We start from the raw sequence: 42,684 nt of genomic DNA on the forward strand, positions 1-42,684 counted from the left end.
AGGAATCTGGATAATAAATAGTGATTATTGTAGCGAGAATAGGTGGGTTCTGAGGTTTGCCTTTTTGTGCTTTATACCCAATTTCTTGCCACACGTTATACAAGCTTATCGCCGGATTTCATTATAGATATCTAACCATCCCCCCCGCCTCGAAGTACACAAGCCCTAGTCCGATGTCATTCTGATATCATGCCCGACGTAACTGTCAACCCGTCCAAGATAATCTTGCCAGCAGCTTTACGAAGACAACAAGAGGATTTTCTTATAGATCTGTGAACAATATCCTAAATCCTGTCAGACTTTCTGGCGACATCTTGACGGATACTCACACCCACTTCACGGATGCCGAGAGAGACCGCCTGGATAGGACACTCATTAAGGAACGGGCAAACGTGACTTTCCATCACATAGTGCGATAATCCTGCTGGGGCTACAGGCTTGAGATAAAGGCGTCATTGAACCCTTGCTTTCTGAGAGGTGGCATTTCTGTCCTGGCTGCTGCAACACTTGCATAGCCCTGGAGACGAACACGGTGGAAAAGCCCCAGATTTTTTAGAGTTCGTATCTCCAAATAAACATCATATCCTTTTTTTTCAAGCAACCTTACCAAACGCTCGGCCGTTGCCCTTTCCCGAAAGGACCCCACCTGGATAACCACGTTTCCGGCTTTGGCAGCATCCTTCTTCAAATCTGGCACACAGGCGGCAGCGCTGGTCGCTTTTTCATCGGGTTTTTCCTTAGACAAAATACTATGTTTCAACGTCGTGTCCGCTTTCTTTTTAAAATTGACCTGCCACGTGTTTCCGTCAGGAGATTCATTCTTATCTCCGTAAGCTGCCTCAGTATTCACCGAAGACTCACCTTTCTTAGTTTCCAACAACACTCCGGCAGATCTCCGGTGTTCGTAAATATGTGGCCTCACCGCATCCTTGTCATGTTTAATCTTTTCATCCGACAACCTTGCCATGGCAACCAGAGGAACCATTGAGGTCTGTCGATGAGCGACTTGCTGCCCCAGAGCCCAGGATTTATGGGGACCATTCGACTGGCTTGGACTGCCGACTCGGATTGTGGGATGACCTGGAAGGGGATCAGCGCTCTCCACCTTAAGCCGGTAATTTGCCACGAGAAGCCCAATAACAAAAAAGACGCAGACGGCGAGCATCAGGCTTGCAGCGAAGGCAAACCGAGCATGAGATATACCGCGCTTTAACTGAGGGTCGGACTCCTCTAGGGAAAAGGTCGCTTGGCTACAACTAGACAAAAAAGAGGACTTCCAACAGAGATCTCCACAGGCTTTTTTGACTACACGTGCCTTGATTTTTCGCTCTCCCAGTGCATACGCAGTCAGGAGGGCATTGTCGCAAAGGGTATTGATATTGCGGGGTACCCCCCTAGAGTGTTGCCAGACCAACCGTTGAGCTCTGCGGGTGAAGAGAGACGGGGCCGTATAATCTGCCACGTCAAGGTAATGCTGGATGTACTCATATGTTTCTTTTTCATTCAGAGGGGTGATACGTCGTTTCACACTCACCGAATCATCGACAGGAGGCGCTTCAGCTTGTTTCAGCTTGTCGTCGAGTTTAGGCAGTCCGCAGAGGACGACTTGGATCAGTTTATGCCTGTGATATTCTTGGTTGGAAAGGAGCAGCAGGTTTTCCATAGCGGAGCCGTCGAGATTCTGGGCCTCGTCCACCATCAGCGCCACGTTGCCACCTCTTGCCAGTTGCTGGATCGCAAAATCGTTCAGCCGATGCGATGCCTCGACTTTAGACAGACCCTCATCTGGCTCTGCTATGCCCAGATCTACCAAGGCCATCGCCAGTATTTCCTCAAAGGTCATGGTGGTATTGGAAATGTAAGCTACCTTGGTTTTCTCATTGAGCTTGCCCAGCATCGTCTTGAGCAGTGTCGTTTTGCCAGCGCCCAGGTCACCCACAATCGTTATCAAGCCACGTCGCTCGCCAATCGCGCAGGTCAAGGCCGAGAGCGCCTCACGATGTCCTGAGTTAAGGTAAAGAAATTTCGGGTTCATCGTGACATCAAAAGGCTTTTCCGATAATCCAAAAAAAGCGCAATACACTGTTGCTTTCCTCGCAGGACACCATCAGGGGTTATTACGCAAAGGCTAATTAGGGATAAACATTTAACATCATTTTATGGGAAAATCAAGTGCAATAAAAGCAGGTTAGGCGTTCGTCAAAAAAATTGATAAACGTACTAGGCGTTGTGTGATGCCTCTCTGGTTTACGCAACATATTGGCTCTGAGCTCCGTAGTTAGGCTGCTATAATCCTGTACAGGTCTTGGTGGCCGGGTTTCTGCCAAGAGTTGTGAAAACTCCGATGAAGGAGTTGGAGATATTTTGACCCATTACTAGCGCCACAGTCGTGCCACACCGCCCGCGAGGCCACGCCCCGTGCGGGGTTTTCACGGGTTCAAATCCCGTCTCGTGCCTAGCAGGGGAAAACAAGGAGGTAGCCGCTTTGTAGGAAGCGGCCTTTCTTTTGATTTTGGTAATGTTGTACCAGTCAGAGTGTCCGTGTATAGCCGTGTACGTGTTTGCAAGAAAGACGGACACGAATCACGCACACGCAAGAAAAACTTACCACCTATGAAGAAAAACCGGGAAATTTTTGCACTGTACCCACCTCGGTCCCTCTCTACATCAGGAAGGCATGAGTTTTTCGGACGGCGACTAATCAATCGAAATAGTTAGCTATCCGTATCCACACCGAAACTTTTCCACCCCTTTCCCATCTTTCGGCACAACGGATGCACATAGGTGTCTGCAAGGCGATCGAGACACATTGCCACATACGGCAACGTCAAAAATAAATCCGGCGACAATCTCGATGATTTCACTGGACTACCTTCGACAATGACGGAGCCCTGCGTTGCTGCACCGTGCGATATCCTTTTCTGAGGAAAGCATTTGCTCATACAAAGAGAAAATACGGGCGACAGGCGCCCTTGCAAGCAGCGGCGAAGCGGCAAGGATCGACGCAAACACATTGATCCCCGCTATCGAAATCCTGCCTATCCTGAATTTTGTGACAGGAGAAGGGGTGAGAGGCGAAAACCCGTGTACGAAGACCACCGTCCTCTTATCAAAGAACATCCTGATAGAAAGTGGATTACCCTGGTCGGCATCGTGGCGGCTGTTTTCCTGATGTCCGTCTCCATTTTAACGAACGCAGGTGTAAGCACGAAATTGGCAAGCAAGAAGATAGGCAATGTCAGTAATGCCCAATTGTTCCCATACATACTCCCTCGATTGTTCTAGCTAGTTTCCATCCAGAAATGGCCCTTTTCTCCGCCTCCGGCGGATCAATCTGCGGGATCGCTTGTGCGGCGTACCAATGTACGCCTCCGCGCAATCCCTTGATTTCCTTGACCTTGCGAATCCGCCTCAGGCGGACTGAACTGGAGACTGACGCCAGTGCCCAGTGTCTCAAGATCCGTTTATGTTCAGGCACTGGCTACTGTTCATCTGACCAGAACCCCTCAGGTTATTGACAACTTGCCGGTAAATGTTATAAGTACTTGAAGCCTTAAGAAAAAGTCCCGAGAGTATAATGAATGGGGAAAAGGTAAACTTATGAAGGGAGACCAATCTTTTGAAAAACATATAGAAGCCCTAACGAAGATCAGCAAGGCGATCACGTCTGACCGGTATATTGAGGACATCCTCCGGCTTGTGGTCACCGTGACGGCCGAGACTATGCGCTCAAAGATATGCGCCCTCTGGCTCTTGGATAACAGCGATAACACCCTCAAACTGCGTGCCACCCAGAGTATAAGCGAAGATTATCTGACGGAGCGTTCTCTGAAAATGGGGGAAGGGATTGTGGGGCAGGTTGCTCGTTCTCGCCAGCCCAGGTCGGTTCTAAATGTGCTGGAAGAGTCCGACTACAAGGAAAAGGAGTTGGCCAGAAAAGAGGGACTGGTGTCAATGCTCAGTGTGCCCATGGTGGTAAAGGACAGGGTTATCGGCGTAATCAACTGCTACACATCATATACCCATGAGTTTACGGAAACTGAAAGAAATGTCTTGATCACCGTGGCCAATGAGGCGGCAGTTGCCATAGAGAATACCGAGTTGATAGTAAAAACCAAAGTGATTCAGGAGGAGCTGGAAACCAGAAAGCTGATCGAACGTGCCAAAGACATATTAATGACGCGCCGGGGTCTGAGCGGACCGGACGCCTACCGTTGGATTCAAAAACGGAGCATGGATACCCGCAAATCGATGAAAGAGATCTGCGAAGCGATTGTGTTGACAGAAGAGATATGAGATTACAAAACCCTTGACATGAGAGAGGTTTTCGCATAAAAATACACATTAGCTTGAGAGATACAACGGCGTATTTCTCAAACGACGACAGCGACGTCCAACCGTCCCATGGGGAGAGTTGGACTTTTTTTTGTCGAAAAAATAAATTGTAACCGTTCACGGGCTGCGTCTGTTGTCATTGCGAGGAGCGTAGCGACGAAGCAATCCTTGTAGATTAAGCAGGAGATTGCTTTGCTCGCAATGACTCCCCGGATATTGAACAATGATACAGCAGAGTTAGTGACTCCCTGAACGGCTACAATAAATTAAAGGAGGAACAGGCAATGTCATTTAGCAAACCGAATCGAAGTGCAGCAACCCTAACTACCACCAGATTAGACCCGGCTCCTGGTTCCGGAATCTGTGTGACCTGTGTGGATGGATGCGAAGGGCCGTGTGAAATCGGGCGCTCGGCGCTCAAGGGAAGAGAGGTCCTTTATCCTATCCCCTTTGGAAAAATCACAGCCGGCTCTGAAAAGGATTATCCTGCAGATTTTTCCCATTTCAATATTCAGGGCACGGCAGTCGGCGCCGTAGGGGTCGAGGCTGATCCGGACAAGGCCACGTTTCCAGCTGTGGATACCACTACTGCCCTTGGCGCTGACGGGAGCATCAAGCTAAATTTTCCGGTGTTCACAGGGGCCGTTGGATCTACTGACATTGCCCGGATCAACTGGACAGAGGCTGCTGTTGGCGCGGCCATATCCGGTGTAATCGTGGTAGCCGGAGAAAACATCTGCGGTATGGACCCACAGGCCGAATTCAGTAATGGGAAAATATCGAAATCCCCTGAAATGGAACGTAGGATCAAGGCGTTCAAGGATTGGTATGACGGCACAGGAGGCATTATCATCCAGGCTAACGTGGAAGACACTAAGCTGGGCGTACCCGAATATGTAATTGAAAAGCTGGGTATGGAAATCTTTGAACTGAAATGGGGCCAGGGCGCAAAGGACATTGGCGGCGAGGTCAAACTCTCCTCCATAAAGCGGGCCCTTCAACTCAAGGAGCGTGGCTACATAGTGCTTCCGGATCCCACGAATCCCGCTGTCCAGGAGGCCTTTAAGGCTGGTGGTATTTCGGAATTTGAGCGTCATTCCCGCCTCGGCATGGTTGATGAAGATGCCTTCCATAAAGAGGTAGAACGTCTCCGGAGCGTGGGCGCCAAATACGTCACGTTGAAAACCGGGGCCTATCGGCCGAGTGATCTCGCCCGGGCCATCAAGTATTCTTCTGATGCGAAGATCGATCTTCTAACCATAGATGGGGCCGGTGGAGGCACGGGGATGAGCCCGTGGCGTATGATGAACGAATGGGGCATCCCCACGGTCCAACTGGAGTGTTTGGCCTATCAGATGTGTGAAAAGCTTAAAGCAAAAGGGGCCTATATTCCGCCCATCGCTATTGCCGGCGGGCTTTCTCTGGAAGACCATATATTCAAGGCGATTGCCCTGGGAGCCCCTCACGTAAAGGCGATTTGCCTTGGAAGGGCCATGTTGACGGCAGCCATGGTGGGAAAGACGCATGGCCGATTGATGGCAGAAAAGATGGAAGACGAAGGCGAAGATCCAAGCGAAGGATACGTCAGGCTCTTTGCTGTAGGCGCCGAGCTCAAAAAACGATTCGGCAGTGATTTTGCTAAACTCCCTCCAGGGGCCATTGGCATGTATTCTTACATCGACAGAATGAAACAAGGGCTGCAGCAATTCATGGCAGGGGCCAGGAAGTTTGCCCTTCAGTACATTGATCGCAATGACCTTGTAGCCCTTACGAAAGAAGCGGCAGAAGTATCCGGCATCGACTATGTGATGGAAAGTGATGCCGTAGAGGTAGAAAAGATCTTGGGATACAACGGAGGGTATTAATATGTTAAATATCATCTGCAAACACAACTGCAAGTCCTGTTTTGCCGAGCCCGTCTGCGCTGTGCATGCGATCATAGATCAGCAAGGCTCCATATATGTAGATACCGACAAGTGTATTGGCTGCGGAAGCTGCCGTACGGCATGTGTGGTCTTTGGCTATGACCAGGCCCTGAAAGAAAAGACCGTGGAGTGGCTTAAGGGAGCAGCCTAGGAAGCTCCGCCTCAAAACGACGAGGCTTCGCGATACTGGATGCTGGATACTCGATTCTGGATGGATAAGAAAATGGCATTCCTTGCCCACCTTGGCGCTTCCTGCTGCACGCGGGCTATCAAGCTCGCGATCCACAGGTCTGGGCCAGGGTTTCATCCAGTATCCAGAGACCAGCATACAGTATCTGCTTATCTCTTGCACAAGAGTGTGTTACAAAAACCTGACTCCTTTTTGAAGTCCTTGGCTCATAAGGACCACTAGTGAGGTTATTTTATGTATGGTTGTACCGGTCGTTGCCTTCGGGTGAATCTGTCCAAAGGTAAACACTCGGTTGAAGAAATAGACCCTGAACTGCTAGGCAAGTTCGTGGGCGGCCGGGGCCTCGGTGTGAAGGTATTGTCGGACGAGGTGGACCCCAAAACTGACCCCCTTGGGCCGGAAAACAAGTTGATCTTTGTTTCCGGTCCGCTGGTGGGCACAGGCGCCGTTACAGGGGCTTCCTGTAATGCTGTAACAAAGAGCGCGCTATCCGGCGCCATTGCCTGCGCCAAGATGCGAGGTCACTTTGGGGCAGAACTCAAGTTCGCCGGGTTGGACATGATCATCATTGAAGGGAAGGCTGAATCCCCGGTGATCCTGTCCATCCTGGACAATAAAATCAACATCCGGCCAGCCCTTGAATCGTGGGGCCGCACTACATCGGAAACAGAAGTAGTGTTCAAAAAGAGTCTGGAGGACAAGTGGGCGGCCAGGGAAACATATCTGGTATCTATAGGTCCGGCTGGTGAGAAATCAGTCCCATTGGCGAACATCGTAAATGACGGCTTTCTGTCCGTTGGCGGGGCCGGAATTGGCGCGGTCATGGGTTCCAAAAACCTTAAAGCCATTGCTGTTAAAGGAAGCCATTCCCTGTCAGTAGCAGACGGTGATCGGTTTGTGCGGGTAGTCACCAACCTGATCAATAAGTTAAATAGCGCCCCCTTTACCTCACAATCCATGCGGGCCTGGGGATCCGCCTTTTTTACAGGCATCTGTTATCAAAAGGGGGTACTCCCTTACAGAAATTTTCAGGCGGCCGCTTTTCCGGAATCAAAGGATATCGGGACCGAGGCCCTGTCCAACGCCTTTGCCTTGAGAAGCAGGGGGTGTTTTGCCTGCCCCATCGCCTGCATCAAGAAGACCGACGTGAGTAATCCCCTTTTTAGAGCTAAAGGCATGGCGCCCACTTATCTGGCTATCGGAGCCCTTGGGCTGAACTGTGGTGTCACCGACCTGACCACCATTGGATTGGCCAATATGATCTGCGCCGAAATGGGCCTGGATCCCATAGCAGCAGGAGGGACCGTGGCTACAGCCATGGAATTGGTGGAAAAAGGGTTTACTGACAGAGACGCCCTTAAGCTTGAATTAAGGTTTGGACAAGGAGAAGATCTCCTTCAGGCCTTGACGCTTATGGCCACAAAAAAGGGGCATGCCAAGAGAATAGGAAAAGGGGGAGATGCCCTGGCCAAGGAATATGGCCAGTCGAAACGCTTTATGGGCGTCAAGGGAATGCCCGTGGCCCCTTTTGATCCCAGGTGTATTCAGGGCATGGGTCTCCATTTTGCCACATGCAATTACGGACCCCATCATCTTTACGCATACACCTTTTTTGAGGAGGTGTTGAATGTGCACGAGGGATTGGATCCCTGGAGTACGGAGGGCAAACCTGAACTGGTAAAACAATACCAGGATATGACTGCTATCATGGACTCCCTTGGTCTTTGCAACTGGACACTGATGGGGCTCAAGTTTAATAATTTCGTCCCCATGATCAACAGTTGCTTAGGCACTGAGTACCGTGCGGAAGATCTCTTGAGGATTGGAGACCGGATCTGGAACCAGGAAAGGCTGTTTAATATCTGGGCTGGATTTGACCATACTCATGACACACTCCCCGGCAGATTCTTTGATGAACCGATCCAGGATGGTCCGGCTCAGGGGCAAGTAAGCAAAGTGGACGAAATGCTTCCCGCGTACTATGAGCTTCGGGGTTGGAGCGAGAGGGGTCAACCGCTGACTGAAACCTTAAAGGCTTTGGGACTCTAATCTGGATGCTGGATTGGATAGGACAGCGATAGAATGAGTTATAAGAATTTGAAAATTTGGCAATTAGCACGGGAGTTGGTGATCGACGTCCATAAAATGACGCTCACGAAATTACCCAAGTTTGAGATGTTCGAAGAAGGATCTCAGATTCGCCGGTCAATAAAATCCGTGAAATCAACGATTGTCGAAGGCTGTGGCAGGCGAAGATACAAGCAGGAATTCATACGATTTCTAACCTATGCAATTGCCTCAAATGATGAAACTATCGATCACTTGGAAACGCTTTATGAAACTGAATCACTAACGGACAAAGCAATGCACGAAGCAATTCATGATAAGCTGGAAGTTCTTGGCAAAAAACTGAATCTGTTCATTCAATCCGTGGAAAGGGGTCATAACAGTCAGGAATAGAGTGAAAAGCAACATCCAGCATCCAGTGGCCAGCATCCAGTATTTGTTTGGAATAGAGCAGGAAGTCACATTTCCTGACAAAATCGATAACCCCAAAATCTTTTTCTGAAATATTACCATGCCAAGAATAAAAATCGACCATAACAAATGCACTGGTTGCAGGCATTGTGAGATAGCCTGCTCTCTGAATCATGTGACCGGAGTAGCGAATCCCCGAAGGGCCCGAATTCGTGTTTTTCGTGAAGGCAATGTTTTTTTCCCCGTAATTGCCGGTCCCTTTGTGGATGCGGCCTGCACCTCAAAGCTTAACATAAAAGTAGGCGATCAAGTCTACGACATGTGTTTGCTCTGCCGGGCATCCTGTCCTCAGAAACCCTTTTTCATCGAAGCAGACACAGGCTTTCCCCTGAAGTGTGACTTCTGCGGCATCCCCCCCAACCCCTCCTGCGTGCGCTGGTGCAATTCAGGAGCCTTAGAGCTGATAGATGACTGAAGATTTAGGGATTGAGGAATTAATCCCTTAATTCCTCAATTCGACAGTGTTGTCATATGAATTACATCAACAAAAATCATAATATCGTTGGCGCAGTGATGGTCGTTGGCGGCGGGATTGCAGGCATTCAGGCCTCCCTGGATTTGGCTGATCTGGGCTTCTACGTCTATCTCGTGGAAAAAAAGGCTTCCATTGGCGGAGCCATGGCGCAACTTGACAAGACGTTTCCAACCAATGAATGTGCCATCTGAATCGTGTCTCCGAAATTGGTGGAGGCCGGTCGGTCTCCAAACATTGAGATCATCACAAAGGCAGAACTCTCATCCCTCCAGGGAAAAGCAGGCAACTTCACTGCCACGGTACATCGCCTGCCCCGCTATGTGGATCAGGATCGATGCACGGCCTGCAGGACGTGTGCCGATTATTGTCCGGTTCCCATCACAGATGACTATAACCAAGGGCTTTGCCAAACCAAGGCCGTACACATCGATTACCAGCAAGCCATACCAGCGGCCTTTCATGTGGATCCCAAGGCCTGTCTCTTTCTAACAAATCAGGAATGCAAACAGTGTGAGAGAGTCTGCCAGGCCAAGGCCATCGATTTCAGACAGCAGGCCCAGGACATAGAGATCAATGTGGGCGGAGTCATACTCGCTGTCGGGTTTGGTCGCACAAGTAACGACGTGTTGTCAAGATATGGTTATGGGATCTTTCCAAACATAGTCACGAGCACCGAGTTAGAACGCATCCTTTCCGCCTCTGGCCCTTTCCAGGGCCGCCTCATACGTCCTTCGGACGACAAGAAGCCCAGAAAGATCGCCTGGCTCCAGTGCGTGGGCTCACGGGACATCAACTTTTCTAATAATGGTTACTGCTCAAGCGTTTGCTGCATGTACGCAATCAAACAGGCCCTTGTTGCAAAGGAGCATTCCAAAAATGGCCTGGAGACAGCCATCTTTTTCATGGATATGCGCACCTGTGGCAAGGAGTTCGAGCAGTATTACAACCATGCCAGGGGAAAAGGCGTGCGTTTTGTGAGGTGTCGGGTACACAGCATTGACCCGGTGCCTGGTTCGGATAACTTGCAGATTCGCTACGTAACCGAAGATGGCAAAGTGCGACAGGAAGCGTTCGACATGGTGGCGCTTTCTGTCGGCCTTGAGCCTTCGGCTGGTGTGGCAGAACTGGCAGAAAGGCTCGGGATCGAGCTTAATCATTACAAATTTGCCAAGACCAGCAGCTTTGCTCCTGTAAGTACATCCATACCCGGGATCTATGCCTGCGGCGCCTTCCAGGGCCCCAAAGATATCCCCTATTCCGTAATGGAAGCCTCGGCAGCCGCAGGTGCCGCAGCATCCGTATTGGCGCCCGTGCGCAACACACTGGTGAAGGAGAAGATTTTCCCCGAGGAAAGAGACGTCTCAGAGAAACCGCCAAGAATTGGAGTTTTTGTCTGCAACTGCGGTGTAAATATAGCTGGCGTGGTCAATGTCCCTGAAGTAGCCCAATACGCCAAAACAGTTGAGAATGTGGTCTATGTGCAGGAAAACCTCTTTTCCTGTTCCCAGGATGCCCTGAAGCAATTGGTTGAGGTAATCAAGGAAGAAAATCTCAACCGGGTTGTGGTGGCCGCCTGCTCGCCTCGCACCCATGAGCCTCTCTTCCAGGAGACTTTGCGTAATAGCGGTCTGAACAAATACCTCTACGAGCAGGCCAATATCCGCGACCAGTGCTCCTGGGTACATTCCGGAGATCCTGGTGCTGCCACTCAAAAGGCCAAGGACCTGGTACGGATGGCAGTTTCCCGGGCCTCACTCATCGAGCCTTTATCCATGACCTCGGCGCCGGTTACACCGGCTGCTTTGGTCGTAGGTGGCGGTGTGGCCGGAATGGTGTGTACCCTTGACCTGGCCCAGCAGGGATTCAAGGTACACATTGTCGAGGAGAAGGATCGCCTCGGAGGCCACGCCCTGAAGTTAAAGAACACCTGGAAGGGCGAAAGCATACCGGAGTACGTGAGCAAACTGGTTGATGACGTAACCGGTCACGAGAACGTTGAGGTCTATCTCAATACCAAGGTCAAGGAGGCATCCGGTTCTATTGGCAACTTCCAAACCACCATCGCCCTGAATGGGACAGGGGACGCCAAGAAGATCGAGCACGGGGTAGTGGTGCTTGCAACGGGCGCCCATTCCATCAAACCGGATGAATACCTCTATGGCAAGAACGAGCGGGTCTTGCGTTGGCACGATCTTGATAAGGCATGGGACAGCGATCTTGTAAAAAACGCAGCCAGTGCGGTCTTCATCCAGTGTGTGGGTTCCAGGGAACCTGAACGTCCTCACTGCAGCAAGATCTGCTGCACCTTTTCGATTCAAAAGGCCTTGGAGCTTAAGGAACGGAACCCGGATATGGATGTCTACATCCTTTACAGGGACATTAGAACCTACGGGGAGCGTGAGGATCTTTACAGAAAAGCCCGCCGGCGGGGTGTGATTTTTATTCGCTACGAGCTTCATAACAAGCCCGTTGTCAAAGAAACCGAGGGAGGCGGCCTGGAGATCACTGTGACTGATCACGTGCTGGGCCGGCCAATCACCATCAAGCCGGACTTTGTCACCCTGGCCAGTGCCATCTACACCCGCGGCCTGGAGGAACTGGCCCAGCTCTTCAAGGTGCCTCTGAGTCAGGACAATTTCCTGCTGGAAGTCCACATGAAGCTTAGGCCCGTAGACTTTGCAACTGATGGCGTCTTTGTCTGCGGCCTGGCGCATTATCCCAAACCGATTGAGGAGAGCATTGCCCAGGCACAGGCGGCAGCGGCCCGGGCAGGGGCAGTTCTCTGTCAGGATTCTATCATCAGCGAAAGTGTCATCGCCCGTGTAAACGAAGAGGCATGTCGGGGATGCGGCCTCTGTGTGGCGTTATGTCCCTTTAAAGCCTTAAGGATCGTCGAGGCACAAGATGGACGAAAGGTAGAGGTTATCGATGTGGCTTGCAAAGGTTGCGGAGTGTGCGCAGCCACCTGCTATCGACACGCCATGCGTATCAACGCTTTCACTGATGAGCAAATGGCTTCACAGGTCAGAGCTTTCTTGACGACTTCATAAGAACCCCGTCTGTCAGCCCCGGGACCATAGTGCGTTCCCACGCAGAACGTGGGAACAAGCACAGCTCCAGTTTGAAACATCGTAATATGCTAAGCGTGCAGGTCCAAGCTTCTCAGGGAAGCGCCACTTCCTGATGCTCGGCCGTGGCAGCCCTGGCCACCTTCCGTCGCTGGATGCGCGGCAGTTCGGTGACTTCCTTGTGGGAATAGTCCAATATCTTTTTGCCATCCAACAACGCCAAGAGCAGACCTTCTTCCCGGCAACGACCGGCATGAGCGCATTTCTTGCGGCTCCTTTCAAAGTAGTATAGCGGTGTCAGACAACTGAAGGCGCTAACGGCGATACTGTCTTCGGTTTGGTCGTTTCCGTATGCGATTTTCTTCTTCCCACGAAGGATTTCTTTTCCCATGACGAGATCCTGACAATCATCTCCAAAACGCGGGCACCTGGCACAATGCTCGAAAAATCTTAGAGGCGCCTGACATCCGAACTCCAATACACTGATTTTCCCAGGAATCCTCTTTGCCATAATTTCCTCCTCCACGCGAAGTCTAGTGTCAAAATATGGAATATAAAATAACATACATACTAATACTACCCTTGTCAACATTAGTTATACTAAATGCCCACAACAAAGTTATGCATATGTGGCATGTTCTTTCTGTTCTATCTTGACTTAATCCACAGTAATCTTGCCACGTTGGGGCCTGGGTTTCTCCATTGACTCGGCATCTCGGAGGTCAAATAGATCACATCCCCTGCCCGCACCGTATAGGTGGCTTTGTTGAGGGACATTCTAAGCTTGCCGGAAAGGAGGTAGCCTATCTCTTCGCCCTTGTGGATAAAAAAATGGGCGGGCAAGTGCTTATTAGGCATGATTTCAATAAGATACGGTTCCATTTTGCCGTCAAAATCAAGCGGTGTTAAAAGGTAGCCTTCCAGCGACCCTTTAGGTAGGTCAGGAAAACCCACACTCACGGCCTCTGCCGCAGGAAAGATGATCCGTTTTTCCAACTCCATGGCCTGTTCAAAGAGGGAGGTGATATCAACTGAAAGGACCTCGGCCATCTTGAGCAAGGCCGGTAGAGAAGGATAGATAATGTTCGCCTCCACCTGGGAGATGGTGCTGGGTGTTACGCCCACCAATTTGGCCAATTCTGCCTGTGACAGACCCCGCTTGGTTCTTAGCTCTTTGATGCGCAGTCCCAGGTTGAGCCGGGCTGCACCGTGTTTTTCTCCTTCAAACGTGACCGTAAGATCTTTGGTCCAGTAGCGATGGGGTTCGCGGATGTCCTCCGTGCCGCGATTTTCAGCCTTCAGGATCTTCAGTGTGGTGGTGCCTCTCTTTATGGAAAGGTCGATGGCAACCTGTGCAATCTGATTGATCTGGGCCCGGAGTTGTTGCGAGTGGGCTAATTTTTCCATAATCCAGTATGCAATGGTGTCCAGCTCATAGAGGCGGGGGCAGGAATGGGAATAGAATTTGAGGATGGCCTCCTCGCCTCCCCAGATTTTCTGCATGCCGGTCATACTTTCGAATATCAGGCGCACGTCTCCTTGCATGGTTTCATGGAGCCCGTAGATGGTCTCCATCACATAGTCTGTGTCCCTGGGCTTTTCCATCCTCTTGACGCTGCAAACTCGTTCCGGATCAGGCTCTTCATAGAATTTCATAAATATCGGGCTGCTGGCCCCCTTGCCGCAAGTAAAAGCGTCCAGAATTGTCAGGTCGGCGCTTTCGGCCAGGGCTCCAAGTTTATCAAGGAGGTTTTTGGGAGAACGATCAAAGCTGACGTATATGACAGGTTTTTGCAATAATAGGGAGGTTTGGAGAAAATTCAGGCAAAAAGTGACAGCCAGATTGCCCGAATCATCGTGCCAGACCACGTTGTCTCCGATAAAAAGACCACCCAGAAGGCGATCCAACTGGCTTACTCCGGAACTGACCCGAACTTTTTGCGTCATAAAAGAAAGCCCTTGTAACAAACAAGGTAATGTTGACCTATGGTCCTCGCCCAGCTATTGCATTCTACCGGAGCCTTGAGTAACTGTCAACTTTCGACCGGTCTTTTTGAGCCCATCGGCACCGGGACCATCAGCAGGGGAAATACAAACTGGGAACGAAACCGGGAACATCCATAAGAACATAAGTAATTCAGCCTTCTCATGAGAGCATCACTAACCCAGCAGACTTATGTATTTATGTCCTGGTCCATTCTTCCGGTTCCATCTTGAAGTTTCGATCCTCCTCCCGTCTCAAGAGCGCAAAATGAGAATCGGTGACGGGCCATTCGACTTGAAGATAGCAAAACCATATCAGAACATTTTCTAGCGAGGACTGAGTTAAAAATTGATTGCAGATTTGCAGATCGCAAGATTGGGCAAGCTGACCGAGAATGGCCATGTGACGCAATATCTTCAATGCGCCGCTTCGGGGCCTATCGTCAATTGTGGCGGGAAATGAGTGATGAAGCGGCTCTAGTCTTGGTTTTGATGTCGGGTGGCAGGGCTATTCGTGACGCAACGCTTCAATCGGATCCATTTGTCCCGCCTGCCTAGCTGGAAAGTAGCCGAAGATGACGCCCACCGCAGCTGAAAAAACGAAGGAGATGGCGACAATCCCCGGGTTAAAGACGAAGGGAACAGCAAGAAGGCGAGCTCCGACGGCGGCCGCCCCGACCCCGAGGACGATGCCGATCAGCCCGCCGAAGGAAGAGAGCACCACGGCCTCGACCAGAAACTGCATCAGCACATCGCGTTCCAGGGCGCCAATGGCGAGCCGGATGCCGATCTCGCGCGTTCTTTCCGTCACCGAGACCAGCATGATATTCATAATACCGATCCCGCCGACAAGGAGACTAACCGCCGCCACTGCCCCGAGCAGTCCGGTAAGCACACGGGTTGTCCCTGTCATGGTGCTGACAAGTTCTTGCATATCTCTGACATGGAAATCATCTTCTTTGCCCGATACAATGTGCCGACGCTCGTGCATCAGTCGCTCAATATCCTGCTGGACTTTCTTGGTTGAGACGCCATCTCTTGCTGAAACGTAGATTCTGCTCACGTCTGTATTTCCGGCAATGCGCCGTTGAAATGTGCGGAGGGGAATAACCACGAAGTCGTCCTGATCCGTCCCGAAGCTGGACTGCCCTTTGGATTCGAGCACACCAATCACCTCAAACGAGAGCTTTCCCAGACGAATCGTAGCGCCTATAGGATTCTGGCCCCCAAAGAGTTCCTTCCGCACGGTAGCGCCCAGGATGCACACTGCCTTGCCGGCCCGTAGCTCGCCGCTCCTGAACCGGCGTCCGTTTTTAAGCGCCCAGTCCCGGACCTGCAGATAAGAATTGGTGCTCCCGGTAGCCGCGGTAGACCAGTTCTTATTTCCGAAAATAGCTTGTGTAGTCTGAGATGCGGTCGGCGCTACCGCAGCAAGTCCCGAGATCTCCCGGGCAATGGCTTCGGCATCGTCCTCCTTAAACATGTCACCTGTTGAACGTGTGCCGCCAGGACCACGACGTGCTTGGCCGGGTCTAACTTGGAGCAAATTGGTCCCCAGTTTGGCGATATCGGAAGCCACCTGCGCGGTTGCCCCGCCGCCCAAGGTCACCATGGTGATGACGGCAGCAACACCGATCACGATGCCCAGAATTGTAAGCGATGAGCGCAAGACATTGCGGCGGATTTCGCGCAAGGCGAGTAAAACCGTTTCCCTCAACATCAAGCAGTTCCCCCGTTTTGCTCCTCTGAGTCGATAATTCCATCAAGGAAGCGAATGATTCGTTTTGCGTAGGCCGCCATATCGGCGTCATGGGTCACCAGCGCGATCGTGATGCCGCGCTCAGTGTTGAATGCAGCAAGCACCTCCATGATTTCACGACTGCAGACAGAATCCAGGTTACCGGTAGGCTCGTCGGCTAGAAGCACCTTAGGATTAGTAACAATCGCCCGGGCGATGGCCACCCGTTGCTGCTGCCCACCGGACAGCTCGCTTGGCGTGTGTGTTTCCCATCCTTTAAGCCCGACCGCTTCAAGGGCTCGAAGGGCACACACTCGCCTCTCCTCGCTTGGTGTGCCGCGATAGATCAGGGGCAGTTCCACGTTTTCCAGAGCCGAGGTGCGGTTGAGGAGGTTGAAGCCCTGAAACACAAACCCCAGATAATTCCGGCGTAACAGCGCACGCTGGTCGCGAGACAGTTTTCCCGCGTCCACGCCTTCAAAGAGGTAAACCCCGGCGCTGGGAGTATCTAGGCAGCCCAGTATATTCATGCACGTAGATTTGCCCGACCCGCTCGGCCCCATCACAGCCACGAACGCACCCTGGTCGATCCGCAGGTCAATGCCTCGGAGTGCGTACATGGCCGCGCGGCCCGTGCCGTATACCTTGGCCACGCCTTTCAGCTCAATAAGGGGAGATTTGCCGGTTTGCTCGGAGGGAGTGGTATTCATCGGCCCGCTCTCAGTGTATCGACCAGAAGCGCCATACCGGGCTTAACATCGCCCCCGGTGACCTCGGTCATGCTGCCATCAGTGACCTCTGTCGTGACAGTAATGGAGACAAGCTGTCCATCGCGTAGCATCCAGACGCGCTGTTGTTTGTTATTGGCGGTCGTGTCTTTGCGCCGTTTCGACGACGATCTGGGCCGACGCGGAAGGAGTTTACTAACCAGACTGCGGCTGTCGGAGGGATCATTATTTTCTTTGATCGGAGGTGTAAAGCGCAAAGCAGCATTCGGCACCAGGATTGCGTTTCTCACTTTCTTGACGGTGATCTCCGCTGTTGCCGTCATGCCTGGCCGCAGAGACAGATCCGAGTTGTCCACGTTCAATACCGTTTCATACGTGACCACGCCGTCTGCGGTCTGGGAGCCGAAACGGACCTGAGTGATCAGGGCCGGGAAATTCCGATCCGGGTAGGCGTCCACTGTAAAAGTGGCTTCCTGTCCCTCTTTCACCTGACCCACATCGGCTTCGTCCACGCCCACGTGGAGCTCCATCTCGGTCAGATCCTCTGCCAGTATGAACAGCACCGGGGCCTGCAATGAGGCGGCAACTGTCTGACCGGGTTCCACGTTGCGCGTAAGGACGATGCCGTTGATGGGCGAGCGGATGACCGCTTTCGATAGATCCGTCTCATTGGCTTCGAGGGCGGCTTGGGCCTGATTCACTGTTGCTTTGGCGCTGGCTTTGTCGGCCAGGGCGCGGTCAAGCGCTGCCTGTGCCGCGTCCAGGTCGTGCTGGGACACCGCCTTGTTATTGCTCAGTTTGCGAACTTCTTCTAACCGCGACAGGGCATTGCGCGTTTCCTTGATGGTCGCCTCCGTCTGCAACACCTTGGCACGGGCCGATGCCAGGGCGGCTCTGGACTGTAAAACCTCCGCTTCGAGTTTCGATGTGTCCAGTTTCGCCAAAACCTGGCCAATCTTCACATGGTCGTTGTAATCGACTTCGACGGTTTCGATGATCCCAGACTGCTCACTGCCCACTTCAACCTGGTTGGTCGGCTCCAGGTTGCCTGTTGCAGTCACGGTTACGGTTAGGTCTCCCCGCTGAGCTGTCTCGGACTGGTACTGCATGGAATTGGACTTTTCTGTCCTCTTCCAAACAACAGCAGTTGTCACGCCCGCTATTGCCAGGAAGGCCACGATGAGCCACCGTTTCAGGTGCCTTCTGTGGCTTGAGGATTGATCGATGCCCAGAGTTTGGCTGATGTCGGATTCTGGTTTCGTCTTGGATTTCATGGCTTCTTTCTATATCTCAACCTATTTTGTGTTATCAGGTACAAGGGAGTTCCACCCACCACCCAGGGCCTTGTATAAAGCTATCAGATTGGACGTCACTTCACCCTCGCTGACGGCTAGCTGGTCCCGGAGTGATAACAGCGACCGCTGCGCAACCAGGACATTGGTGAAATCAATCAGTCCGGACGAATACTGGCTTTGCGCAAGATCAAGGGCACGCTGGGCGGCCTGAGTCGCCTCGCTCAGTGACTCTCTGCGATGTTGTTCTTCAGCATAGGCGACAAGCGCGTTTTCGACCTCCTCCAGTGCCGTGAGAACCGCGGCCTCATGCCGGATCAGGGCTTGCTCCTGCAGGGCAGATTGCACTTCGATGTTGCTGCGGATGGCGCCGGCGTCGAATAGAGGCCAGGCAATAGTGGAGCCGATAGTATGGCTTCGGCTGCCAGATAAAAACAGATTCCCTGGTGACAGGGCTTCAAGGCCTATGGATCCAAGAAGCGAAAGCTTGGGATACAGATCGGCGGTGGCAACACCTACCTCGGCAGTCTGGGCGGCCAGTTGGCGCTCGGCGCGTCGAACATCCGGCCGGCGTCGCAGGACATCGGCCGGCACACCAACTGCGACCTCAAGAGGCGTAACCGGAATGGCTTTGTGTTCGGCCAGGGTATTCTCCAGGGAACCCGGGTGCTGTCCCAGGAGCACGGCTAGGCGGTTCTTGGCCTGCTCAAGTCCGGTCTGTAAACTAGGTATCTCGGATCGTGTCCGCTCCAGACTGTACTTGGCCTGTTCTACGTCAAGCTGTGTTGTCAGGCCGGCTTGAAATCGCCATTGGGCGATGTTGTATGTTTCCTTCTGGGCGTCAAGGTTGGCCTCTGCAACCGACAGCCGGGTCTGAAATGAACGCACCTCAACATAATTCAGGGCAACTTCGGCAAGTAGGCTGACAAGTGCGTCTCGCAAATTCTCTTCACTCGCCTGCAGTTCAGCTTCGGCCGCCTCGACGGCGCGTTTTTTGCCGCCAAACAAGTCCAACTCCCAAATGGCATCAAAGCCTGCGGCGTAGAGCTCTCTCTCACTGCCGCTGCCCGTTTCTTCGCTGCTACGGCTCAACCTGGCTGAGCCACTGGCGTCGATAGTTGGAAAACGATCGGCCTCGCTGATGCCGCGCCGAGCACGGGCCTCACGAACTCGTGCACGGGCCTCCTTAAGACCGAGGTTTCCCGCGACCGCCCATTCAATTAGATTCGTTAGTACAGGGTCATCGAGTGTCGACCACCAACCGGCCAATGCTTGTCTATCCAAACCCTCCACGATCAAGCCACCTTTCAGTTGGGCATGCCATAGTTCCGGCGATGATGCATCGGGCGGCGCATAATCCGGCCCGACGGGTGCGCACCCGGCAAACACTGACATCATGACCGCCGCATGGATAACCGCCCTAAGTCGGATAGGGCTTCTCTTACTCGTTAATTTCATAGCTACTCGCATCTCAATACCTTCAACTGAGAAGTGCCTCCATATCAATATCCGTATCTCCGTCGCCACGGTCATCACCTTGGCCAACTACAGGCTCTACCCATGCCGTTATTCCGCTCGGGTCAAGGCCCTTCATGATGCGGTGGTCTCGCATGGCGCGCAGTCCTGCTGTCCCGTTGAGGTCGTGGAGGACGCCTTAAATGGTGAGCCAAGGCTTTTCTTTCTTCCTGATCAAACTGTGTGGCCAGTTTAACGGTAGCATTTGCCAACCTCCGTTTCATGCAACCTTTCAGTTCGTGTATCTTGTCCACCTTGGCTCGGTAGGCAGCTTCATCAAATTCAGGTGCGGTCAGAATCTTCATAGCTCTTTCTCTTGCTTCTCGGATCTGTTTGTGTACATCCTTATTGTCCAGATGGGCCCTTTCCACCGTCTCCCGAAACAACTCTGCCTTATCTTCGGACAGTTTCGACGCAAGCTCTGGTGCATGCCTTCCAAGAAAATCTTTCCTATGCAAGCGATGAGACATATCTCCGATGATAACCCCAATAAGCAACACATTCAGGAGAAGTGAACCAATAGTGAGAACCTTCATCTTTTTGCTCATAGAACATTTCCTTCGTAATACAGAGGCTCTTGTAGGTCTGTTTGGTATTGTTCGGTGGACACGGACCCCATAGGATTTGAAAAACCTATGGCAAATCCGATTATCAAAACAAGAACGAGCGAAACAGAAACCGCTGTGACTGCCCGTTTAGATAAACTGAATTCCCACAGTAACCCTGAGAAGAACCCGCCAAGACTTCGCCGCACTTTTTTCCTCTTGGGTTGCGAGGCTGAGATAATTCGCTCTGCTAAATCACTACTTGGTTCTTCATACTTCCTCGTTTTGAGAACCAGTTCAAATCGTTCTTCATCTGCCAATAATGCCCGAAGCTCGGCAGAATTTTCCAGTGATTTCAACCCTGTCTGTCTTATGTCTTGTGGCCACGCATGAACATCGGCACCATAGACAAGTAACTTTTCTTTAAATTGTTTAAGGTTCATTGTCATATTGAACCTCCACCTAGATATCGTTTAACCTTGTCTTTCAATGTCGTTTTGGCACGCATAATAAGAGACTGTACCGCTTTGACCTTCACGCCGATGATTTCCGCTGCTTGCGCATTGCTTGATCCTTCGTAAAAGCATAGGTTGAGGGCTAGTTGTTGCCTTTCCGGCAGCTCCTGAATAAGGCTGTCCACTAAAGCCTGCTTCTGATAAGTATCCAATAATACGTCCTGCCCGCGATTGTTGTCTACGAGCTCCAGCTCTTCAGGTAATTCCAGCGGTTTTCTCTTCTTATTGAGATCCAAACATAGGTTTATGACGACCTTATAGAACCACGTAGTGAATTTCGCCTGTTTGCTGGACTTCCAAAGCTGCGGCCTGTCCCATAGTTTTAAAAACGCTTCCTGCACAACGTCCTCTGCATCGCCCTTATTGAAAAGAAGGCGGTAGGCAATACCATAAAATCGATTCGAGTGACGATTTACAAGCGCCGAGAATGCTTCATGACTTCCTTTCTGTATTTGCCGGATCAACGACTCGTCATCAAGGTGTGAGAAACCTGCATCCATATTTCCTGTTATCTTCCTGCCGCCATCATGTGGTTCAAAACGAACGATGCTGTGAGGGTGCAGGCATGCCACCCTCACGCGCTCATTGTAGTCTATTGATGCCTTCGTTCTCTTAGATGACGATGACGTCCTGGTTTGGGTGGAAGCAGTTCGGCCAAGATCTTGCGCTCATCAGCCGTAAACTGTTTTGCCAGCTTCACGACGGCCTCCTCCATGGTTGCCCGCGTCTTGCCGCGGAGCATCTCCAAACTGTTTGTCTTTTCACGGAAGAGAGCCTCCTCAAACCGATCCGCGGTAAGTATGCCTTTTATTTCTTCACGAAGGGCCTTGATTTGCGCACGAATTTCAGATGCCTTTTCCCTGGCTTCTCTCATAGTCTGATGGAAAAGCATCTCTTTGTCTGCCGGCAACTGAGCCAGCAGTTCCTGTCGTGAGCATCTGCCCCGAGATCCGCCCCGTCCAGTTCCCTCTGAAGCGTAAGCCACCGACCACATAGAAATTACGATAATCAGTGCCGAAACAGCCATCGTTCTTTTCATGATTTATTCCCTCCTTTAAGTTTTTCTTCGCGTTTTTTCAAGGATTGTAAACATGCTTACATAACCTTATACGAATGAATCTCACAAAGTATTCGCTATTTTTTGAAAGTTATGAGAAAAACAACGACTAAAAGGTGTGTAGATTTTATACGGTCAGCAGGAGCTCACAAAAATGGCGAACGATATTCTGAAAGGCTGTTTTCAGGGAAAGCGGGAAATTTAGGCCGGATTCTTTGGGGGCCACGGGTTAGAAAACAGTTTACAAACCCTCAATCTAGGAAAACATTTTTGTCGCCGGATCGTCCAGGTTGCCAGCAATGCCCTCATCATCGCTTTCATTACAGCCACTGAGCATGACTCCAGGCACAGCCTAAAGCCTGTGGCTATAAGATCTTGTGATTTCCTTTGAAAAATTTCGGATCATTCATATCTGCGAAGAATATCCCAGTATGCCCCGCGATATCCCTTGCCAATAGCATCCACCAGTCGTTGGTTGGCGTTATAGTTGTAATTTCTGTCAGGCCTTGATGGGTCAGAGAAGAAAAAACGCCCATCGTTGCCTACGAGCTCATCAAGCAGTTCAAAAGCGAAGCCCGCAACTGCCGGCTCTATGAAGAAAAGGGGTTCTGATTCGTCACGTGCTCCCACAAGACCCTCTCTGAGTTGGTCCCGGCTGACCAGATCCACAAGTTTCGTTCTCGGATAGACCCGGACGCCCACAGTAACTCCCACCCGATCCGGGGCAGCTCGTCTCATCAAATCAATCGTAGCAATGATGCTGTCCCGTGTCTCCCCAGGCGAGCCAAGCAAAAGGTCGAACATCACGGCGATGCCCACCTTTTGACACGACTGCGCTGCATTCAAGATCTCATTTGGTCCAAAATCTCGTCTCAACCGACTCAAGATCTGCTCATCGCCGTTGTCTACTCCAAAGTTAATCCCCACACATCCGGCCCGGTGCATCTCCTGAGCTAGTTCCAGTGAAAAGGAAGCTGGCGAGCAATAGGCATACCAGTGAACCTTGTGACCAAGATTGTGACGGAACATTTCCTTGCATACTTCGGAAGCGTGCCACGGCGGTAAATTAAACTCACTATCGCAGGTATGAATATGGTCAATCCCCTGCTCAAGAAGACTTTCCATCTCGTGAATCACATCTTTTGGCGGTCGAATTCGTATTTGTTTACCCTTGGCTAGCGGATCGGCGCAGTAAATACAATGGCCAGAGCAGCCGCGCTTGGTTTCAATCCCAGCCTGCCCACCTTCACGGAAATACCGGGAGTTATCAAGCCACCTGCGGCTCATTGGGGGCAGCTCTGTCAGAGTCGGCGCGGAACGGGGGTTGTGGTGCCACCCGCGGTCATGGGGCCAAATCAGGCTGGGAACATCGTGCCATTCTTGCTTTGATTCTACCCTCTGGGCAAGCTGTACAAAGCCAACCTCGCCATCGCCCCACAGGCCAGCATCGGCTTTGCAGCACTCTAAAACCTCCTCAGGCATAACGGAAAATCCCACACCACCGAGCACGATTAGGCCGTCGGTGTGCTTGCGAATGGTTTTAACCATGGCGGCAAACTCACCGAGAAAGGACTGGCGGCTTGTGAAGGCACAATCGTCTGTGTTGCGCAGTGTAACGCCAATTAAGCGAAAATCTTTCTTATCGAAAAAATTGGCTAAGGTAGCGCTCCAGTCGTCTGCCCAGCAAAGGTCAAGAACCGCCACATGATGTCCAGCTACGCCCAGTGCCTCAGCAACATAATCCAGACCGATGGGTGCTATCGGGGGCTTGATCTGGTTCGTATTGATCAAGGCTACGCGCATGATCGATCAAATCCTCTGCCAAAACATTCTACATTCCCTGTTAGGAATGACCTTCCAAACACCGCAAAGGGAATCTGATTGGAAGTTATCTATCTCTGGCAGTCCCCCGGCAGAGCTGGTGCTTTACCCGTGATTATTAGCATCCAAGGGAGACAGCAGGAGCGAGTTTACCCTCAAGCGATTCAGAATATCTTTGTGAGGATCAGCCATGTTCTGTTCCCTTCTGGGCGACCTAGCGGGAGCGGTGTAACGCCTCCGCCTTCAGTCGAGAACTCAAACTCGGACCTGAGAGAAACAAAAAACTTCATAGGTGGAATAAACACGGATACTTCTGGCCCAATTGCGTAACCGCGGTCTTTATCAGAACTCGATCCGCTTCCACTGTCTTCAGTGACCTGCCATTGGCAATACCCGACCACACCAACATCCCAAACCTGTGCAAGTGTTTTGCCGACTCCCCACTCAAAATGGAAATCGTCACCAGGCTCTATATCCGTATCAGCATAGTCACTGTGGTGAATCTCATACCGGCCAAGTATTGATGCCGACCATGTCTTTGCTTCATCAAAATAATAGGTTCCGCCTAAAGTGAACATCGTCGTGTACATATTTTCACCAGGGTCAGCAGGCTCGTCATCATCGCCCGTCGGCAGAAAAAAGGCAATGGCTGTTGATGCGTCATAACGTGAGCCGTGCCAGGCCAGAACAAAGGGCTCGATTATGATATCTCCAAGATTCCACTTGCTATCATCGTAAGCCCCTACCTCAATGTCTTTATACCAAATTGGAATAAAAACGTCGGCACCATAATTCGCCCCAAACAATTTTATGTCCTCAGATATCCAAAGGAATCTATGCGCGTTTATGAACATCTTGGCATCAAAATCAATGGGTACTTCATCTCCGTCCGGGTCCATGACTTCATCGGCGGTAATATAAGCATTATACATCTTGTAATAAAAACCCGGCGGTGGCAAAGTTGCACATTTGATTCCTTCAGCACCATTCGGATAAGATTCACCAAAAGCAATCCCAAACAAGACTCCCGCCAGACCTAAACTAATGAATGTCATACTGATAAACTTTTTCATCAGACTCCCTCCTCTTAGTCATGTGATAAGGTAAGTATTCTATCTCATAGCCGTACGCTTTAAACAGTAAGCTATATTAGGTCTTAGCGGTTGCTGGAATTATTCCCCGACAGCGCCTCGCTTTGCGGTAGGGCGTCTGTAGTATAAATTGATTGGTGTGTCAAGGATTGAGCTTGCGAGGACTATTCCATTATTTCAATTGCGGAGCGAAGCTAAGAGCACTCTGGTTTATCGTGTCTCCGTTGGGTTTTTTCCATCAAAACACATCAGGCAGAGATCCTCTTTGGGAAGCCCCAAACCTGCCACAAAGGCATCGAGGCTGTTGTATTTCACGGAATCTGCGCCGATCTCATCGGCTATCCGGGCTTCGAGATTCCTTAGCTCTTCCATGGATGTGATATCCCCGGACTTGAGATAGCGTCTGGCTGCCAGCTCTTCACGACTGCGCGTGGAAACGCCGAAACCACAGGGACACATGAAAGGCGGACAGGCAATGCGCACGTGGACCTCCTTGGCCCCTGCCATTTTCATCTCCCGGACCTTGTAGAAGATCTGGGTGCCTCGGACAATCGAATCATCGCACAGGACTATCCGCTTGCCTTTCACTGCATAATGCAGCACAGACAGCTTGCGCTTAGCCATCCTTTCACGGGCAAGCTGACTCGATTGCGTATAGCTCCGGTCTGCGTATCGATTATAAAGAAAGACCTCCTGGTAATTGATTTTTGAGCGTTTGTGATAGCCCAGGGCATGGCCAATCCCTGACATGGGCACGGCAGCCACAATATCAACCTCCAGCCCTCCTTCCTCGATGTCTCGTCTTGCCAGGCTCTCGCCCAGGTTGTTCCGGGCCTCCTGGACGTAAACACCATCTATTATGGAATCGAGGCTTGCCGTATAGGCCCATTCAAAGGCACAATGAGCGCTACGCGGGGAATCAAGCTGCGCCATGGTCTGAAATCCCCTGTCATTGATCAGGATAATTTCCCCCGGACGGATATCTCGAAAAATCTCCATCTCCAGGTTCTGAATCGGCCTCGATTCCGATGCCACCATATACCTTCCCTGGCCTTGCCCCATGATGAGCGGTCGAAACCCGTAGATATCCCGGGCCGCATAGATGCCATCCTTGCACAACACCAGCAGGGAATAGGCCCCTTTTACCTTTTTGGCAAGGCTACGGATGCCGGCAACCACGTCCGGTTCTTCCATAATAACCTTAGAGATGACCTCAATATTGTACCCCTGGTAGAAAGACTTGCCCCGGGTTTTCATGTCCGCGATCAGCTCATCGGCATTCAGCACGTTGCCGCTGAACGCCACGGCAATCTCCCCCAGTTGGCATTGCCATCTGACGGGCTGGCGCTCCCACAGGCTCACATGCCCGATGCCCCACGTCCCGTTGAGATATTTTAACTCTTCACTTCTAAATGTAGAGGCCACCTTGCCGTAATGAGTGAGCTGACGGACGGTTCCGTCAAAAGTGGAAATGCCGCAGTACTCTTGTCCACGGTGTTGGAGAAAATCAATCCCCTCAAAAATGTCATGAACGCATTCGGTATCCGAATATAGGCCGAAGACCGCGCAGTTATCTCGCAATGACTTCATAGACTTGTCCTCACTGTGCTGGAGACCAGCCGCAATCTGCAATCGAAAATCCGCAATCCCAAATTACTTACCCAATATCCCCATGATAACGTTGAAGAGACTTCACCCTGCCATGCCCGTCACGGTAAGCTGCAATCCCCCTGGCAGCGGCAATGGCCGCAGCCGTTGTCGTGATGTATGGCACCTTATACCTGATCGCGGCCTTTCGGATGTACGAATCGTCGTGCTTGCTCAGTTTACCGCTTGGAGTGTTGATGATCAGTTGGATCTCATCGTTTTTTATCCCATCAACAATATTTGGCCGGCCTTCGTGCACCTTGCGGATCGGTTCGGTCTCAATACCGTGCTCGGCGAGAAACTTGTGGGTCCCTTCAGTCGCTTTGATCCTAAAGGCAAGTTCGTCAAACCGCCTGACCACATCCAGAGCCGCATGCTTGTCTTTATCGGACACGGTGACAAGCACGGTCCCCTCCGAAGGAAGCCACTGTTGAGCCGCCTCCTGGGCCTTGAAAAAGGCGAGCCCAAAACGGTCGGCAAGCCCGAGGACTTCGCCAGTAGATCGCATCTCCGGCCCCAGAAGCGGGTCCACCTCCGGGAACATGTTAAAGGGGAAGACCGCCTCCTTGACACCAAAGTGAGGTATCGATCTCGGCTTGATATCAAGGTCTGCAAGCTTCTTGCCGAGCATGAGCTGGGTGGCCAATCGGGCCATAGAGATATTGCAGACCTTTGAAACCAGGGGTACGGTCCTTGACGCTCGGGGATTAGCTTCAAGGATGTATATCGTATCGTCTGCTATTGCATATTGGATGTTCATCAGGCCGACCACACCGAGTTCCACCGCAATCTTTTTCGTGTACTCGCAGATCGTATCAATATGCCTGGCAGGGATGCTGATCGGGGGAATCACACAGGCCGAGTCACCCGAGTGTATCCCTGCCAGTTCGATATGTTCCATCACAGCAGGCACAAAGGCATCCGTGCCATCTGAAATGGCGTCTGCTTCGGCCTCAATGGCGTGTTCCAGAAACTTGTCAATCAGGATCGGCCGTTCCGGTGACACATCTACGGCCACAGCCACATAGTGTCTAAGCATCTCTTCGTCATGCACCACCTCCATGGCACGCCCCCCAAGCACATAGGAAGGCCGGACCATGAGTGGATACCCGATCCTTTCAGCCACGCCAAGGGCCTCGTCCAATGTGCTGGCCATACCTGATTCTGGCTCAGGGATACCGAGCTTTGTCATCGTCTTGCGGAAGCGATCCCGGTCCTCGGCAAGATCGATGGTCTCAGGGGAAGTGCCGATGATCTTAACGCCAGCCTCAGCCAATTCATTTGCAATATTAAGCGGGGTCTGCCCGCCAAATTGGACGATCACCCCTTCGGGCTTTTCCTTTTCGTAAATGCTCAAGACATCTTCGACCGTGAGCGGCTCGAAGTACAGTTTGTCTGACGTATCATAGTCCGTTGAAACGGTTTCGGGGTTGCAGTTCACCATGATCGACTCGACCCCTTCGTCACGCAATGCAAAGGCGGCGTGAACACAACAGTAATCAAACTCGATCCCCTGCCCGATACGGTTGGGCCCGCCGCCCAGGACCATGATCTTGCGCCTCCTGCTCGTCTCGACCTTGTCAGAGGCATTATAGGTGGAAAAATAGTAGGCCGCATTCTCTACGCCGCTCACAGGCACAGGCTCCCATGCCTCGACCACGCCCAGAGAAGTGCGCCGCTCCCTGATGTCCTTTTCGGGCAAGTCGAGAATCTCTGACAGGTACCGGTCTGAGAACCCATCTTTCTTGGCCTGCCTGAACAACTCGTCAGGCACGATGTTCCCCTTGTATTCGAGGATTTCCTCCTCAAGGGCCACCAGTTCCTTCATCTGTTCGATGAACCAGGGCTTTATAAAGGTCCTCTCATAGAGCGTCTCCACGCTGGCTCCCTTTCTGAGGGCCTCGTACATGATAAATTGTCGCTCGCTGGAGGGCTCTGCCAGCAGCTCCATCAACTCATCCAGTGGCCTTTCATGAAAGTCCTTGGCAAAGCCGAGCCCGTAGCGGCCGTTTTCCAGGGAGCGAATCGACTTCTGGAAGGCCTCTTTGTAGTTCTTGCCAATGCTCATGACCTCGCCCACGGCGCGCATCTGGGTGCCCAATTTGTCTTCTGAGCCCTCAAACTTTTCAAAGGCCCACCGGGCAAACTTCACCACTACATAGTCGCCCCACGGCGTATATTTATCCAGGGTTCCTTCCCGCCAGTAAGGGATCTCATCGAGCGTCATTCCTCCAGCCAGCATAGCGGAGACAAGGGCGATGGGAAAACCCGTGGCCTTGGAAGCAAGGGCAGACGAACGCGATGTCCTTGGGTTGATTTCAATTACGACCACACGACCGGTCTTGGGGTCATGGGCAAATTGAATATTCGTGCCACCGATCACGCGGATAGCCTCGACAATGTCATAGGACCATTTCTGAAGCCGCTCCTGCAGTTCAGGGGCGATAGTGAGCATCGGGGCCGTGCAATAGGAGTCACCCGTGTGCACGCCCATGGCGTCCACATTCTCGATAAAACAAACGGTGATCATCTGGTTCTTGGCATCCCGCACGACTTCCAGCTCCAGTTCCTCCCACCCAAGGACGGATTCTTCTACCAGCACCTGACCCACCATGCTCGCCGAGAGCCCGCGGCTCGCAATGGTCCGCAACTCTTCCACGTTGTACACCAGGCCCCCGCCTGTTCCTCCCATTGTGTAAGCAGGGCGGATGACCACCGGGTAGTCGAGTTCAGCCGCGATTTTTTCAGCCTCCTTCACGCTGAAGGCAGGCTTGCTCCTGGGCATCTCGATCCCGAGCCGCTTCATGGTATCTTTAAATACGATCCGGTCCTCGCCGCGCTTGATGGCATCTATCTCAACGCCGATTATCTTAACCCCGTATTTTTCGAGCACGCCTGTACGGGCCAGCTCTGAGGAAAGGTTCAGACCTGACTGCCCACCCAGGTTGGGAAGGAGCGCATCCGGCCTCTCTTCTTCTATAATCTCGGTCATGACCTGGAGGTTCAAAGGCTCAATATAGGTCACGTCGGCCATGCCGGGGTCGGTCATAATGGTTGCAGGGTTGGAATTTACCAATACAATCTCATAACCGAGCTTGCGAAGGGCCTTGCAGGCCTGGGTGCCCGAATAATCGAACTCGCAAGCCTGGCCTATAACGATAGGCCCTGAGCTGATAATCATTACTTTCTTGATGTCATCACGTCTTGGCATAAAGTTATCCTTTTACCATCTATGTTGCCGTCTGACATAAATGGCGTTTCTTGTCGAGTAAATTGTCCGATACACGGTGTTGGAGTATTGGAGTAATGGAGTCTTGCCCACCTCAGTACTCCATTACTCCAGCACTCCATAGCCGTCTGGAATTGTGATAAGGCCTATAAGCTAACCTGCAGACCCTTTCCTTGCAGGTACTCCTTAACCTGACCGATGCTAAAAATGCGATAGTGAAAAACCGAGGCAGCCAGCAAGACCTGAGCGCCTCCCTGGACAACGGCCTCATAAAAATGCTCCAGGGTTCCCGCCCCTCCTGAGGCAACTACCGGCACGTTAACAGCATCTGAAATGGCTCTTGTAAACTCCAAATCGTAGCCGGCCTGAGTTCCGTCACCGTCCATGCTTGTCGGCAGGATAGTCCCAGCGCCCAGCTCCTGGCATTGCTTGGCCCAGGCCACAGCATCCTTGCCGACTGGTTTGGTGCCACCTGAGACAACTAGTTCAAATCCGGATGGCATCTCCTTGTTCCGCCTGGCATCAACAGCCACGGTCAGCTTCTGCGAGCCGAATGCCTTTGCCGCTTCTCGGACCAGGTCCGGGTTCTTCACGGCAGCGCTGTTCATGGAAACATTGTCAGCGCCAGCCTCCAAAACCAATTCAATGTCTTCCAGGCTTCCGATGCCGCCACCTACTGTCAAAGGGATGTCTATAACTGATGAGACATTCTTAACCCATTCCAACCGGGTCTTTCGGTTTTCCAGGGTTGCTGCGATATCCAGCATGGCCAATTCATCGGCCCCCTCCTTCTGATACAATACTGCGTTTTCTACAGGATCGCCTGCGTCTTTTAAATCAACAAAATGAATCCCCTTCACTACCCTACCCTCTTTCATATCCAGGCAGGGCATGATTTTGATTGTATCCATACTGTCTCCTTTCTGTCCCCAAGAAGTGAAAATCGCTTGCGAAAAGAAACGCACGTCAACCAAACAATTTTGTGATAGATGCCTACCCGAAATCGTAATATTTGTCAAACTCTCTGGCAGAAATGACGGTGAACGATTGAATGACTAGCTGCCAAGGTAGACAAATCTGAATTACGACTAGAATAAACGACGTTTTTGTAATTGTTCTTTCTGACTCTATACGCTATTGTATGAAATGTTGGACATTGTTGACGGACACTTGTTGAAATGCATAGATGGGAAAACTATCAGATCGCATGGTGCAAATATGAAGAAGATCGAAGAAACAACCCTTCTTTATGAAATCAGCAAAGCGCTCAACGTGAGCCTGGACCTTAAAAAATCTCTTTACAGGGTACTGGACATCCTGTCCCATTCAATGGACATGGTGCGGGGAACAATTACCATCGTTAATCCTTTGCGCAATGAGATTCGCATTGAGGTGGCTCACGGTCTGTCCAGGGCCGAAATGGAACGTGGAAAATACAAGTCTGGCGAGGGTATTACGGGCCGTGTAATCCAGACCGGCAAGGCCTTTGTGGTACCCAAGATCAGTGAGGAGCCCCTGTTCCTGAACCGCACAGCCACAAGAAAGGCAGCTCACCACAAGGAACTCTCCTTCGTGTGCGTGCCCGTGAAAAAAGGGAGTCAGGTGGTCGGGACACTGAGTGTTGATCGGCCCTTTGACGAATCGTACTCCCTGAAAAGCGGCAAAAGGCTCCTTTCCATCATTGCCGCCATGATCGCCCAGCATGTCATTAATCTTGAGACCATAAAGCTCGAGAAAGACCAGTTGAGAGAAGAAAACCGTCGGCTTCGAGAAGAACTCACAAACAAATTCCGCATAACTAATATCATCGGCAACAGCAATAAGATGCGAGAGGTCTTTCAAATGATCTCCCAGGTGTCCAAGAGCAATGCCACTGTACTTATTCGTGGAGAGAGCGGCACGGGAAAAGAGTTGGTGGCCAATGCCATTCACTACAACAGCCTGAGATCAAAAAGCCCCTTTGTGAAAGTAAATTGCGCGGCCCTGCCTTCCAATCTCATTGAGAGTGAACTCTTCGGCCATGAACAGGGGGCCTTTACCGGGGCAATGCGCCAGAAAAAAGGGAAGTTCGAACTGGCCAACAAGGGGACCATTTTTTTGGATGAGATTGGTTCCATCGGCATGGACGTTCAGGTGAAGCTCCTGCGGGTCCTACAGGAAAAGGAGTTTGAACGTGTGGGTGGATACGAGACCATCAAGGCAGACGTTCGTATCATAGCGGCCACGAACAAGAACCTGGAGCAGGCCGTTGAGGATGAGGCTTTTCGGGACGACCTCTATTACAGATTGAATGTCTTCCCAGTCTACATGCCCCCCTTAAGAGAACGAAAGACTGATGTCTTGCTTCTTGCGGACCACTTCTTGGAAAAATACGCCAAAGAAAATCAAAAGGACATCCGCCGCTTTTCAACGCCGGCCATCGACATGCTTATCCAGTACCACTGGCCGGGCAATGTGAGGGAACTTGAAAACTGCATTGAGCGGGCGGTGCTTCTGTGCGAGGAGGGCGTTATTCACAGCTATCATTTGCCTCCGACTGTCCAGACAGCGGAAGAGTCGGACACCCTTCCGGCAAAATCTCTGGAGGATGCAGTGGCAAGCCTGGAGCGCGAGGTCATGGTCGACGCCTTGAAAACCACGCGGGGAAACATGGCAAAGGCCGCCGAGATCCTGAAGACAACGGAGAGGAAGTTCGCTTATAAGGCCAAGAAGTATGGCGTGGACTTTCGCCTTTACCGGTAATCCGCATGACGTCTCAGGAGGTTGAGTGATTTCCCAGAAAATCCCGACTGTACGGTTTCCATGAGCGCCGGCAATGAAGGCAGGGGCTCAGGCCATGACAGAGATTTCAAGAAAAGCTGATGTGTAGGAAATCTCCTCTTCGTAAATGAGCTTGCTTTGTAAGGTATCCTGGGCGCCGGTTAGTTCACCTTTGAGCAAGGCCATCCCTTTCATGACCAGATCGTAGGTCTCACGTATCATCCCTCCGATGTGCGGTGGGATGGCGCCTGTCAACTGCCGTGCCTTGCCAAAGGCCTTGTCTATGGCCTTGATGAGCTTCTGGATGAAGTGACCCAGTTTTTCCTTGTCGTCACCCTCCATGGCCATAAACTTGTTCGCAAGCCCTTTTGCGCAACGCAGGATGCGTTCTGCTGTGGTTTTGGGACCAAGATAATCACCCACGGGATGTGGGTGGGCTTCAGATGTCTCTCCCAACCCTCTGACCGTTTGGGCGACTTCATAGTGGACCTTTCTTGAAATGGACACATAGCTGAAATGTATGAAGACGTTTGAGCCGTCTTTCCCCTCATATTCTATCTTTGTGTCCCCCATGAAAGCGCTGAGATCCTCCTGGTAGGCGTAGGATCTATCATAAATGCCGGAAGTGATAGCGCCGGTTTTCGGTGGAAACGAGGCAAGATCCACAACGTCAAGCAAGTTTCGTGATTCACGGACTTTGTCATCGGCGGGTCTTGTCTTCCAGAAATTGTCTTCCTCAATTAGAGGACCGGGCATGGGATACGCCAGAATGGGACTGGTCTCTACGGTCATCCTTGACCTCCTTTGCAATATCCGGGGACTCGTAGATATCCTATCGACATACTCCCCAAGAATCTTGAATCACAGTTCCTTTATCACCAATCATGGCCCTGGCTCTGTTAAAATGTGCCAACCTCTGGTATATGAGGAAGGCGGAGAACCAAGATGAAAATGCCTAAAAGAAATATCCCGCCCCAGGCGGGACCAGATACATGATGCCAGATGCCGGATAAAGAAGAAAACACGCATCAGGTAACCGGCATAGGGTATCTCGTACTTTAGGCTTTTCTGCCTCACGTGCGTTGTATGCCAAGAAAGATGACAACGTTGAAAGGAACGCAAAACATCTGAAGACCGAGGGGAAAACATGGAAGAGACAGCAAAGCTCATCATAGATGGAAAAACCTTTGAGCTGCCAATTGTTACCGGCTCAGAAGGGGAAAGAGCCATTGATATATCCAAGTTGCGCCAGAAAACCGGCCTTGTAACTCTGGATCCCGGCTTTGTGAATACGGCCAACTGTCAGAGTCGCATCACCTTTGTGGATGGAGAAAAGGGCATCCTGCGTTACGAAGGCATACCCGTGGAACAGCTCGCAGAGCATTCCACCTTTGTGGAGACAGGATATCTTTTAATAAACGGTGAATTGCCCACCCAGAGACAGCTTAACCGGTTCTCCGTGCTGCTGAATGACCACTCCCTTGTCCATGAGGATATGCGGACTTTTTTTGAGCACTTTCCCAGATGGGCCCATCCTATGGGCATCCTGTCATCAATGGTTAACGCCCTGCGGGCCTTCTATCCCGAAATCCCTGAGAGGACACAGGAAGAAGAAATCAATATTACTGTCACCAGGCTTCTGTCAAAAGTGCGGACGATGGCGGCCATGTCCTATAAAATTTTCAGAGGACACAGGGTAATTTTCCCAAGACATGACCTCACGTACGCAGCCAATTTCTTGAACATGATGTTCGATTCACCGGTCCGGCCCTATGTTATCGACGAAGATGTCGTAAAGGCCCTGAACGTCTTCTGGATCCTCCATGCCGACCACGAACAAAACTGCTCCACTGCTGCGGTCCGATTAGTGGGAAGCGCAAAGGTCAATCTCTATGCGGCCATTTCAGCAGGCATATGTGCCCTTTGGGGGCCTTTGCACGGCGGCGCAAACCAGGCCGTGGTGGAAATGCTCAGCCAGATACATGAAAGTGGCGGGGATCTGGCCCCTTTCCTGGTGCGGGCCAAAGACAGAAGCGATCCCTTTCGGCTCATGGGTTTTGGTCACCGTGTGTACAAGACCTATGATCCAAGGGGCCGGATTATGAAAGAGGTGTGCGATAAGGTCTTGGGAAAAGCAACGCGCCAAGATCCTCTGCTCGATATTGCCCGCAAATTGGAAGAAGTGGCCTTGAAGGATCAATATTTCATTGATCATAACCTCTATCCGAACATAGATTTTTACAGCGGCATCCTGCTGCGGGCAATCGGGATTCCGGTCAACATGTTCACGGTCATGTTTGCCATCGGCCGCCTGCCCGGATGGATCAGCCAGTGGAAGGAGAGTATCGAAGATCCTAATTGGAAAATCCAGAGGCCTCGCCAGATCTATGTTGGGCGGAACAAGAGGGATTATGTCCCCATAAAGAAGCGGGGCAAGAAACGTAAAATTTGACCCTTCAGGTTCATTCATACCGGATGCCTGAAACTACGCTTTTGTAGAAAGTATTGCTATTTACCACGGTATCGTTCTATCATGTCCCTGTAATCCATCGACCTTTTCGGTCTTATCCACCTGAATTTATTTCAACTTGTGTCTATTTCAAACTCTTGGCATATGTGTTGCTTTTATTTCTACAAGTTGGCTCATGATAAAATGACAAACCTTGTGAATGCTAGGAGGATTGATAGATGATTGACGCAGGAGACACAGCTTTTATTCTTATTTGTTCGGCCCTGGTTCTGTTCATGACCCCCGGTCTAGCCCTTTTCTATGGCGGGATGGTACGCAACAAGAATGTCCTGGCCACCATTATGCACAGTTTCATCATCATGGGCGTGGTCACGGTAATTTGGGCACTCTGGGGCTATTCCCTCGCATTTGGGCCTGATGTGGGAGGTGTTGTCGGAAACCTCGACTGGTTTGGCTTAAATGGGGTGGGTTTGTCTCCAAGTCCGGATTATGCCGGGACGATACCTCATCAGGCCTTCATGATCTTCCAGGCCATGTTTGCCATTATTACCCCCGCGCTCATTACCGGGGCCTTTGCAGAGCGTATGAAGTTCAGCGCCTTTCTGGTTTTTATCATACTCTGGTCCACATTTGTGTATTGTCCGTTGGCCCACTGGGTTTGGGGTTCCGGTGGCTGGTTAGGAAACATGGGAGCCCTCGACTTTGCCGGAGGAACGGTAGTCCATATTAGCTCCGGGGTTTCTGCGCTGGCCGCTGCCATCCTGATCTCCAAAAGAAAAGGGTACGGCAAAGAGCAGTTTATCCCTCACAACGTCCCTATGACTATTACGGGCGCTGCCATCCTGTGGTTCGGATGGTTTGGTTTCAATGCAGGCAGCGCCCTTGCAAGCAACGGTTTGGCTGCGGGCGCATTTGTGACGACCCACGTCGCTTGTGCAGCCGCCGCCCTTACGTGGATGTTTGCAGAATGGATACACCGCGACAAACCCACCACCCTGGGCGCAGCCAGCGGCGCCGTGGCCGGACTTGTGGCCATTACTCCCGCAGCCGGCTTTGTGAGACCAGTGTCAGCCCTGATTGTTGGTGGCATAGCAGGAGTTATCTGTTATATGGGTGTATTGGCCAAGTCAAAACTCGGCTACGACGATTCCCTCGACGTAGTGGGAATCCACGGCCTGGGAGGCACATGGGGAGCCCTGGCTACCGGTTTGTTTGCCAGCATAGCGGTGAATCCGGACGGGGCCAACGGCCTCTTTTTCGGAAACCCTGGACAACTTTGGATCCAGTTTGTGTCGGTCATTGCCACCTGTGTCTTTGCTTTTGTTATGACACTCATCATCTTCAAGATTGTTGATTGTACCATGGGTTTGAGAGTAACCGATGAAGAAGAGGTGAGGGGATTAGATATTACGCAGCATAGTGAGACGGCGTATAGTCTGTAATTGCGACAGTCGGGTTACATGTTTGTTGCTTTGTTGGAGGAGAAAAAATGAAAAAGATCGAAGCTATTATCAAACCCTTTAAGCTGGACGACGTGAAAGAAGGCCTTACCGAGATTGGTGTTCAGGGGATGACTGTCTCCGAGGTTAAGGGGTTCGGTCGCCAAAAAGGCCACACGGAGATCTATCGTGGGGCAGAGTACAAGGTGGATTTTGTGCCAAAGATCAAACTGGAGGTGGTCGTGAATTCGGAACTCGCGCCTCAGGTTGTGCAGGTGATCGAGCAAAAAGCTAAGACAGGAGCCATTGGCGACGGAAAGATCTTTGTCTCTGGCCTGGATGAGGTCGTTCGCATCAGGACAGGAGAACGGGGCAAGGAAGCAATATAGCTGTCTGTGCCCATGACCCCACAGCAATCCCCAATAAGCATTCTGCAGAAAAAGAGGGAAGGGCTAATCGCCCGCTTCCTCAATGGCGATGAACCCTTCTTTTTGGAACGACAGGCAGAGATCCTTGACGAGTATTTTCGCGAGAGCTTTCTCAGGAGTTCCGTAGGGCCCCTGATACGCGTGGACAAAAATCCCTATGCAATCATTGCACTGGGTGGTTACGGCAGAAAAGAGCAGTGTCTTCATTCCGATGTGGATGTGCTCCTTCTCTTTAAGAAAAAGATCCCGGACCAGGCCAAGGGTCTTGTCCATGAGATTTTTTATCCCCTGTGGGATATCGGTCTTGACGTTGGTTATGCCACCAGGTCCCTGAAAGAATGTTTAACGCTGGCCTCCCAGGATTTTGAGGTCTTAACCTCCCTGATCGACGCACGATTTCTCTGTGGCATATCTTCCCTCTATTCAGATCTGAAGGAGCAGATACGCGGCAAAGCCCTCCGCAGGCACGGACGTGCTTACTTGGACTGGCTTTCAGAAAGAAATCAAGACCGCCACACAAGGTTCGGGGATTCCACTTATCTTTTGGAACCGAATATCAAAGAGGGACTCGGCGGCCTGAGAGACTATCACACGATGCTCTGGGTGGCCCTGACGACATATCACATCAGCGAACCAAGGGACCTGGAGTTCTTTGGACATCTGTCCCATGATGAGTTTCAGTCCCTGTGTGAGGCGCTAACGTTTATTAGAAACGTGAGAAACTGGCTACACCATTTGAGCGGACGCAAATGCGATCAACTCTACTTTGAATACCAAGTCAGGCTCGCCCAAGCCCTGGGATTTAAGCAAGAAAACGGACAACGGGCCGTCGAAGGATTCCTGGGGGCCCTGCACGGCCAGATGGAGTTCGTGAAACGACAGCACCTGATGTTTCTCGGCCATGCACTGAAGCCAAAGCAAAAGCCCGGCAGGAAAAAGGCGGTAGCAGCAGGCATCGAGGTCGTCCGGGACGCCCTGGACTTTGAATCTCCAGAAGCCATCCTCAGAAATCCCCATCTTTTGATAAAAATATTCGAGATAGGTGCGGTTCTCGAAAAACCTCTAAGGGCAGGTGCAAGCCGGCTGGTCAAAGAGTTCTTATACTTAGTCGATGAGAAATTCCAAAGGTCCCGTGCGGTCATTAGGTCTTTTCAGCGCATCCTGTCCGCGCCTCCCCAAACCTTTAATGTCTTAAATGCAATGTTAAACGCAGGCATGATGGCTGCCCTGATTCCCGAGATGAAGGGCATTGTCAACCGGATTCAATACGATCAGTATCATGTCTATCCTGTGGATAAGCACTCGCTGCGTACCGTACAAATCTTGAAAGAATTGCGCGATGCAGGCCCCGAAACTCAAGAGGCCTTTTGCGCAGAGATCTTCAGAGAAATACGAAATCCTGAGGTCCTGCTGTGGGGAGGCCTTCTGCACGACGTGGGCAAGGGTGGAGACGGATATGACCATGACGACCATGCAACACGGGGAGCGCGGATCGTCAGGCATGTGTTCAATAGGATGGACTTCGCCGACAAAGACATCGACACCATCTCTTTTCTGGTTCGTGAGCACCTTTTCTTAATTCACACTGCCACACGAAGAGACATCAACGACGAAAAAATTGTCGTTCAATGTGCGAAAAAATTTCGCGACATTGATCGCCTCAGGATGCTCTATTTGCTTACGGTTGCTGACTCAATGGCTACTGGTCCAAAGGCGTGGAACAATTGGAAGGGAGCGCTCTTAAAGGAACTCTTTTTCAAGATCTCTCACATACTGGAAAAGGGTGAACTGGCCACACCAGCGGCTTCAGAAGTGGTAGAGAAAAAAAAGGAGAAAGTTTTTCAACGTGGGGTATCCATACCCACGAACACGTTGGAGACTCTCTTTGACGATATGTCGCCACGGTACCTCCTGTACACATCGTCGAAAAATATCCTCCGTCATATTGAGTTATTTCATAGCCTCGGTCAAGACCCCTGTGTGTTGGAGACAAAGGTCAATCCCAGGACGAACTACAGAACCGCTACAATCTGTGCCAGAGACTTTCCCGGACTCTTTTCAAAAATTGCAGGCGTGTTCACCCTCAACAATTTTGATATCTTGAGCGCTCAGATCTACACTTGGAGAAATGACATCGCCCTTGACATCTTCAAGGTCAAGGCCCCACCCGACACTATCCTTGAGGACGAAATGTGGGAGAGGGTCAACAAAGACCTGAAAGCTGCCCTGAGGGGTGAGTTGGATCTTTCGACTGCTCTTGACCAAAAGGCGCTGGCCTATCAATCCTTGCAAAGAAAGACACCGAGAAGGCCGGACAAGGTCAACGTCGACAATGAGACCTCCGATTTTTTCACGATCATAGAAATCTACACGCACGATTTCCCAGGTCTTCTTTATAGGATCACCAATACCCTTCTCCGGTGCGGACTGGACACCAGGGTTGCCAAGATCGCCACCAAGGCCGATCAAGTCGTCGATGTCTTCTACGTGCGGGACTTTGACGGCCAGAAAGTCGACAGCCCGGAGCAGGTGGCGGCCATCAAAAAGACAATCAAAGAGGTTTTGGCCAACGGAGCGAATAGCAAAGCTGAAAGCTGAAAGCTCAAGGCTCAAAGCAAAAGACTTAACCCCACACTTATCCCACCCGCACTGTACCCCTGATCCTTTCTCTAAGGTCTTATTCCTGTTGTGCCATTAAATGCAGGGAAGTATAGATAATTGTATGCTATTACCGCCAAAACAACATAATTGTGGCAACAGATCTCATTCTTTTTAGAAATTCAAACGGTGGCTCTGCCAATATTAGTCAATAATAGCTGTTGGTTACAATAAAGGAACCTCTGCCCGCTCCGCTTGGCACATCTATTGATACTGTTCCTGCCAGGACTGACAATGAAGGAAAAAAACGAAAGGAGCTTGGCAATGAAAAAAGTTGAAACGATCATCAAACCGTTCAAGCTGGACGACCTTAAGGAAGGCCTGTCCTCACTTGATATCCAGGGCATGACGGTCAGCGAGGTTAAGGGATTCGGGCGGCAGAAAGGGCATTCGGAAATCTACCGTGGTGCTGAGTACACGGTAGATTTTGTGCCCAATTGTTGAGAGGATTGTCAATAACCACGGTGGAAGAGTCTGGGTGGAGTCTGAAAAGGCGAAGGGAGCAACCTTTTATTTTACCCTGCCCAAGGCATCCCGACCGGATTAGATATCCTTGAGACTTCCAGGGGGGCGCCATCTTGCTATAGAAGAAAGGGCTCGCCTTCAAAAAGAATGAGCTTGATATAGCCAATTTCACAGAACTCAAGAGAGATTCTGCAGAAAAATCAGCCTTCAAGCCCCCATCCACTTTCTCTGTCACTTGTGTTGCCTTGATAGTGTGTAAAACTTTCCATAAATTGTGGCATGTTATTTCACAGTAGTTGTGGTTTGGTACCGCAGCCGTGCTGTACACTTGAGTTGACTGTTTAGAATCTATCCCGATATTCTTAAGCTAAAGATGTTGCATGATTCTTGCATCAACTCAAATCCAGAGCCTTCAAGTCCATTATGATTCTGGACATATTGTCTAATATATTCATGCTAACGAATACGAAGGAAAGAGAATTTGGCGATAGAAATCGATAAAGCGCTCCTGGAAAAGGCGTGCAAAAATATCATCGAGGTCATCTTGTTTTGTCTTCCCAGCGCCTATAAGGGGACCGTTTACGAAATAGGTCCTCCTCCTGATATGATCGCAAAGCGGATTACCTCTGGCGTCATCAATGAGGAAAGGAAGACCATCTCCTGGGGTCTCCCGGAAACGTCCGATTATAATCCTCCCGGCAAACCCTGGACTGAATACAGAGATGAAGCGGGTCGTCCCCTAGAAGCCATGGGATGGTGTGTGGAGAACCAGAAGAGTTGGACAGCAGAGGATCCCAGAAATGACACTCGGAGTGTCAGGCTTCAGATGGAAGGCGTGTGGGAAGATTCCCACCACATGGAACCGGTTTTAATCCCAAAAGAGGATTCATACTCTGGAAATGGGCCGCCCCTGCAATACCCCAGAAACTGCAAAGGCAAAATCATCTGGCAGAATAATGAATATGTGGTGGTAGCTGTAATAAAGATCCATTTCCGCCCACACAGCATCGAAATTGGCAGCCCGGAGACCAGGGTCATCAAGAGACTGTCCCTATCCCTCGGCACTGAACTCCTTTCCTACCAGTTGCGCCAGCGGTCCCTTGAGGCGATGCGCGAACTGGCACAGGACAAGCTAAATTCCTGTAATGTCCTTGCGCACTCATTGCGCAATGCCATTGCCAAATCCGGTTTTGTTTTCTCGCTCATCAAACTGGAACTCGGATTCCTGAGAGATCAATGGGAGCGACTGGTGTTAGAGCACTCGGATCAACAAGGGATGAAGCAAAAGGCAGTTCATGCGCTAAATGAAGCGTTGAAGAACATGGGCAAAGGATCCGATGATCAGGGAAAAGATCTCCTGGGGATTCAGAACCGATTTTTGGACTTTTCCCCACCTGCTGAGCAGGGTGAAAAGTGGGTGTGCGCGCATATAGAGGAGAGGTGGAATGAACTGCTAGCCGAGAAGCCCCTGGATGAGGAACATGAAAAAGAGGTCCGACGTGGTATTGATGAACTGAAAAGATCCCTTTACCTCGGGAGAAATCCGGATATTCTTGCAGCCTACGACAAGATGCCAGAGAGTTTAAAGAAGGAGTGGGCTGACCTTATTTACAGAGACACGGGTCAACTGGATACACAATTCCTTGACAGATCAATCCAAATCCTCCAAAATCCTTCCCTCAACCTTCCCTACCGGGAGAAGTCTAGAAAGAGCCTGATCTACCTCAAAACCCTTGCTGAGACTATGGGTGAGCTGGAACAGAGCACGAATTCGGTTTTGCAACAAGTGCTCAACGGATCAAAAATACAGGAAAGATAACGGTAGCAATCTGCTTTCACTCCACTTTTCCTTCCTACTGGTAGGAACCACCCTCCCATCCCACCGCTGTGTAGGAAAGTCTCCTTTCATTATCTCAGGCAATAGAACCCGCATGCGCAGTTTTCAGTAATGGCGTTGGGTAGTTACAGCGTTTACTCGGGCGGGCCTCACGCTTGGCATGCGTCTTGATATGTATATCCGTAAAGCTCACACGATTATTTGCCGGCAAGAATACAACACATGTTGAGGATGCTCAGGATGAGAAAAATCGGCATCTATGGCAAAGGTGGCATTGGCGATGCCAAGCGAAAGGCACAGATTTGCGAGAACCGCCTCACAGGCCCCCTGCCCTTCAGCATCGGAGAAAGGACAGACCCCTGATAGAGGCGCCCGTGGAAGCAAAGCGGCGCGTATTGTTCAGCGATTAAGGTTCCTAAATAACGCCAAATATAAACATGTCGTGTTCACTTCCGATGTTCCTCTGCCACCTCACCTGATCTTTTCGGATACGCAATATGTCATGGAGCCGCTGCCGTGAATGTGGTATGGTCACGCGCAAATGGAATGGTAACCAGGCCGTCTCTTCCCTCCTTCTGTGTTATCTTAACCTGCTGTGATAATAGCGAACTGAATTGGCAACTTGCTGATTGCTTGACAAAATGGAGGACACATGGCTGGCGTCTTTGAAGTCTACGTGAAAACCTATTTTTCCGCCACGAGAGGCTCTGGAGTATGTGTCGAGGTACGTCTCTATGGCGTCGCCATCCGTGTGGCCTCCTCCAAAGAACTGAAGGAGACCTTCACCGCTGCCAAGGAGTTCTTCAAAAACTGACAGGAAGGTTTTCTGTAACCGTTCACGGTTACAGAAAAATGAACATCGAACATCGAACGTCCAATCGCTCGACCTTGAGGCTCTCGACAGGCATCGAACCTTGAATGGGAAAAGATGAAGA

34 protein-coding genes are annotated in these 42,684 nt (G+C 51.1%); 17 read left to right on the forward strand and 17 right to left on the reverse strand.

Features of this window, described 5'->3' with window-relative positions:
- Window positions 1-430: 430 nt before the first annotated feature.
- Window positions 431-2,035, reverse strand: coding sequence for an AAA family ATPase (locus JW883_10295; protein MBN1842655.1), 1,605 nt, complete (start codon window positions 2,033-2,035; stop codon window positions 431-433).
- Between the two features lie 899 nt (window positions 2,036-2,934).
- Between JW883_10295 and JW883_10300 the strand changes: the two genes are divergently transcribed.
- From JW883_10300 to JW883_10335, 8 genes are all read left to right on the forward strand, one after another.
- On the forward strand, window positions 2,935-3,285 hold the full coding sequence (locus JW883_10300; protein MBN1842656.1) for a hypothetical protein: 351 nt from the start codon (window positions 2,935-2,937) through the stop codon (window positions 3,283-3,285).
- 315 nt (window positions 3,286-3,600) lie between these two features.
- Window positions 3,601-4,296, forward strand: coding sequence for a GAF and ANTAR domain-containing protein (locus JW883_10305; protein ID MBN1842657.1), 696 nt, complete (start codon window positions 3,601-3,603; stop codon window positions 4,294-4,296).
- Window positions 4,297-4,619: 323 nt separating this feature from the next.
- Window positions 4,620-6,200 (forward strand): FMN-binding glutamate synthase family protein, encoded by a 1,581-nt coding sequence (locus JW883_10310; GenBank protein MBN1842658.1) that lies wholly within the window; start codon window positions 4,620-4,622, stop codon window positions 6,198-6,200.
- Between the two features lies 1 nt (window position 6,201).
- Window positions 6,202-6,411 carry a 4Fe-4S binding protein gene (locus JW883_10315; protein MBN1842659.1) on the forward strand — a complete coding sequence of 70 codons (210 nt, stop codon included), beginning with the start codon at window positions 6,202-6,204 and terminating at the stop codon, window positions 6,409-6,411.
- Between the two features lie 273 nt (window positions 6,412-6,684).
- Complete coding sequence (locus tag JW883_10320) at window positions 6,685-8,499, forward strand: aldehyde ferredoxin oxidoreductase family protein (GenBank protein ID MBN1842660.1); 1,815 nt, start codon at window positions 6,685-6,687, stop codon at window positions 8,497-8,499.
- Between the two features lie 33 nt (window positions 8,500-8,532).
- Window positions 8,533-8,910, forward strand: a complete 378-nt coding sequence (locus tag JW883_10325; GenBank protein MBN1842661.1) for a four helix bundle protein — start codon at window positions 8,533-8,535, stop codon at window positions 8,908-8,910.
- A 118-nt stretch (window positions 8,911-9,028) separates the two neighbouring features.
- On the forward strand, window positions 9,029-9,403 hold the full coding sequence (locus tag JW883_10330; protein MBN1842662.1) for a hypothetical protein: 375 nt from the start codon (window positions 9,029-9,031) through the stop codon (window positions 9,401-9,403).
- A gap of 56 nt (window positions 9,404-9,459) precedes the next feature.
- Window positions 9,460-12,513 (forward strand): CoB--CoM heterodisulfide reductase iron-sulfur subunit A family protein, encoded by a 3,054-nt coding sequence (locus tag JW883_10335; protein MBN1842663.1) that lies wholly within the window; start codon window positions 9,460-9,462, stop codon window positions 12,511-12,513.
- Between the two features lie 112 nt (window positions 12,514-12,625).
- Here the strand turns inward: JW883_10335 and JW883_10340 are convergent, their stop codons facing one another.
- The 15 genes from JW883_10340 to hisF all read right to left on the reverse strand — a co-directional run bounded on the left by JW883_10340 (window position 12,626) and on the right by hisF (window position 30,603).
- Window positions 12,626-13,042 (reverse strand): hypothetical protein, encoded by a 417-nt coding sequence (locus JW883_10340; GenBank protein ID MBN1842664.1) that lies wholly within the window; start codon window positions 13,040-13,042, stop codon window positions 12,626-12,628.
- 137 nt (window positions 13,043-13,179) lie between these two features.
- Complete coding sequence (locus JW883_10345) at window positions 13,180-14,478, reverse strand: helix-turn-helix domain-containing protein (GenBank protein ID MBN1842665.1); 1,299 nt, start codon at window positions 14,476-14,478, stop codon at window positions 13,180-13,182.
- Between the two features lie 544 nt (window positions 14,479-15,022).
- On the reverse strand, window positions 15,023-16,234 hold the full coding sequence (locus tag JW883_10350) for an ABC transporter permease (GenBank protein MBN1842666.1): 1,212 nt from the start codon (window positions 16,232-16,234) through the stop codon (window positions 15,023-15,025).
- A complete protein-coding gene (locus tag JW883_10355) occupies window positions 16,234-16,962 on the reverse strand; it encodes an ABC transporter ATP-binding protein (protein ID MBN1842667.1) in 729 nt (242 codons plus the stop codon). Before JW883_10355 ends, JW883_10350 begins: the two co-directional genes overlap by 1 nt.
- On the reverse strand, window positions 16,959-18,254 hold the full coding sequence (locus JW883_10360) for an efflux RND transporter periplasmic adaptor subunit (protein ID MBN1842668.1): 1,296 nt from the start codon (window positions 18,252-18,254) through the stop codon (window positions 16,959-16,961). The genes JW883_10355 and JW883_10360 overlap by 4 nt, the downstream gene beginning before the upstream one ends.
- A 21-nt stretch (window positions 18,255-18,275) precedes the next feature.
- Entirely contained in the window at window positions 18,276-19,742 is a 1,467-nt protein-coding gene (locus tag JW883_10365; protein MBN1842669.1) for an efflux transporter outer membrane subunit, read from the reverse strand.
- A 110-nt stretch (window positions 19,743-19,852) separates the two neighbouring features.
- The gene (locus JW883_10370) at window positions 19,853-20,335 is read right to left on the reverse strand and encodes a periplasmic heavy metal sensor (protein MBN1842670.1); all 483 of its coding nucleotides are present in this window, start codon (window positions 20,333-20,335) and stop codon (window positions 19,853-19,855) included.
- On the reverse strand, window positions 20,332-20,781 hold the full coding sequence (locus JW883_10375; protein ID MBN1842671.1) for a hypothetical protein: 450 nt from the start codon (window positions 20,779-20,781) through the stop codon (window positions 20,332-20,334). The genes JW883_10370 and JW883_10375 overlap by 4 nt, the downstream gene beginning before the upstream one ends.
- Window positions 20,778-21,419 (reverse strand): sigma-70 family RNA polymerase sigma factor, encoded by a 642-nt coding sequence (locus JW883_10380; protein MBN1842672.1) that lies wholly within the window; start codon window positions 21,417-21,419, stop codon window positions 20,778-20,780. The genes JW883_10375 and JW883_10380 overlap by 4 nt, the downstream gene beginning before the upstream one ends.
- Window positions 21,420-21,439: 20 nt before the next feature.
- The gene (locus tag JW883_10385; GenBank protein MBN1842673.1) at window positions 21,440-21,886 is read right to left on the reverse strand and encodes a periplasmic heavy metal sensor; all 447 of its coding nucleotides are present in this window, start codon (window positions 21,884-21,886) and stop codon (window positions 21,440-21,442) included.
- Window positions 21,887-22,306: 420 nt separating this feature from the next.
- Window positions 22,307-23,707 carry a radical SAM protein gene (locus tag JW883_10390; GenBank protein MBN1842674.1) on the reverse strand — a complete coding sequence of 467 codons (1,401 nt, stop codon included), beginning with the start codon at window positions 23,705-23,707 and terminating at the stop codon, window positions 22,307-22,309.
- Window positions 23,708-23,889: 182 nt separating this feature from the next.
- A complete protein-coding gene (locus JW883_10395; protein MBN1842675.1) occupies window positions 23,890-24,798 on the reverse strand; it encodes a transporter in 909 nt (302 codons plus the stop codon).
- 228 nt (window positions 24,799-25,026) lie between these two features.
- A complete protein-coding gene (locus tag JW883_10400; GenBank protein ID MBN1842676.1) occupies window positions 25,027-26,406 on the reverse strand; it encodes an amidophosphoribosyltransferase in 1,380 nt (459 codons plus the stop codon).
- Between the two features lie 67 nt (window positions 26,407-26,473).
- A complete protein-coding gene (carB, locus tag JW883_10405) occupies window positions 26,474-29,674 on the reverse strand; it encodes a carbamoyl-phosphate synthase large subunit (protein MBN1842677.1) in 3,201 nt (1,066 codons plus the stop codon).
- Window positions 29,675-29,838: 164 nt separating this feature from the next.
- Entirely contained in the window at window positions 29,839-30,603 is a 765-nt protein-coding gene (gene hisF / locus JW883_10410) for an imidazole glycerol phosphate synthase subunit HisF (GenBank protein ID MBN1842678.1), read from the reverse strand.
- A 307-nt stretch (window positions 30,604-30,910) separates the two neighbouring features.
- Between hisF and JW883_10415 the strand changes: the two genes are divergently transcribed.
- Window positions 30,911-32,434 carry a sigma 54-interacting transcriptional regulator gene (locus JW883_10415; GenBank protein ID MBN1842679.1) on the forward strand — a complete coding sequence of 508 codons (1,524 nt, stop codon included), beginning with the start codon at window positions 30,911-30,913 and terminating at the stop codon, window positions 32,432-32,434.
- 87 nt (window positions 32,435-32,521) lie between these two features.
- Here JW883_10415 and JW883_10420 read toward each other — a convergent pair whose 3' ends face one another.
- The gene (locus JW883_10420; GenBank protein ID MBN1842680.1) at window positions 32,522-33,244 is read right to left on the reverse strand and encodes a DUF5610 domain-containing protein; all 723 of its coding nucleotides are present in this window, start codon (window positions 33,242-33,244) and stop codon (window positions 32,522-32,524) included.
- 355 nt (window positions 33,245-33,599) lie between these two features.
- On the opposite strand from JW883_10420, the gene JW883_10425 reads away from it, so the two are divergent.
- The 8 genes from JW883_10425 to JW883_10460 all read left to right on the forward strand — a co-directional run bounded on the left by JW883_10425 (window position 33,600) and on the right by JW883_10460 (window position 42,563).
- A complete protein-coding gene (locus JW883_10425; protein MBN1842681.1) occupies window positions 33,600-34,904 on the forward strand; it encodes a citrate synthase in 1,305 nt (434 codons plus the stop codon).
- 239 nt (window positions 34,905-35,143) lie between these two features.
- Window positions 35,144-36,364, forward strand: coding sequence for an ammonium transporter (locus JW883_10430; GenBank protein ID MBN1842682.1), 1,221 nt, complete (start codon window positions 35,144-35,146; stop codon window positions 36,362-36,364).
- 47 nt (window positions 36,365-36,411) lie between these two features.
- Window positions 36,412-36,750, forward strand: a complete 339-nt coding sequence (locus JW883_10435) for a P-II family nitrogen regulator (GenBank protein MBN1842683.1) — start codon at window positions 36,412-36,414, stop codon at window positions 36,748-36,750.
- Between the two features lie 12 nt (window positions 36,751-36,762).
- Complete coding sequence (gene glnD, locus JW883_10440) at window positions 36,763-39,387, forward strand: [protein-PII] uridylyltransferase (protein ID MBN1842684.1); 2,625 nt, start codon at window positions 36,763-36,765, stop codon at window positions 39,385-39,387.
- Between the two features lie 324 nt (window positions 39,388-39,711).
- Window positions 39,712-39,891 carry a hypothetical protein gene (locus JW883_10445; protein ID MBN1842685.1) on the forward strand — a complete coding sequence of 60 codons (180 nt, stop codon included), beginning with the start codon at window positions 39,712-39,714 and terminating at the stop codon, window positions 39,889-39,891.
- Complete coding sequence (locus JW883_10450; protein ID MBN1842686.1) at window positions 39,872-39,994, forward strand: hypothetical protein; 123 nt, start codon at window positions 39,872-39,874, stop codon at window positions 39,992-39,994. The genes JW883_10445 and JW883_10450 overlap by 20 nt, the downstream gene beginning before the upstream one ends.
- A gap of 399 nt (window positions 39,995-40,393) precedes the next feature.
- Entirely contained in the window at window positions 40,394-41,731 is a 1,338-nt protein-coding gene (locus JW883_10455; GenBank protein MBN1842687.1) for a hypothetical protein, read from the forward strand.
- Window positions 41,732-42,401: 670 nt separating this feature from the next.
- Window positions 42,402-42,563, forward strand: coding sequence for a hypothetical protein (locus JW883_10460; GenBank protein MBN1842688.1), 162 nt, complete (start codon window positions 42,402-42,404; stop codon window positions 42,561-42,563).
- Window positions 42,564-42,684 lie beyond the last annotated feature (121 nt).

Source organism: Deltaproteobacteria bacterium (assembly GCA_016930875.1).
Taxonomy (GTDB): domain Bacteria; phylum Desulfobacterota; class Desulfobacteria; order Desulfobacterales.

Bases quoted from the DNA above. Each gene is read 5' to 3' on its own strand.
- JW883_10350 (MBN1842666.1), bottom strand. From the start codon at position 16,234: ATGTTGAGGGAAACGGTTTTACTCGCCTTGCGCGAAATCCGCCGCAAT.
- JW883_10315 (MBN1842659.1), top strand. From the start codon at position 6,202: ATGTTAAATATCATCTGCAAACACAACTGCAAGTCCTGTTTTGCCGAG.
- hisF (MBN1842678.1), bottom strand. From the start codon at position 30,603: ATGGATACAATCAAAATCATGCCCTGCCTGGATATGAAAGAGGGTAGG.
- JW883_10345 (MBN1842665.1), bottom strand. From the start codon at position 14,478: ATGACGCAAAAAGTTCGGGTCAGTTCCGGAGTAAGCCAGTTGGATCGC.
- JW883_10390 (MBN1842674.1), bottom strand. From the start codon at position 23,707: ATGCGCGTAGCCTTGATCAATACGAACCAGATCAAGCCCCCGATAGCA.
- JW883_10330 (MBN1842662.1), top strand. From the start codon at position 9,029: ATGCCAAGAATAAAAATCGACCATAACAAATGCACTGGTTGCAGGCAT.
- glnD (MBN1842684.1), top strand. From the start codon at position 36,763: ATGACCCCACAGCAATCCCCAATAAGCATTCTGCAGAAAAAGAGGGAA.
- carB (MBN1842677.1), bottom strand. From the start codon at position 29,674: ATGCCAAGACGTGATGACATCAAGAAAGTAATGATTATCAGCTCAGGG.
- JW883_10320 (MBN1842660.1), top strand. From the start codon at position 6,685: ATGTATGGTTGTACCGGTCGTTGCCTTCGGGTGAATCTGTCCAAAGGT.
- JW883_10370 (MBN1842670.1), bottom strand. From the start codon at position 20,335: ATGAGCAAAAAGATGAAGGTTCTCACTATTGGTTCACTTCTCCTGAAT.
- JW883_10445 (MBN1842685.1), top strand. From the start codon at position 39,712: ATGAAAAAAGTTGAAACGATCATCAAACCGTTCAAGCTGGACGACCTT.
- JW883_10395 (MBN1842675.1), bottom strand. From the start codon at position 24,798: ATGAAAAAGTTTATCAGTATGACATTCATTAGTTTAGGTCTGGCGGGA.
- JW883_10355 (MBN1842667.1), bottom strand. From the start codon at position 16,962: ATGAATACCACTCCCTCCGAGCAAACCGGCAAATCTCCCCTTATTGAG.
- JW883_10415 (MBN1842679.1), top strand. From the start codon at position 30,911: ATGAAGAAGATCGAAGAAACAACCCTTCTTTATGAAATCAGCAAAGCG.
- JW883_10340 (MBN1842664.1), bottom strand. From the start codon at position 13,042: ATGGCAAAGAGGATTCCTGGGAAAATCAGTGTATTGGAGTTCGGATGT.
- JW883_10295 (MBN1842655.1), bottom strand. From the start codon at position 2,035: ATGAACCCGAAATTTCTTTACCTTAACTCAGGACATCGTGAGGCGCTC.
- JW883_10310 (MBN1842658.1), top strand. From the start codon at position 4,620: ATGTCATTTAGCAAACCGAATCGAAGTGCAGCAACCCTAACTACCACC.
- JW883_10435 (MBN1842683.1), top strand. From the start codon at position 36,412: ATGAAAAAGATCGAAGCTATTATCAAACCCTTTAAGCTGGACGACGTG.
- JW883_10305 (MBN1842657.1), top strand. From the start codon at position 3,601: ATGAAGGGAGACCAATCTTTTGAAAAACATATAGAAGCCCTAACGAAG.
- JW883_10420 (MBN1842680.1), bottom strand. From the start codon at position 33,244: ATGACCGTAGAGACCAGTCCCATTCTGGCGTATCCCATGCCCGGTCCT.
- JW883_10375 (MBN1842671.1), bottom strand. From the start codon at position 20,781: ATGACAATGAACCTTAAACAATTTAAAGAAAAGTTACTTGTCTATGGT.
- JW883_10400 (MBN1842676.1), bottom strand. From the start codon at position 26,406: ATGAAGTCATTGCGAGATAACTGCGCGGTCTTCGGCCTATATTCGGAT.
- JW883_10325 (MBN1842661.1), top strand. From the start codon at position 8,533: ATGAGTTATAAGAATTTGAAAATTTGGCAATTAGCACGGGAGTTGGTG.
- JW883_10425 (MBN1842681.1), top strand. From the start codon at position 33,600: ATGGAAGAGACAGCAAAGCTCATCATAGATGGAAAAACCTTTGAGCTG.
- JW883_10365 (MBN1842669.1), bottom strand. From the start codon at position 19,742: ATGCGAGTAGCTATGAAATTAACGAGTAAGAGAAGCCCTATCCGACTT.
- JW883_10385 (MBN1842673.1), bottom strand. From the start codon at position 21,886: ATGAAAAGAACGATGGCTGTTTCGGCACTGATTATCGTAATTTCTATG.
- JW883_10460 (MBN1842688.1), top strand. From the start codon at position 42,402: ATGGCTGGCGTCTTTGAAGTCTACGTGAAAACCTATTTTTCCGCCACG.
- JW883_10360 (MBN1842668.1), bottom strand. From the start codon at position 18,254: ATGAAATCCAAGACGAAACCAGAATCCGACATCAGCCAAACTCTGGGC.